56 protein-coding genes and 1 pseudogene (2 of these 57 cut by a window edge) are annotated in these 57671 nt (G+C 44.1%); 35 read left to right on the plus strand and 22 right to left on the minus strand.

Features of this window, described 5'->3' with window-relative positions:
- Together prpF and carO are read right to left on the minus strand one after the other, a co-directional pair.
- Positions 1 to 891, minus strand: partial view of a 2-methylaconitate cis-trans isomerase PrpF gene (prpF, locus tag NI467_RS04590; RefSeq protein WP_151205922.1) — the 5' portion only. It extends 300 nt beyond the left edge of the window; only the first 891 of its 1191 coding nucleotides appear in the window; its start codon is at positions 889 to 891; its stop codon lies beyond the left edge, outside the window.
- A gap of 308 nt (positions 892 to 1199) precedes the next feature.
- Positions 1200 to 1934, minus strand: coding sequence for an ornithine uptake porin CarO (gene carO, locus NI467_RS04595; RefSeq protein WP_151205367.1), 735 nt, complete (start codon positions 1932 to 1934; stop codon positions 1200 to 1202).
- Positions 1935 to 2229: 295 nt separating this feature from the next.
- Between carO and dapD the strand changes: the two genes are divergently transcribed.
- The 5 genes from dapD (at position 2230) to NI467_RS04620 (ending at position 5555) form a co-directional block, all read left to right on the plus strand.
- On the plus strand, positions 2230 to 3051 hold the full coding sequence (gene dapD, locus NI467_RS04600; RefSeq protein WP_151205921.1) for a 2,3,4,5-tetrahydropyridine-2,6-dicarboxylate N-succinyltransferase: 822 nt from the start codon (positions 2230 to 2232) through the stop codon (positions 3049 to 3051).
- A gap of 128 nt (positions 3052 to 3179) precedes the next feature.
- Complete coding sequence (gene queE, locus NI467_RS04605; RefSeq protein WP_151205920.1) at positions 3180 to 3890, plus strand: 7-carboxy-7-deazaguanine synthase QueE; 711 nt, start codon at positions 3180 to 3182, stop codon at positions 3888 to 3890.
- 32 nt (positions 3891 to 3922) lie between these two features.
- Positions 3923 to 4591 carry a 7-cyano-7-deazaguanine synthase QueC gene (queC, locus tag NI467_RS04610; protein ID WP_151205364.1) on the plus strand — a complete coding sequence of 223 codons (669 nt, stop codon included), beginning with the start codon at positions 3923 to 3925 and terminating at the stop codon, positions 4589 to 4591.
- A 16-nt stretch (positions 4592 to 4607) separates the two neighbouring features.
- Entirely contained in the window at positions 4608 to 5018 is a 411-nt protein-coding gene (locus NI467_RS04615; protein WP_151205363.1) for a hypothetical protein, read from the plus strand.
- 78 nt (positions 5019 to 5096) lie between these two features.
- On the plus strand, positions 5097 to 5555 hold the full coding sequence (locus NI467_RS04620) for a peroxiredoxin (protein ID WP_151205919.1): 459 nt from the start codon (positions 5097 to 5099) through the stop codon (positions 5553 to 5555).
- A gap of 73 nt (positions 5556 to 5628) precedes the next feature.
- Here the strand turns inward: NI467_RS04620 and NI467_RS04625 are convergent.
- A pseudogene (locus tag NI467_RS04625) lies at positions 5629 to 6228 on the minus strand (LysE/ArgO family amino acid transporter).
- A gap of 138 nt (positions 6229 to 6366) precedes the next feature.
- Between NI467_RS04625 and NI467_RS14885 the strand changes: the two are divergent.
- Entirely contained in the window at positions 6367 to 6681 is a 315-nt protein-coding gene (locus tag NI467_RS14885; protein WP_374982201.1) for a hypothetical protein, read from the plus strand.
- Positions 6609 to 7037 (plus strand): LysR substrate-binding domain-containing protein, encoded by a 429-nt coding sequence (locus NI467_RS14890; RefSeq protein WP_374982199.1) that lies wholly within the window; start codon positions 6609 to 6611, stop codon positions 7035 to 7037. Before NI467_RS14885 ends, NI467_RS14890 begins: the two co-directional genes overlap by 73 nt.
- Positions 7038 to 7045: 8 nt before the next feature.
- Here the strand turns inward: NI467_RS14890 and NI467_RS04635 are convergent, their stop codons facing one another.
- The gene (locus NI467_RS04635; protein WP_253151231.1) at positions 7046 to 7612 is read right to left on the minus strand and encodes a YceI family protein; all 567 of its coding nucleotides are present in this window, start codon (positions 7610 to 7612) and stop codon (positions 7046 to 7048) included.
- 47 nt (positions 7613 to 7659) lie between these two features.
- On the minus strand, positions 7660 to 8229 hold the full coding sequence (locus NI467_RS04640) for a nicotinate-nicotinamide nucleotide adenylyltransferase (protein ID WP_253151240.1): 570 nt from the start codon (positions 8227 to 8229) through the stop codon (positions 7660 to 7662).
- Between the two features lie 103 nt (positions 8230 to 8332).
- On the opposite strand from NI467_RS04640, the gene NI467_RS04645 reads away from it, so the two are divergent.
- Both NI467_RS04645 and NI467_RS04650 read left to right on the plus strand, forming a co-directional pair.
- Positions 8333 to 9133, plus strand: coding sequence for an enoyl-CoA hydratase-related protein (locus NI467_RS04645; protein WP_151205417.1), 801 nt, complete (start codon positions 8333 to 8335; stop codon positions 9131 to 9133).
- Between the two features lie 102 nt (positions 9134 to 9235).
- Entirely contained in the window at positions 9236 to 9982 is a 747-nt protein-coding gene (locus NI467_RS04650) for a nitroreductase family protein (RefSeq protein WP_253151242.1), read from the plus strand.
- 232 nt (positions 9983 to 10214) lie between these two features.
- Here NI467_RS04650 and NI467_RS04655 read toward each other — a convergent pair whose 3' ends face one another.
- Both NI467_RS04655 and purL read right to left on the minus strand, forming a co-directional pair.
- On the minus strand, positions 10215 to 10532 hold the full coding sequence (locus tag NI467_RS04655) for an NGG1p interacting factor NIF3 (protein WP_253151244.1): 318 nt from the start codon (positions 10530 to 10532) through the stop codon (positions 10215 to 10217).
- Positions 10533 to 10819: 287 nt separating this feature from the next.
- On the minus strand, positions 10820 to 14653 hold the full coding sequence (gene purL / locus NI467_RS04660) for a phosphoribosylformylglycinamidine synthase (protein WP_253151246.1): 3834 nt from the start codon (positions 14651 to 14653) through the stop codon (positions 10820 to 10822).
- A gap of 1373 nt (positions 14654 to 16026) precedes the next feature.
- On the opposite strand from purL, the gene NI467_RS04665 reads away from it, so the two are divergent.
- From NI467_RS04665 to pal, 11 genes are all read left to right on the plus strand, one after another.
- Positions 16027 to 17664, plus strand: a complete 1638-nt coding sequence (locus NI467_RS04665; RefSeq protein ID WP_253151248.1) for a sodium:proline symporter — start codon at positions 16027 to 16029, stop codon at positions 17662 to 17664.
- An 11-nt stretch (positions 17665 to 17675) separates the two neighbouring features.
- Positions 17676 to 17807 (plus strand): putative transporter small subunit, encoded by a 132-nt coding sequence (locus NI467_RS04670; RefSeq protein WP_005097597.1) that lies wholly within the window; start codon positions 17676 to 17678, stop codon positions 17805 to 17807.
- Positions 17808 to 17979: 172 nt separating this feature from the next.
- Positions 17980 to 19320 (plus strand): deoxyguanosinetriphosphate triphosphohydrolase, encoded by a 1341-nt coding sequence (locus NI467_RS04675; RefSeq protein ID WP_151205913.1) that lies wholly within the window; start codon positions 17980 to 17982, stop codon positions 19318 to 19320.
- 118 nt (positions 19321 to 19438) lie between these two features.
- Positions 19439 to 20041, plus strand: a complete 603-nt coding sequence (gene ruvA, locus NI467_RS04680) for a Holliday junction branch migration protein RuvA (RefSeq protein ID WP_253151250.1) — start codon at positions 19439 to 19441, stop codon at positions 20039 to 20041.
- Positions 20042 to 20280: 239 nt separating this feature from the next.
- Entirely contained in the window at positions 20281 to 21288 is a 1008-nt protein-coding gene (gene ruvB, locus NI467_RS04685) for a Holliday junction branch migration DNA helicase RuvB (RefSeq protein ID WP_174660121.1), read from the plus strand.
- A gap of 508 nt (positions 21289 to 21796) precedes the next feature.
- Positions 21797 to 22204, plus strand: coding sequence for a tol-pal system-associated acyl-CoA thioesterase (gene ybgC / locus NI467_RS04690; protein WP_151205506.1), 408 nt, complete (start codon positions 21797 to 21799; stop codon positions 22202 to 22204).
- Between the two features lie 27 nt (positions 22205 to 22231).
- Positions 22232 to 22930 carry a protein TolQ gene (gene tolQ / locus NI467_RS04695; RefSeq protein WP_151205910.1) on the plus strand — a complete coding sequence of 233 codons (699 nt, stop codon included), beginning with the start codon at positions 22232 to 22234 and terminating at the stop codon, positions 22928 to 22930.
- Positions 22930 to 23379: a protein TolR gene (gene tolR / locus NI467_RS04700; RefSeq protein WP_151205504.1), complete on the plus strand. Its 450-nt coding sequence runs from the start codon at positions 22930 to 22932 to the stop codon at positions 23377 to 23379. Before tolQ ends, tolR begins: the two co-directional genes overlap by 1 nt.
- Before the next feature lie 3 nt (positions 23380 to 23382).
- Positions 23383 to 24729 carry a cell envelope integrity protein TolA gene (tolA, locus tag NI467_RS04705; protein ID WP_253151252.1) on the plus strand — a complete coding sequence of 449 codons (1347 nt, stop codon included), beginning with the start codon at positions 23383 to 23385 and terminating at the stop codon, positions 24727 to 24729.
- A gap of 205 nt (positions 24730 to 24934) precedes the next feature.
- Positions 24935 to 26218, plus strand: coding sequence for a Tol-Pal system beta propeller repeat protein TolB (gene tolB, locus NI467_RS04710; protein ID WP_253151318.1), 1284 nt, complete (start codon positions 24935 to 24937; stop codon positions 26216 to 26218).
- A gap of 54 nt (positions 26219 to 26272) precedes the next feature.
- Positions 26273 to 26845, plus strand: a complete 573-nt coding sequence (pal, locus tag NI467_RS04715) for a peptidoglycan-associated lipoprotein Pal (protein ID WP_151203543.1) — start codon at positions 26273 to 26275, stop codon at positions 26843 to 26845.
- A gap of 77 nt (positions 26846 to 26922) precedes the next feature.
- Here the strand turns inward: pal and NI467_RS04720 are convergent, their stop codons facing one another.
- Positions 26923 to 27102, minus strand: coding sequence for an NF038105 family protein (locus NI467_RS04720; RefSeq protein WP_151203547.1), 180 nt, complete (start codon positions 27100 to 27102; stop codon positions 26923 to 26925).
- Between the two features lie 184 nt (positions 27103 to 27286).
- On the opposite strand from NI467_RS04720, the gene NI467_RS04725 reads away from it, so the two are divergent.
- The 5 genes from NI467_RS04725 to NI467_RS04745 all read left to right on the plus strand — a co-directional run bounded on the left by NI467_RS04725 (position 27287) and on the right by NI467_RS04745 (position 30578).
- A complete protein-coding gene (locus NI467_RS04725; RefSeq protein ID WP_253151254.1) occupies positions 27287 to 28261 on the plus strand; it encodes a class 1 fructose-bisphosphatase in 975 nt (324 codons plus the stop codon).
- A gap of 49 nt (positions 28262 to 28310) precedes the next feature.
- Positions 28311 to 29087 (plus strand): RNA methyltransferase, encoded by a 777-nt coding sequence (locus NI467_RS04730; protein ID WP_151203539.1) that lies wholly within the window; start codon positions 28311 to 28313, stop codon positions 29085 to 29087.
- A 165-nt stretch (positions 29088 to 29252) separates the two neighbouring features.
- Positions 29253 to 29867: an RNA polymerase sigma factor gene (locus tag NI467_RS04735; RefSeq protein ID WP_151203537.1), complete on the plus strand. Its 615-nt coding sequence runs from the start codon at positions 29253 to 29255 to the stop codon at positions 29865 to 29867.
- Positions 29864 to 30181, plus strand: coding sequence for a hypothetical protein (locus NI467_RS04740; protein ID WP_253151256.1), 318 nt, complete (start codon positions 29864 to 29866; stop codon positions 30179 to 30181). Before NI467_RS04735 ends, NI467_RS04740 begins: the two co-directional genes overlap by 4 nt.
- Positions 30171 to 30578 carry a DUF3106 domain-containing protein gene (locus tag NI467_RS04745; protein WP_151203533.1) on the plus strand — a complete coding sequence of 136 codons (408 nt, stop codon included), beginning with the start codon at positions 30171 to 30173 and terminating at the stop codon, positions 30576 to 30578. Before NI467_RS04740 ends, NI467_RS04745 begins: the two co-directional genes overlap by 11 nt.
- Before the next feature lie 59 nt (positions 30579 to 30637).
- Here the strand turns inward: NI467_RS04745 and NI467_RS04750 are convergent, their stop codons facing one another.
- The 4 genes from NI467_RS04750 to cxpE form a co-directional block, all read right to left on the minus strand.
- Positions 30638 to 33046: a CSLREA domain-containing protein gene (locus NI467_RS04750; RefSeq protein WP_253151258.1), complete on the minus strand. Its 2409-nt coding sequence runs from the start codon at positions 33044 to 33046 to the stop codon at positions 30638 to 30640.
- 9 nt (positions 33047 to 33055) lie between these two features.
- Positions 33056 to 34855: a rhombotarget A gene (rbtA, locus tag NI467_RS04755; protein ID WP_253151259.1), complete on the minus strand. Its 1800-nt coding sequence runs from the start codon at positions 34853 to 34855 to the stop codon at positions 33056 to 33058.
- A 121-nt stretch (positions 34856 to 34976) separates the two neighbouring features.
- A complete protein-coding gene (gene hda / locus NI467_RS04760; RefSeq protein ID WP_151205901.1) occupies positions 34977 to 35681 on the minus strand; it encodes a DnaA regulatory inactivator Hda in 705 nt (234 codons plus the stop codon).
- A 15-nt stretch (positions 35682 to 35696) separates the two neighbouring features.
- Positions 35697 to 36917, minus strand: coding sequence for a chloramphenicol efflux transporter CxpE (gene cxpE, locus NI467_RS04765; RefSeq protein ID WP_151203525.1), 1221 nt, complete (start codon positions 36915 to 36917; stop codon positions 35697 to 35699).
- 135 nt (positions 36918 to 37052) lie between these two features.
- On the opposite strand from cxpE, the gene purM reads away from it, so the two are divergent.
- Positions 37053 to 38123, plus strand: coding sequence for a phosphoribosylformylglycinamidine cyclo-ligase (gene purM / locus NI467_RS04770; protein ID WP_253151261.1), 1071 nt, complete (start codon positions 37053 to 37055; stop codon positions 38121 to 38123).
- A gap of 7 nt (positions 38124 to 38130) precedes the next feature.
- On the plus strand, positions 38131 to 38760 hold the full coding sequence (purN, locus tag NI467_RS04775) for a phosphoribosylglycinamide formyltransferase (protein ID WP_151203521.1): 630 nt from the start codon (positions 38131 to 38133) through the stop codon (positions 38758 to 38760).
- An 83-nt stretch (positions 38761 to 38843) separates the two neighbouring features.
- Here purN and NI467_RS04780 read toward each other — a convergent pair whose 3' ends face one another.
- Together NI467_RS04780 and sppA are read right to left on the minus strand one after the other, a co-directional pair.
- Positions 38844 to 39638 carry an alpha/beta fold hydrolase gene (locus NI467_RS04780; RefSeq protein WP_253151263.1) on the minus strand — a complete coding sequence of 265 codons (795 nt, stop codon included), beginning with the start codon at positions 39636 to 39638 and terminating at the stop codon, positions 38844 to 38846.
- Entirely contained in the window at positions 39635 to 40657 is a 1023-nt protein-coding gene (gene sppA, locus NI467_RS04785; RefSeq protein WP_253151264.1) for a signal peptide peptidase SppA, read from the minus strand. The genes NI467_RS04780 and sppA overlap by 4 nt, the downstream gene beginning before the upstream one ends.
- A gap of 125 nt (positions 40658 to 40782) precedes the next feature.
- Here sppA and NI467_RS04790 point away from each other — a divergent pair, with 125 nt between their 5' ends.
- Positions 40783 to 41751 carry a lysophospholipid acyltransferase family protein gene (locus NI467_RS04790; protein WP_253151266.1) on the plus strand — a complete coding sequence of 323 codons (969 nt, stop codon included), beginning with the start codon at positions 40783 to 40785 and terminating at the stop codon, positions 41749 to 41751.
- A gap of 8 nt (positions 41752 to 41759) precedes the next feature.
- Here the strand turns inward: NI467_RS04790 and NI467_RS04795 are convergent, their stop codons facing one another.
- The 3 genes from NI467_RS04795 to NI467_RS04805 all read right to left on the minus strand — a co-directional run bounded on the left by NI467_RS04795 (position 41760) and on the right by NI467_RS04805 (position 46203).
- Positions 41760 to 44207 carry a DNA internalization-related competence protein ComEC/Rec2 gene (locus tag NI467_RS04795; protein WP_253151268.1) on the minus strand — a complete coding sequence of 816 codons (2448 nt, stop codon included), beginning with the start codon at positions 44205 to 44207 and terminating at the stop codon, positions 41760 to 41762.
- An 84-nt stretch (positions 44208 to 44291) separates the two neighbouring features.
- Entirely contained in the window at positions 44292 to 44975 is a 684-nt protein-coding gene (gene lolD / locus NI467_RS04800; protein WP_253151270.1) for a lipoprotein-releasing ABC transporter ATP-binding protein LolD, read from the minus strand.
- Positions 44968 to 46203: a lipoprotein-releasing ABC transporter permease subunit gene (locus NI467_RS04805; protein WP_253151272.1), complete on the minus strand. Its 1236-nt coding sequence runs from the start codon at positions 46201 to 46203 to the stop codon at positions 44968 to 44970. The genes lolD and NI467_RS04805 overlap by 8 nt, the downstream gene beginning before the upstream one ends.
- A 25-nt stretch (positions 46204 to 46228) precedes the next feature.
- Between NI467_RS04805 and NI467_RS04810 the strand changes: the two genes are divergently transcribed.
- Positions 46229 to 46795 (plus strand): PilZ domain-containing protein, encoded by a 567-nt coding sequence (locus NI467_RS04810; protein WP_253151275.1) that lies wholly within the window; start codon positions 46229 to 46231, stop codon positions 46793 to 46795.
- Positions 46796 to 46805: 10 nt separating this feature from the next.
- Here the strand turns inward: NI467_RS04810 and NI467_RS04815 are convergent, their stop codons facing one another.
- Together NI467_RS04815 and NI467_RS04820 are read right to left on the minus strand one after the other, a co-directional pair.
- A complete protein-coding gene (locus NI467_RS04815; protein ID WP_253151276.1) occupies positions 46806 to 47711 on the minus strand; it encodes a DMT family transporter in 906 nt (301 codons plus the stop codon).
- 12 nt (positions 47712 to 47723) lie between these two features.
- Positions 47724 to 48209, minus strand: coding sequence for a YaiI/YqxD family protein (locus NI467_RS04820; RefSeq protein WP_161982755.1), 486 nt, complete (start codon positions 48207 to 48209; stop codon positions 47724 to 47726).
- Between the two features lie 236 nt (positions 48210 to 48445).
- Between NI467_RS04820 and NI467_RS04825 the strand changes: the two genes are divergently transcribed.
- Both NI467_RS04825 and NI467_RS04830 read left to right on the plus strand, forming a co-directional pair.
- On the plus strand, positions 48446 to 49378 hold the full coding sequence (locus NI467_RS04825; protein WP_151203501.1) for a hypothetical protein: 933 nt from the start codon (positions 48446 to 48448) through the stop codon (positions 49376 to 49378).
- 391 nt (positions 49379 to 49769) lie between these two features.
- Positions 49770 to 49910, plus strand: a complete 141-nt coding sequence (locus NI467_RS04830) for a hypothetical protein (protein ID WP_162850556.1) — start codon at positions 49770 to 49772, stop codon at positions 49908 to 49910.
- A 53-nt stretch (positions 49911 to 49963) separates the two neighbouring features.
- On the opposite strand, the gene serC is transcribed toward NI467_RS04830, so the two are convergent.
- Complete coding sequence (serC, locus tag NI467_RS04835; protein ID WP_253151278.1) at positions 49964 to 51043, minus strand: 3-phosphoserine/phosphohydroxythreonine transaminase; 1080 nt, start codon at positions 51041 to 51043, stop codon at positions 49964 to 49966.
- A gap of 437 nt (positions 51044 to 51480) precedes the next feature.
- Between serC and NI467_RS04840 the strand changes: the two genes are divergently transcribed.
- From NI467_RS04840 to NI467_RS04855, 4 genes are read left to right on the plus strand one after another with little or no spacing between them, the layout of a single operon-like run.
- A complete protein-coding gene (locus tag NI467_RS04840) occupies positions 51481 to 52944 on the plus strand; it encodes a TolC family protein (protein WP_253151280.1) in 1464 nt (487 codons plus the stop codon).
- 11 nt (positions 52945 to 52955) lie between these two features.
- Positions 52956 to 54038: an HlyD family secretion protein gene (locus tag NI467_RS04845; RefSeq protein WP_253151282.1), complete on the plus strand. Its 1083-nt coding sequence runs from the start codon at positions 52956 to 52958 to the stop codon at positions 54036 to 54038.
- Positions 54039 to 55181, plus strand: coding sequence for an ABC transporter permease (locus NI467_RS04850; RefSeq protein WP_253151283.1), 1143 nt, complete (start codon positions 54039 to 54041; stop codon positions 55179 to 55181).
- On the plus strand, positions 55178 to 56269 hold the full coding sequence (locus tag NI467_RS04855; protein ID WP_253151285.1) for an ABC transporter permease: 1092 nt from the start codon (positions 55178 to 55180) through the stop codon (positions 56267 to 56269). Before NI467_RS04850 ends, NI467_RS04855 begins: the two co-directional genes overlap by 4 nt.
- A gap of 38 nt (positions 56270 to 56307) precedes the next feature.
- Here NI467_RS04855 and NI467_RS04860 read toward each other — a convergent pair whose 3' ends face one another.
- Together NI467_RS04860 and gyrA are read right to left on the minus strand one after the other, a co-directional pair.
- Positions 56308 to 56718: a DUF3887 domain-containing protein gene (locus NI467_RS04860; RefSeq protein WP_253151287.1), complete on the minus strand. Its 411-nt coding sequence runs from the start codon at positions 56716 to 56718 to the stop codon at positions 56308 to 56310.
- Between the two features lie 66 nt (positions 56719 to 56784).
- Positions 56785 to 57671: the end of a DNA gyrase subunit A gene (gene gyrA / locus NI467_RS04865; protein ID WP_253151289.1), read on the minus strand. It continues 2089 nt past the right edge of the window; 887 of the gene's 2976 nt are visible here — the last part of the coding sequence; its start codon lies off the right edge, out of view; it ends in the stop codon at positions 56785 to 56787.

A 57671-nucleotide genomic window follows, 5' to 3' on the forward strand; every position in this document is an offset into this window, starting at 1 on the left:
TTCGGTGACTTCTTTACCGCTAGAAGAAATATAAGTCTTTGGTGCTGCAACAAAAGCAATTTTCGGTGTGTGTTGACGGGTTGCAGCTTCACTAACATCCTGAATCAGTCCCATCTGCTTGGCAGCATAAGCACGAATAGTTTCAAACTTTGCCAGTGCAGCGGCATCATTATTAATATGCTCCTGTAACTCGGTGCCGTTATAGTCCAGATCTTCAGCCTTTAAAAATACGATTGGAATACCGGCATTAATCATGGTGACTTCAAAGCTGCCAATATTTGGCACGTGCAGCGTTTCGGTCAGGTACCCTGTTGGAAACATTGAGCCACCTTCGGCATTGTCATCCGCCGGGTCCAGAAACTCAATCTGCACCTCAGCCGCCGGGAAAGTAACTCCATCCAGTTCAAAATCACCCAATTCCTGCACTTGGCCATTCTGCATAGGCACGTGCGCAATAATCGTTTTCTGGATATTCTTTTGCCAGATTCGGACTATACATATTCCATTTTCCGGGATACGTGCCTGATCCACCAGATCATTGGAAATCGCAAATGCACCTACTGCTGCGGTCAGATTGCCACAATTGCCACTCCAGTCAACAAAAGGTCGATCAATCGATACCTGTCCAAACAGATAATCTACATCATGATGTTCTTGCTGGCTTTTGGATAGAATCACAGTTTTACTGGTACTTGAACTTGCTCCCCCCATCCCATCAATTTGTTTGCCATAGGGATCAGGACTGCCAATGATACGTAGCAGGAGCTGGTCACGAATTCGGCCCGGCTGCCGGGCAGCAGGCGGCAAGTCATCCAGCTTAAAAAATACGCCTTTACTCGTACCTCCACGCATATAAGTGGCGGGAATCTTGATCTGGGCTGCAAAACTCATGAATGCTCTCTTCCTTTGATTTATCTTGATTTGTCGTTGTTTTCTTTAGATTATTGGATCTCTAGGTTTTAACTATAGTAGGTTTAAGCCACAACACTACCAAGCCCGACCTTAGTATAAAAACCGGCCATCAAGCCATTTGGTATCCTTCAAGGATTCTGACCTATCACAGTCTCCCCTTCAAACTCACCTGAAAAGGCTGCCATGACTCTATGACTTCATCCCGGGAATAGATACTCAGTTTTATCAACAAGATGATAAATAAAAAAACAGGCCGTAGCCTGTTTTTTTATTGCTGAGATGAATGTTTAGAAACGGAAGCTTACACCCAGTTTGGCAACCGGTAGCCATTCATATTCGTTGTCATTACGAATTTCACGCTCTTCATTTCTTAACGCTGTATCAAAATCTGGTGCGTTTGGATCAAGTGCTTCAAAGTTACCAGTTGAAGTTAAATTAACATTTGGATTGCCATTATAGTAGGCACCAATTTCACCGAATACGCCCCAACGGTTGGTAATTGCTGGTGAGAAACCAATACCTACATATGGTGCAAGATTATTTTTATATGATAGATCACCAGTTACACGACCAGTAGTTCCACCTACAGTTTGATAACGGTTACCATCAACAGTAATAACCCCATTAGCTCCTGTACGACTTTCCAAGCCATAATCATTATCAATATAACCTACACCCGCGGCCATATAAAACCAGTTGGCCCAAGGACGGATTTCGGCATTTAAATAGGTCAGGTTATTGTCCATATCCAGATCGTATTTCGTGCCATTGATTGACAAGTCATCAGACCAGGAAATATCACCACCGTTATAACCTAGGGTTACACCTACATACGGGTTCACACTCCATGAAAGTGCGCCACCATAACCGGTCGTTCCGACTTCAGCACGAACAGAAGCAGGTTTAAAGAAAGAAAAAGATGCCACACCCTCATCTGTCACAACTGTTTCATCAGCCGCCATTGTAGAGCCTGCTGCTACCGCTAAAACGGATACAGCTAAAGCTTGATATAAAGATTTCATTATTTCTCTCCTTAAAAGAACTTTTTTTTGATCATTAGTTATGTGATGAGCTCAATATAAAGGAGTTAATGAATATTTTTTATGCAAGTTTTGCTTAGCTTTTGTTGTTTTTTGATACAAATTAGTTTTTCTTGTTGAATGGTAAGTGTTTTTTAAACAATGTTTGTACACATTAAAAATAAAGAAATTATACTTATCACTTTACTTTTTAAATTAGCCATTACCTTGCCGAGTTTTTACTTTTTTCCCAAAAATATAGTGTAAAATATTGGAAATTTTTTTCGGAAGGAAACTCATGCTTCAGCTTTCAACAATCATTGAGCAAGCGTTTGAAGGCCGTGCAAATTTTAGCGCAGCAGATTGTCCTACTGAAGTCCGTCAAGCAGTAGAGGACGTAATTGCTGGTCTGGACAATGGTACTTTACGGGTCGCAGAAAAAATCAATGGTGAATGGATAGTTCATCAATGGATAAAAAAAGCAGTCTTGTTATCATTTAAATTAAACGACAATCAATCGCTGGAAGCTGGTGACCTTCGTTTCTATGACAAGGTAAATACCAAATTTACCGAATGGACCGAAGAGCAGTTTAAAGCAGCGGGTGTGCGCGTCGTTCCTCCTGCTGTAGCGCGTAAGGGTTCTTATCAGGCAAAAAATGTGGTATTGATGCCTTCTTATGTGAACATTGGTGCTTATGTTGATGAAGGCACCATGGTTGACACGTGGGCTACTGTCGGCTCATGCGCACAAATTGGTAAGAATGTTCACCTGTCAGGTGGGGTAGGCATTGGGGGGGTACTTGAACCCCTTCAGGCAGGCCCAACTATTATTGAAGATAACTGCTTCATCGGTGCGCGTTCTGAAATTGTAGAAGGTGTGATTGTAGAGGAAGGTTCGGTCATTTCCATGGGCGTATTTATTGGTCAGTCTACCAAAATTTATGACCGCGCAACTGGCGAAATTTACTATGGTCGGGTTCCTGCAGGTTCTGTCGTAGTATCGGGCAGCCTTCCTTCTAAATGTGGTACATACAGCCTGTATGCTGCAATCATCGTGAAAAAGGTAGATGCCAAAACTCGGGCTAAAACTAGCCTAAATGACTTACTTCGTGAAGATTAAGATGTAGTCTGCTGCGGAACATTTATTGTTCCTCGGGGCCTCAACCGCTCCTCGTCTCTACGGTTAGCAATGATCGTAGGGATTTTTATTTTTATACCTAATTATTTTTTTCAGTGGTTAATAGTGTTATGAATATGCTTCGATCTTCTGCTATTCCTGTTTCTGATCCGTCTGCGGGTTTACGCATTACGGAGATCTTTTATTCATTACAAGGTGAAGCCAATGCGGCTGGACTGCCAACGGTATTTATTCGTTTAACCGGCTGTCCACTACGCTGTACCTACTGCGATACCACCTATTCTTTTGAAGGCGGTGAACGTCAAGCTCTGAATGATATTATTCAGACTGCACTCGCTTTTAAAACCCCTTATATTTGTGTGACAGGTGGTGAACCCTTAGCGCAGCCCAATGCCCTGCCCTTGATGCAGCGCCTGGCAGACTTGGGCTGTGAAGTATCGCTTGAAACCAGCGGTGCACTCGATGTGTCAAAGGTAGACCCGCGTGTATCTAAAATTTTAGACTTAAAGACCCCAACTTCAGGTGAAGTTTCACGAAATCTGCTTTCTAATCTGGACCATTTAAGCCCGCATGATCAGATCAAGTTCGTCATTTGTAACCGTGAAGACTATGAATGGTCAAAACAGCAGGTAGAGCTCTATCAACTGGAGCAGAAAGTCAGTACAGTTTGGTTTTCGCCCGCATTTGCGATTGAAAAAGGTTCGGTACACTTGCCAGCACTGGCACGTGATTTAGCCCAATGGATTTTGGAAGACCATCTCCCGGTTCGTTTCCAGCTGCAACTTCACAAGTTGTTATGGAACGATGAAACAGGTCGTTAATTTTTTATAAAGTTATTTTTGGAGTATCAGTTATGCGCCCTCGTGCCATTGTATTGTTATCTGGCGGATTAGACTCAACAACCTGTCTGGCTTGGGCGCAGGCACGGTATGAATGTATTGCGCTAAGCTTTATGTACGGTCAGCGCTCTACCACCGAGCTGGACGCAGCACGTGCCTTGGCAAAACGTGCGGGTATAGAACACCGTGTAATTAATATTGATTTAGGTAACCTGGGTGGCTCAGCCCTGACTGATCCTAGCCTTGAGATCCCGGATCAGGAACAGGAAGGTATTCCTATTACCTATGTCCCTGCACGCAACACCATCTTCCTCTCTTATGCCCTGGCAGCGGCAGAAGTCTTACACGCTGAGGCCATCGTAATCGGAATTAATGCAGTGGATTATTCGGGCTATCCAGACTGCCGCCAAGAGTTTATTGAAGCTTTTGCCAACATGGCTCGCCTTGCCACCAAAGTCGGTATTGAAGGTCAGGCGCTCAAATTTGAAACACCTTTGTTACATTTATCCAAAGCAAATATTATTCGCTTAGGTCTGGAACATGGCGTAGACTACAGTCAAACGGTATCTTGCTACCAGGCAGATGACCTAGGACGTGCCTGTGGAAAATGCGACAGTTGTCGTTTACGCAAACAAGGTTTTGCAGACGCAGGTGTTGAAGACCCGACACGTTATATACCGTAAAGACAAGGTAGAATATATGAAAATGTTAAAATCAAGTATCGTTCTTTCAGCGATCGTTTCAGCTGCGGCAATGTTTACAACGGCAACCCATGCAGCCGAAGACAAATTACAACAAGCTTATAAAAGCACCAATGTTAAAGCTGCATTGATCAATGTTTGTAAAGATGAAACTGCTAAAGGCAAAAAACTGACTGCTGCTGAAGTGAGCAAGTATTGTAGCTGTGCTGTAGAAGCAGACGGCAAGCTGACCAATGCTCAAAAATGGGAAATCCAAAGTACGATTAACCAGAAAAAAAGCCCGGGTACTTTAGCGTTTGTACAAAAACAGAATAAAGATCTGCAAGCATGTTTCGGTCCGCAGCTGACTGGTAAATTGAAAAATTTAACTGAAGAAGCGATGAAATCTGCTCAGGCAGCAAAGAAATAATCCGTCCAGATTATTTGCTAGAATAAGCCACAATATGTGGCTTATTTTTTTGAAAAATCTATAGAAATTGGAGTAGTCATGTCTGAGATCAGTTTACTTGACCAGAATTTTCCTGCCACGACAGGTGAAATCAATTTAGCTCAACTGGATACACCATGGCTGGTGATTTATTTTTATCCCAAAGATTCTACCCCCGGCTGTACCACTCAAGCGGTCAGTTTTTCATGCCTAAAAGATCAGTTTGATGCTTTAAATACCACAATTATTGGTATTTCACGTGATTCGGTTAAAGCCCATCAAAACTTTACTGAAAAGCAAAATCTGACGATTAATCTGATTAGCGATAAAGAAGAAGTGTTATGTAATCACTTTGATGTGATCAAAGAAAAAAATATGTATGGCAAAAAAGTTATGGGCATTGAACGCTCAACTTTTATTTTCCATAACGGCATATTGCTTAAACAATACCGCAAAGTGAAAGCTGCAGGTCATGCTGAGCAGGTGCTAGAGGATTTAAAAGCCCTTCAAGCGGCTTAACTTGCTCTCCTCCCCTAAAAAGGCATGAAGTTCCTCTTCATGTCTTTTTCTTAGATTCATGCTCCCAATAGACTTAATTTAATAAAGAAATCGCAATTGACCACATCACGCAGCCGATCAGTATATCCAGTATCTTCCAGGCTTGAGGGCGATGAAAAACCGGCTGCAAATAACGTGCCGCATAGCCCAGGCTAAAAAAGAATACGAAGGAGGCAGTGATTCCTCCCAGAGCAAAATAAAATTGTGCATTTGCATATTGGGTGGAGATAGACCCCATTAATATCACAGTATCTAGGTAGACATGCGGATTCAGCCAGGTCAGTATTAGACAGATGCATAGGACTTTATATAAGACAGGCTCTGCATCTTGGTCTGGTATTAAGCGCTGCTCACTTTTCCCGGCCTGATAAAAATGTTGTGCACCATAGATCAACAAGAACGTCGCACCCAAATACTTGGCAATGTTCAGCCAATGCGGATATAACAGCATCAGCTGTGAGAAACCTAAAACTCCAGCTGAAATCAGGATGGCATCTGATAATGCACAGCAGAGACAAATGGCAAAGATATGCTACTGTTTCAATCCTTGTTTCAACACAAAAGCGTTCTGCGCACCAATGGCAATAATCAGGCTAAAACCAATGGCTAGCCCCTGTATATAGGCATTTAACATCGACATGTCATTTCATTATAAAAATGCCATCATTCTCCATATCCGACTTTTGAATTAAATATAATTAAGAAAATATCATCCAGACCAAATTTCTTTTAGCTAGCCCATGCTCCTTAATTCTAAAATTATGCGGCTTTTCTGGCAGTTGCCGAAACACGAAGTTTTGACGTTGCAGCAAAAGTATTAAATATCACCGCCTCCGCAGTAAGCTTGCGGGTACTTGGCTATTGCCCTGCCTGTCAGTCACACTCATTTCAAAAAAAGATTGCTTTGCATCTTCGGATGACCGTTCAAAGTGAAACGCATAAGCTTTTGCAACAAGGCCAAGTCAATGCCTGCATTAGTAGCCAAAATGAAGCCATGTCGGGCTGTAAAGCACATTGTCTTGGAAAGATGCGTATCGCATGGTGGCGACCCCTGCTTTTGTACAATCGTGGTTTAAACGAGGGATAAGTCGAGAGGCGCTACCTAAGGCCCCTGCCGTCATTTATAATGATCAAGATCATTTGCATAGCCACACATTGCTGGCTCAATTCGGCTTACATCAGCAATGCTTTGCTTTTTATTACACTCCCTCTGCAACAGCATTTGCTGAGGCCATTTTTTCAGGACTGGGTTATGGTTTAGTGCCTGAATATCAAATCGCTGACCGTCTTGAAAATGATGCACTGGTCGAGATATTGCCAGAATGCCAATGCGATGTGCCATTGTATTGGCATCACTGGCAGCAGCAATCTCCTGCTCTTAGGGTATTAACCGAAGTGATCTTGTATCAGGCCAGCTCCTTATTAAACCAGAGCCGTTTTTAGAGCCGAGCCTATTTAAGCTGCCATTGTCCAGAAACTACAATATTGACTTTTTCTCCAATCCCGCCAAATGCTTTTTTCATTCCAAAGTCACTGCGTGTTATCACTGTTGTCGCGTCAACATCCAAACGTTGGGGCTGGCTGATACTGGGTTTTAACATAGTATCCAAAACCACCCGCCGGGTCACGCCCCGCAAGGATAAATCACCTGTAATACTGTAGTGATGAGGACCTAAAACGATAAATCCATGGCTCGTGAAAGTCGCAGTCTGATATTTTTCAGCATCAAAGAAATCTTCACCCAGAATCAGATTACTCAGCGAGGGCTTATTTAAACTCAAACTTTTGATGTCGAGAACAAACTGGGCGGAGGCATGGAGTGGAGCTGCAGGATCAAAACTCATGCTAGACTGAATCTGCTCAAATTTACCTTTTACAATCGACAACCCCATCGACTTGATCTCAAAACTGACCTGGGTTTCTGGCGTGAGTTCCCATTGCTGAGGAGTGGCATGAGTAGCAAAATTTAAGCCCAGTATTCCTGCAACTAAGACGCTTTTCGCGATCCTGACATTCATCTGCTTCACTCCTCGGCCGCTGCAATTGCTTGCCTTGAGCTATTAGCTTACTCAAGATTGGTTTTGTCTTGAGTCAGGTATTTGTGCCGCAATTGTTGGTAAATAGGTGTTTTTTGAAATTGATGTAAAAACTCACTGGTTCCTAAAGGAAAAGCCGATTCAATAATTTTCCCAGTATAATAAGCTTCACGTAGCGGCGTTGCTGAAATTGCGCCTTTCAGGCTTTCAAGCTCGACCATCTCCCATTCAGGAAACAGCTTAAGATAATAGGAAGATTCATCCTTAAAATGGCCAATTAAACCTACTTTTGCATCTGGCTCAACGACACCTGTGACGAGTGATTTGACCAGTTTCTGCCATTTTTGGTCATTATAAACATCGACCACATGAACAAATTTGATCCGTTGCTGATCTTCAGCGGAAAAATTAGATAAAACCATCTGTTCACGCTCAGCAGCACTAAATGGATTTTTAATATTCCGTTCATTCTGTGCCGAACCTAAGGCCAGAATCACTTGCCGGCTTTGTTTTAATGCAATTTTAATGGTTTGCATATGGGCCAGATGAAAGGGCTGAAAGCGGCCAATAAAAACCAGATAATCAAATGTATAGTTCATAACAGATCAATTTTTTATGACTCGAGAGTTGTGTCGTTTAAATAAATATGCGACATAATAAACGCCATAAAATTAAATTAAGTTTTAAAGCAAGGATAGTACGATGACACTGAGCTGTATTCAACAACCTCATCCGCATTTAAACGCAATTTTAGATCAGGGCGTACTCACGCTGGCTATCAACCGCCCTGAAGCCAAAAATGCCTTGTATGGTGAATTGTACTTATGGATTGCCCAGGCGCTCGATGAAGCCGATCAGGACAGCAGTGTCCGGGTGGTAATTTTACGCGGTCAGGATGCAGATTTTAGTGCAGGCAATGACATGCAGGACTTTATGAAGTATGCAGCAATGAAGGGCCAGGCCCCTGCAGCGGAAGGCCCTCCTTTTATTTTATTAAAATCGGCAGCTAAATTTTCTAAGCCTTTGATTGCAGCCGTACGCGGTGTAGCTATTGGTATTGGGGTAACGATCCTGTTGCATTGTGACCTGGTCTATAGTGATCATACTGCCCTGTTCCAGATTCCTTTTGTCAGTCTAGGACTTTCTCCTGAAGGAGCTTCAAGTAAATTGTTAATTGAACAGGCGGGTTATCACAAGGCGGCTGAGTTATTACTTACTGCACAAAAATTTAACAGTGAAACAGCACGTTCAGCCAATTTAGTGAACAGTATTGAAGAAGAGGTTTATAGTAAAGCAGCACAGCAAGCTGCTCAACTGGCGGCCCTTCCACTGGCTTCTCTGGTCCAGTCCAAAGCCTTGATGAAACATAATTTAAATGAAATTGTTGAATGGATTGATCATGAAGCTGACATCTTTATGCAGCGTGTCGGCTCACCTGAAATGATGGAAGCAGTTGCGGCCTTTATGCAAAAGCGTAAGCCGGATTTTTCTCAATTCAACTAATTTAAGTTTGTCTATAAAACCACTTGGTTCGATAAGCTGGGTGGTTTTCTTATATTTCACCCCCATTTCTTTCCACATCACTGTAAAAAGAATATAAATACCATGACTGAAAAAAAGCGCTACCACGAACCTGCTACCCAAGATATTGATGTAGACAACTTCCGTAAGGTGATTGAAAGCCGCCGTTCGGTACGTAAATTTACCAGCAAAGCGATTCCTGCCGAAGTGCTCGATGATTGTCTGGATCTCGCCTTACTGGCCCCCAACTCGTCGAACTTGCAGCCCTGGACCTTCTATGTGGTACAAAGTCCTGCCAAAAAGAAACGCCTGGTGAAAGCCTGCATGAGCCAGCTGGCTGCCAAGACAGCATCTGAACTGATTGTCTGTGTTGCCCGCACTGACCGTATAGATGAAATGGCCAAACGTAATATTAATGAGTTTCCATTTCCAGAAGCCCCACCTGCAGTCAAGAAATACTACAAATACATTCCCTATAACTACAAAACCGGTTATCTGAATGCCTTTGGCAATTTTAAGAAAGTGGCGTTCAAAGTCGCTCGTACTCTGGACAAGCAAATGCCGGTATCAGCATTTAATCCTGCGGATGCCAAACTGTGGGCCAGCAAAACCACAGCACTGGCCTGTGAAAATCTGGTTCTGGCCTTACGTGCTTATGGCTTTGACAGCTGCATGATGGAAGGATTTGATGAGCCGCTGGTACGTGAAATTCTGGCATTAAATGATGGACAATATCCTGTCATGGTCATTGCAGCAGGTGAGCGTGCAAAAGATGGCGTATTCTTCCCGCAGTACCGTTTTGATCGTGAGCTGTTTATTCAGAAGGTTTAAGGTTCTTCCAGATGGACTCTTTTTCAATAAGGTCTTAATTTTGAGATTAACCTTCGCTTCGACCTACTGTTGTTTTGGGAAAAAGTAGGTCGAAACATCGAAGTATTGTCATCCACAAAATCGGCTCAAACCTTCTCGCTGTCGATACATCACAGATTTTTTATCATCTTCAGTCCTGCCTTAAACCAGTGCGGATGGCGTTTCCGTGTACCAAATATTGGTTTAAAAGTTATTAGAGTGGAATATCCACTATTTGAATAAACTCAAAAGCCGGCTCTTCATAAGGATGCATGGCCTTTAACGCCCGTGCCACCTCACTGGCCTTATGTTCAGGCACAATGGTTTCTACCCGCCATTCTGAAACTTGTTCAAGCTCACCGACCTCACCAATAAACGGATCAGCACCTTTTAGCGGCTTAAACTGGCCAGTGCCTAAAATCTGCCAGGCACAATGTTCATAATCGCCTATCCCTCCAGCACCGGCTGAAAAAATGGCAAGTTTAGTCGATTCAAGATGAGATTCAGGAACGTAATAAATGAGTTTAAGCATATCAATTGGTATATATTCTAGGAGTATTAATCCATCATATGGCTCAAGCATCATGATGTCTAATCAAAGATTACTTGCGAACCTGCTGGAGGAACAGCTAAAAAGTTTAGCAAATAAACTCCCTTCAAAGCAGCAGCTACCTTTCTGGAAGATACTATTAAATTTCTCTCTTTTCATAAAGTTAATCACTGGTTTAATTCCTTAAAAGAGCAAAAAATAAAAGAAAAATATCACCCAATAAAAAAGCCACCCGAAGGCGGCTTTTCATTCAGATGAATTTATAAAAATTAACCAATAAACTTACGTGCATTACGGAACATACGCAACCAGGCACCATCTTGATCCCAGTCTTCCGGTTTCCATGAATGCTGAACCGCACGGAAGTTACGCTCTGGGTGTGGCATCAGAATTGTTGCACGACCATCTTGAGAAGTTACACCAGAGATCCCTTCAGGCGAACCGTTCGGGTTTAATGGATATTGCTCTGTTGCCTGACCTTGGCTGTCAACATAGCGCATAATCACTTGGTTACCTGCATTCAGTGCAGCCAGATTTTCAGCAGATGCAACCACACGACCTTCACCATGCGCCACAGCGATTGGAAGAATAGAACCTTCCATACCTTCTAGCAATACAGAATAAGATTTCTCGACACGAACGTTAACACTACGTGCTTCAAAAACTTCTGACTTGTTGCGATGGAAACGCGGCCATGCATCTGCCCCCGGAATAAGGGGTGCCAATTGAGACAGCATCTGACAACCATTACAGATACCTAAAGAGAAGGTTTCCTGACGGTTGAAGAATTTCTCGAACTGGTCACGTAGCTGCGGGTTAAACAATACAGATTTGGCCCAGCCGCCGCCTGCACCGAGTACGTCACCATAAGAGAAGCCACCACAGGTCACCAGACCTTCAAAGTCATCCAGACTGATACGGCCAGCCAGCAGGTCACTCATATGTACGTCAACCGTGTTGAAGCCCACTTTATCGAATGCAGCTGCCATTTCAACATGACCATTCACACCCTGCTCACGCAGAATTGCCATATTTGGACGACGTGAATTGATATATGGGGCTTCAACTGGCTCATTCAAATCGAATGTCGGTTGAGCGATCAAGCCCTGGTGTGACTTGTCTGTGATCAGGGAAAATTCTTGATCCGCAGTTTCGACGTTGTCACGTAAACGCTGGATTTGATGGGAAACCTTAGTCCAGGCCACTTGCAAATCGGCACGCTCAAGTACCAGACCATTTACAGACAACTGGTCCGTATTGTTGACTGTACCCACAACAGAGATAGCATCTTTCAAGCTTGAAGCCGCAACTTCTGCTTGCAATACTTCCCAATCTGCTTTGGCAATTTGCAGAACTGCCCCGATTTCTTCAGCGAACAGTGCAGCCACAGATTGTTCTTCGAGTGCAACGCCCAGACGTGACGTAAACATCATTTCTGCAACAGTGGCCAATAAGCCGCCATCACCGATGTCATGATAGGCCTTGATCAGGTCGCGATCGTTCCACTCCTGAACCAGTGCAAAGAAAGCTTTCAAGTCATCAAAGCTATCAACGTCAGGGGTTACTGAACCAATCGCTTTATAAACCTGAGCCAGAATCGAGCCGCCTAGACGGAATTGGCCTTTAGAAAGATCGATACGTAGCAGTACAGAATCGATGTTTTTCAATTCAGGGGTCAATGTCTTGCGCACATCAGTCACTGGCGCAAATGCCGTGATTACCCCTGACATTGGCGAAGTCACAGATTTATCTGTACCTTCGTCATTCCAGGTCGTACGCATCGACAATGAGTCTTTACCCACAGGAATCGCGATACCCAGTGCTGGACACATTTCCATACCGATGGCTTTTACGCCTTCGAATAAAGCTTGGTCTTCACCTGGTTGACCGGCAGCCGCCATCCAGTTTGCAGACAATTTAATGTCACTGATCTGTTTAATCTTCGCCGACATGATGTTTGTAATAGACTCAGCAACCGATAAACGTGCAGATGCTGCCGGATTTAACAATGCTACCGGTGGACGCTCGCCCATCGCCATCGCTTCACCGTTATAACCGACTAGACTGGTGGTGGTCACTGCAGCATCCGCGACAGGAATCTGCCAACGACCCACCATCTGGTCACGTGCAACCATACCGGTAATCGAGCGGTCACCAATAGTGATCAGGAATGATTTAGATGCAACTGTCGGGTTCTTGATCACGCGATAAATCGCATCTTTCAGGTCAGTGACTTTAGAGGCATCAAAATCATCACCTTTACGCTCCACTGTTTCATATGAACGGCTCATACGCGGGGTACCGCCAAGCATCACCTGCATTGGCATGTCCACCGGCTTGTTGCCAAATAATGGATCTTCAACAGTTAAATGACGCGCTTCAGTCGCTTCGCCCAGCACCGCAAACGGACAACGTTCACGCGCACAGATTGACTCAAACAGTGGCAGAGATTCTGGACGGATCGCAAGCACATAACGCTCTTGTGCTTCGTTTGACCAGATTTCCATTGGCGACATGCCTGGCTCTAGAGATGGAATCTTACGTAGATCCAGTACCGCACCCAGTTCGTGGTCATTGACCAGTTCAGGCATTGCATTCGAAATACCGCCTGCACCGACGTCATGTACCGAAACGATCGGGTTTTCATCTTCCATGCGCCAGCAAGTATCAATGACTTCCTGACAACGGCGTTCCATTTCCGGGTTTTCACGCTGTACCGATGCGAAGTCCAGATTTTCACCCATGGTACCGCTGTCTACAGAAGACGCTGCGCCGCCGCCCAGACCGATCAGCATCGCAGGGCCGCCCAGCACGATAAGCAAGTCACCCGGCTGGATTGGATCTTTTTCTACATGGTCAGGACGGATGTTACCGTAACCACCTGCAATCATGATTGGCTTATGGAAGCCTTTCACTTCGCCATTGACGTTCTGTTCAAAAGTACGGAAATAACCATTTAAAGCCGGACGACCAAATTCGTTGTTAAACGCTGCACCACCCAACGGCCCTTCAATCATGATTTGCAGTGGCGATGCCATACGTGATGGTTTGCCGTAGTTTTCTTCCCAAGGCTGTTCAAAACCAGGAATATTCAGGTTAGATACTGTGAAACCGGTTAAGCCAGCTTTCGGCTTACCACCACGACCTGTCGCACCTTCATCACGGATTTCACCGCCTGAACCGGTCGCAGCACCGGCAAATGGCGCAATCGCAGTCGGGTGGTTGTGTGTTTCCACTTTCATCAGAATATGAGCGGCCTGGCTCTTATATTTATAAACGTGCTGGCCGTTATCTTCCTTGGTTGGATAGAAACGTTGCGTATCAGAACCTACAATCACTGAGGCATTGTCTTTATAAGCAGACAATACATCTGTTGGTGATTCCTTATAGGTGTTCTTGATCATCTGGAACAGTGACAAAGGCTGAACTTCACCATCAATGGTCCATTCTGAACCGAAGATTTTGTGACGGCAATGCTCAGAGTTTGCCTGTGCAAACATCATCAGCTCAATATCATTCGGGTTACGGCCCAGCTTGTTAAAGGCATCGGTTAAATAATCAATTTCTTCATCAGACAGTGCAAAACCGAATTCATTGTTCGCCTGAACTAACGCTGCCTTGCCCTGACCCAGAATATCAATCGAGTTCAAAGGTTTTGGTGCTGTTTCAGTAAACAGTGCCGCAGCATCTTCAATCGTATTAAACACGCTTTCCGTCATGCGGTCATGTAAAACCTGCAGTACTTCTTTAGAAAGCTCTTTTTCACCTTTCAAGGTAAATAAAACACCGCGTTCCAGACGATGAACTGGGGTATTACAGTTCTTGAAAATATCTGTCGCTTTGGATGACCATGGAGAAATGGTGCCTAATCGTGGTGTTACTAAAATCTGGATTTCATCACTTGTCGCTTGGTGTAAATCAAAAGATTGACCATCATTTAAAAGCTGCAAAGCGGATTGCTGTTGTTGCTCGTTGAGCGCTTGGTCAAAGAGGTAGACCCATTGACTTTCAATTGATTGAACAGAACTAATTGACGATAAACGTGAAAGTAGTTGAGTTTTCTTAAATGAAGAATGTGCAGGTGCACCGGCAACAATAAACATGCTGATTTTGGCTCCACGGGATGGTCGTAAACCATGCCACAATGTGACTTGAGAGAGCGCATATTCTACTGTGAAATAAGGAAATCGGCTAGATGGCAAATACGAAAACTACTGCTGAAATATTCTGTATTTTTAAAATATTGTTTTATTTTCAAGCAGGAAAATTGAATCGGGTCGCGTAGACTAACACAATTTGTTAAATAAAAATCAAAACCGATGAAGAATAATTTCATTTAATAAAATTGTATTATTTTTCAACAGCAAGCCTACTTAAAATGCGTACAGCACTTATTCTTGAGCCGCTATAAAAACCTTATTAAGGAAAGGATAGGTTTAGGCTCAAGCTTCTCGAGATAAACTAAAAAACACTTGAGTTCATTTTTTCAGCTCGTCTCTCTGTGTCCTGTCGGCGAGTTGCCATACCGAAATAATTTTGTATCCCGCTATCTTTATTCCGGACTCCAGCGCACGCGTCAAGACTCTGCCTCGCTGTGCTGTATTTTTGGTCCTGCTGGGCATAAATCTGTCATGTAACCTGCTTCAATCGACTTCCAATAATATCGGGCAGCCCGGATTATCCTGCTCGCTCCTTTTAATATCTGGGCTGCATTTAAAGATATCTAAACCTCATATATAAGACTGCACCCTAGTTTTTAACAAAGATTGAGACTTAAAATGAATAGGGTTATTTTATTAAATACATTTTAAAGAGATTAAGCCTGTTTTTATTGACATATTAACCCCAAATATTGATTCAAATATTCCTTAAACCCCTTACTCAAAAGAGTGAAATTAAACGCTAATCAATTGAAAATATAAAGCTTAAATTTAAACTGATTCTCAGCCTCTATTCTTATGTAAAAATTTAGTATATATAGGCAGCATGAGACATGAATTAATGATAATTTCGTGGCCTATTATGAGAAAAATCACGACTCATAATGCAGAAAACAGGCAATATTAAAATTTTGTTACTTTTTTATTTCATGACTACTATCAATCTTTATTCTAATTAAAAACCCTACAATAAATAGCTGTAATTCCTATAAAAATATATCACTCACAGGTCCACATATTAGAAGATGTCGAAATCGAAAATAGCCTTATATCAGCAAAGAATCTGCATAATTGAGGACTTCATCATTAAATTTGATGATTTTATGTTAACCTCTACGCCAATTGTTGAGGAAATGTCCAGATTCAGGACGCATAAATCATCCTCTTTTCTGCTGCAGATATGCATATCAAATTGATATTCAGACACTGGTTTTTTTATTTTCTGTAGCTTCACTGCTCTGTCTAATCTAGAGCCTTAATCTGTTGCCAATGATTTAATTTTCAAAAACAAAAGGTGACCCGCTTAAGGAGTATATATGTTTCAATTCACTAGTACAGCAACTGTACTATTGATGGTGCTTTTCTATGGCATCACCTTTCTATTGTCGTTACGCATTAAGCAAAAAAATGAAAATGTCGATGGATATATGGTCTCGAATGGCTCCATCGGCTTTGGAATGTCTGCGGCCAGTATGACCGCCACCTGGATCTGGGCCGCTTCATTTTATGCAGCAGCTTCGTCCGGTTATAAATACGGTGTTTCCGGTGCTTTACACTATGGTTTGTGGGGTGCACTGATGATTTTATTTATCTATCCATTCGGCAAACGTTTCCGCGAACTGGCACCCAATGCGCACACTTTGGCAGAAATCATGCATGCGCGGCATGGCAACCAGAGCCAGATGATTCTGGCCGGCTCCAACATTGTCGGGAGCGTGATCAGCCTGATGGTAAACTTTACCGCAGCAGGTGCGCTGGTTGAAATTCTGTCTCCCCTCAGCTTTATCCATGGGGTCTTGATTACCGGATTTGGCGTCCTGTCCTATACTTTATGGTCAGGTTTCCGCTCCTCGGTATTTACCGACTTTGGTCAACTGGTTGCCATGATTGTGGCAGCAGTGATCATTATTCCAACGCTATTTTTTACGCTGGGCGGCCCGTCACTGTTCCAGACCGGCATGCATAATCTGCAACCGGAACAGCTGGATTTCTTTTCGAAAACCGCATTTTTAGAACAAGGCGCACCATTTTTTGTGGCGGTACTGGCCTATGCAATTGGTAACCAGACCATTGCTCAACGCATGTTTGCAGTCCGTAAAGACCTGATCAAACCGAGTTTCATTACCGCAACCATTGGTTATGCAGCGATTGTCGTCGGTTTAGGAATGCTCGGATTATTGGCACTCTTTGCCGGTATTCAGCCGATTGATGGCAACCTGAACAACCTGATTCCACAAATGGCAGCGACGTATCTGTCTCCATTTATGGTGGGCTTACTCTTTTTCATGGTGATTGGCGCGCTTTCGTCAACGGCGGATTCGGACTTATCCGCCTTGTCTGCCATCGTAATGACCGACATTTATGGCAAACAGATTGCTAAAAATCGTCCTGATCCGAAGAAGATGCTGTTTATTGGCCGGATGACCATGATTGTAGCCACCATGCTCGGTATTTTAATTGCCACGCTTAAATTCGATATTCTGGCGATGCTGATTTTCGTCGGCGCGCTCTGGGGTGCCATTGTATTCCCGGTGATTGCCAGCCTGTACTGGGACAAGGTCAATGCTCGTGCCTTTAACTGGTCTGTCGGTATCGCATTTTTAAGCTTTCTGGTGGTTCGATTTGAATGGCTGCCGATTCAGGGTCTGATCGCACTTGGCTTTGAGCTTATGGCGACCCTCGGTATTGGTGTGGTACTGGGTCTGATGAGCTTTGGCTTCTTTGGCAAGAAAGTTGGCCTGGTGGTCGGCATTCTGGCCAGTATCGGCTTCCTTCCATGGACCATCGGCTTCCTGCGTGATTATGGCACGCTATTGAGTTCTCTGACCGCCTATGGCAGCAGCGCCATTGTCTGTACTGTCCTGACTTTAATGAATAGCAAAGAACGATTTGATTTTAAACAAATCAATAAAATGGTGATTGAATTTCACCAGGTATCTGAGAAAAGTAAATAAGGAGATTTCAGATGAGTAGTCAATTTATGACCCTATATGTACTTTTTTGGCCATTGGTGGCGACGATGATTCTGTTCGTCATTTGTATGGGAGTCTATAAAGACATCCAGGAAGCCAAGATCAGTGGTGAAGATTTGCTTTAGTACACCACTCTCATGAGACAAAAACAGGTCAATATGACCTGTTTTTTATGGCAACTGTTCAACTGAAATTTCCACAGATTTTTGTGTGTTCCGACAATTCATGTCGCAGCACCCTAGTGCTGTCGTCACTTTTTTGGCATGATGCACAGAGCAAAGAACTGAATAATGATAAATGACTCAAATGCGTTGGTTAGAACTGCTTTCCACAGTTCGGATTGGTAGTAAAAAGCAAAGTACTGAACTGGCCCGCAGCCCGTTCCATAAAGATTATGACCGGATTATTTTTTCCCAGAGCTTCCGGCAGCTGAACCGTAAAACGCAGGTTCACCCCCTGACCCAGCATGACGGGATTCACACCCGTTTAACCCATTCGCTTGAAGTGTCCTGTATTGGACGCTCGCTGGGAATGCTGGCAGCAGAGAAAATTAAAGACCGGCTGCCACCCTGGATTTCCCCGGCAGATGTCGGTGCCATTATTCAGGCAGCCTGTCTGGCGCATGATATTGGTAATCCGCCCTTTGGTCATGCGGGTGAATATGCAATTCGGGAATGGTTTGATGATGTATCGCATACGGACTTCTTAAAAGATTTGAGTCCCGAGCAGGAAGCCGATGTACGCCAGTTTGAGGGCAATGCCCAAGGTCTGCGCCTGCTGACCAAGATTGACTATCATCCCAACGACGGTGGCATGCGCCTGACGTATGCCACTTTAGGCGCTTATTTGAAATATCCGTGGCTGTCCAAAACCATTGCATCTCAAGGTGACCGCCCGGCCAGTCAACGAGCCAAATTTGGCTGTTATCAGGCGGAAAAAGACATTTTAAAACAGATCGCAGAAGAGCTTGGACTGATCCAGTTAGACGAGTATCAATACTGCCGTCACCCACTCACCTATCTGCTCGAAGCAGCCGATGACATCTGTTATGCCCTGATTGACCTAGAAGATGGCATCAGCCTGAATATGCTGAGTTATGAGGAAGTGGAGCCGGTATTTCTAAATCTGCTGGGCGACTATGGTGTTCCGTCCGAGATAGCCATGGAAAATACCACTTGGCAGCAGAAAATTGCCGCCTTGCGTGGCCGTGTGATGAAACGCCTGGTGAATGAAGTGACCACGGCCTTTGCCCGACATCATGACCAGATTTTATCGGGCCAGTTACAGGGTGGGTTATTGCAATATTGCACAGCAGATATTGAAAGCGGGATTGACCGGGCCAAAGAACTGGCGCGTGACAGGATTTTTGAGCATCCGCAAAAAGCAGGACTGGAAATCATTGCTCATCAATGCTTGCAGAATATTCTGGATGCATTTATTCCGCTGACTATACCGCATAAAACGCTGAGCTTTAAGGAACAGCGCCTGATGTCGATTCTGCAACGCTCAGGTGCGAATTTCACAGCCAGCCATTATGAAAATATTATGCAGGTCCTGGATATTATCTCAAAATTTTCTGATCATCAGGCCTATAACCTGTCACAGGAATTACAGGGCAATAAAGTCGGATTATTATAAAATATCCTGCTGTATTAAGTGATGATGACAGTAAAATCCCCCATTGTGCAGCAGTGGTTTTGCCTTTACTGAAAATGCTGACTACTATGCTACAAACTGAATTTAGTGATGATAAAAGATGATTGGATGCCTAATTGGTGAAGTACTGGCGCTTGAAGCACCGACTGTCCTGTTAAATGTAAATGGCGTGGGTTATGAAATTGATACACCACTTACCACCTTTTGCCAGCTCCAAAAAGGTCAGCACATTACCCTGTGGACACATCTGGCCGTACGTGAAGATGCGCAGTTACTCTATGGCTTTTTAAATGCCCAGGAAAAAACCATTTTCCGGACCTTATTAAAGGTGAATGGCGTTGGCCCAAAAATGGCACTGGGTATTCTGTCAACGTTAAGTGTAGAAATGCTGATTCACACAGTTGAGAACGAAGACCTCAACACCTTGGTCAAAGTACCGGGGGTGGGCAAAAAAACCGCTGAACGCCTGATGATTGAGCTGCGAGACCGCTTTAAGGCGATGGCCACAGGTACCGCACCGGCCAATTCTACTGCACCCCAGATTCAGTTTATGGGGAATTCTGCAGTGGCCGAAGCCGAAGCAGCCTTGCAATCACTCGGTTATAAACCAGCTGAGGCACAGAAACTGGTCAACGCAGCCAAAGGCGAGTTTACTGAAGCCAGCGATATTATCCGTGCGGCTTTAAAATCAATGAATAAATAAGAAAAAATGACTTTCTAATAAGTCCATTCACACTTATTTTGATACGTGACTGGCGACCTGAATGTCGCCAGTTAGACAGAGGATACCTCCTGTATCCTCTGTCTAACTAAAGGGTTTTGTTACTTTTCCCCTGCCAAAAGTAAGAGAATGCCTACCCAAGGGCATATACATTCCAGGTGCATTTTGAGGCTATGAATTTATCAACCTCAAATAAATCCATAGAGATAGACTCAAAAGCTATGCAAGACCGTCTCATCAGTGGTTCTGAAAAACCCGAAGATCATTTTGATCGTGCCATCCGTCCGACCTCCCTCGATGACTACATCGGTCAGCCCGTGGTCCGTGAACAAATGGAAATCTTTATTGGCGCTGCTCGTGGCCGTGAAGAAGCCCTCGACCATACGCTTATTTTTGGTCCTCCCGGCCTTGGAAAAACCACACTGGCCAATATTATTGCCCGTGAAATGGGCGGCAACTTAAAATCCACTTCAGGCCCAGTGCTGGAACGTGCGGGTGATCTGGCAGCGATGCTGACCAACCTTGAAGAGGGTGATGTTTTATTTATTGATGAAATTCACCGCCTTTCCCCAGTAATTGAAGAAATTCTATACCCAGCGATGGAGGACTATCAGCTAGACATCATGATTGGTGAAGGTCCGGCTGCCCGTTCAATCAAACTGGATTTACCTCCATTTACACTAGTGGCGGCAACCACACGGGCTGGTCTGCTGACCTCTCCCCTACGTGACCGTTTTGGCATTGTGCAGCGTTTAGAGTTCTATTCTGTTGCTGACCTGACCCATATTGTGTCACGTTCAGCCAGCTTAATGGATGTCCCAATGACAGACGATGGTGCAAAAGAAATCGCCCGCCGTGCCCGAGGCACACCACGTATTGCCAACCGTTTACTGCGCCGCGTACGTGACTATGCACAGGTCAAAGGCACTGGTGAAGTCACTCAGGACATGGCACAACGTGCGCTGGATATGTTGAATGTCGATAAAGATGGCCTGGATACTTTAGACCGCCGTTACCTGTCGATGTTACTGGAACGTTTTGAGGGTGGCCCTGCGGGTGTTGAAGCCGTGGCAGCGGCCATGGCAGAGGACTCCGGGACTCTGGAAGATGTGATTGAACCTTACTTAATTCAGCAAGGTTATGTCATGCGAACTGCACGTGGACGTATTGCCACCAATATGGCGTATTTGCAATTTGGCATGACTCCACCTGAATCAAAAGATAAATGACGGGAAGGGAGTACATACTCCCTTATGGTTTTCGGTCAATATTGAGCATTTTCATATCATCCTGTCCTTATTGTTAAAGCAGAGAATCCTTAGCGTTTGTCAGTCGTGACTTGGGTAAGAAACCAAGTTATTCATACCGGATAGACTGGGTATATACAGTTATGCTCTGAGTACTGCTAAAACATTTGCCGTCATTAAAATCACTCAGCAGACTCAAATGAGCTAAAAACAGAACAACACAAGCGGATTTCCCCCTATTCAGATATAGATGAGTCAAGGTACTCACCCTGCTAAGATTGCCTCATAAATAAGCAATTGACTGCGCTCTACAGACGCAATAACGTGCCGACTCAGATTTGACATCTTGTGCCATTGGTCTCAAGGCTCACAATGCTAAACTTTGACGCGCTAATTTGCTTGGCTTCAGGAGGGAATAGAGTAGATTTCAAACCTTGCCCCACCTTTTAAAACAAGCAAATATTTCGTAAAACCTGCATGGAACAAAACTATGGCGAATCACTTTGAATTCAATATCCGCGTCTATATTGAAGATACTGATGCGGGTGGCATTGTCTATCACGCCAACCATATTCGCTATATGGAACGTACCCGTACCGAATGGTTACGTGCGGCTGGCGTCAGTCATTACTGGCATCAGTCTGACTATAACTTTGTTGTGCACAAAATTAGCGTGAAGTATATGCGTCCAATTTTAATGGATGATTTAATTACTGTTACTGCACGTGTCATTTCATGTAAAGCTTCATCATTTGTATTGCAACAAAATATTTATCGTGGTGAAATCATGCTTGCATCTGGCGAGGTAGAGTTGGCATGTATTAGTGCAGAAATGAAACCGCGTCGACTTCCAGATGAAATACGCGAACTGATTCGAAAAGAATTGGAACAAGACTAAAAAAATTAATTGGCACACGTAACAACTATGGCAACTCAGTTAGAATCATCTCTTCAAGTTTCAGATCTTATTTTACAAGCAAGCCCTGTCGTACAACTGGTGATGCTTTCTTTGCTGTTAGCCTCATTGTACAGCTGGTATCTGATTGCCAAGTTATATATGAGCTATAAAAAGGCTCAGGCTGAAGACCAGCATTTCCAGAAAATTTTCTGGTCAGGGGCCGAACTGAAAACCTTATATAACAATGCCCAGCTAAATTCTAAACGTACCGGTCTTGAAGATATTTTCTATCAAGGTCTGGGTGAGTTCCTGAAACTGAAAAAGCGTCATGCGCCGACTACCCAGTCCATTGAAGGGACAGAGCGTATTCTGCGTGTCGGCCTCAGTCGTGATCAGGGACAACTTGAACAGGGATTGGGAGCTTTGGCCAGCATTGGCTCAGTTGCACCCTATGTCGGTCTTTTTGGTACGGTCTGGGGCATCATGAATGCCTTTATTGGCTTGGCTGATGTCGAGCAGGTAACGCTGGCCACCGTTGCACCGGGCATTGCAGAAGCGCTGATTGCTACAGCCATTGGCCTGTTTGCAGCAATTCCAGCTGTATTGGCTTTTAACCATTTCACCGCTAAAGGCGAAACCCTGTACTCAGATCGTGCCCTGTTTGCTGAAGAAATGGTGGCGCTGCTGCAACGTCAGTCGGTGGGCGTAACACAGGACACGAACTAATGGCTATTCAAGGTGCAGGACGCTTTGCGCGTATTAAAAAGCCACTGAAAAGTGACATGAATGTCGTACCTTATATCGATGTCATGCTGGTACTTCTGGTTATTTTCATGGTGACGGCTCCCATGATTACCAGCGGTATTAAAGTTGACTTGCCTCAGGCCAATGGTCTACCCATCGAATCTAAAGATGCACCCACTATTGTCACGCTGAAAGAAGATGGAACCTATTATCTGGACTACAAAAACCAGACCACAGGCCCAGTCACACTAGCTGAGTTGAGCCAGACTTTGGTGGAAGCGCAGACCGAGGCTGAGAAGAATAACAAGCTGCTGAATGTCGTGATCAACGGTCACACCACCCGTCCTTATGGCGATGTCATGGCGCTGATGTCGAGCCTGCAAGATGCCGGTCTGTCCCAAGTCGGTTTACTGACCAAACCATTAGAATAAAGTATGAAAAATTATCAGAAACCACCCTTTCAGCAAAAAGCAGTGGCGATTGGATTTACCTTGGGAATCCACGCTGTTGCTTTGGTGGGCCTACTTTTTCTGGGCATGAGTAAGCCACCCGAAGCACCAAAACAGATCAAAACGGTCCTGATCAAACCTGAGGACTTAAAACCGCTGACTCACGAAAAAACCGAGTTTGAAGAAACAGCCCATGAAAATGTGGCAGAAGAAATTACCCAAACAGCTGAACCGAGCGTAGAGCCTGCCCCGGTGGTTCCAACAGCAGCTGCACCAACCCCTCCGGCACTGCAACCTGCACCATCACTACCACAGATCGATATTCAAAAAGCCCAGCAAGAAGCGAAAGCAGCAGAGCTTGCTCAAGCCAAGGCCGCCCAGCAAGCAGCTGAAGCTGCAAAACGCGCGAAAGCAGCCGAACAGGCTAAAGAGGCAGCTGCTAAAGCCAAAGCTGAGTCAGCGCAGAAATCCAAAGCTGAAGCCGACGCTGCTCGTAAGGCCGAGCTTGACGCACAGCGTAAAGCCGATGCTGCACAAAAAGCCAAATTAGAAGCTCAGAAAAAAGCGGATTTGGCCGCCAAACAAAAAGCCGATGCTGCAAAGGCGAAAGCTGACGCGGATGCAAAACGTAAAGCTGATACCGATGCCAAAGTCAAAGCTGAGGCAGATGCAAAGCGTAAGGCGGATGCAAAACGTAAAGCTGAGGCGGATGCAAAACGTAAGGCAGATGCCGATGCCAAAGCAAAAGCCGATGCGGCAGCTAAAGCCAAAGCCGATACTGCTGCAAAGGCGAAAGCCGAAGCGGATGCCAAACGTAAGGCGGATGCCGATGCAAAAGCCAGAGCTGACGCGGATGCAAAACGTAAAGCAGATGCCGATGCAAAAGCCAAAGCTGAGGCAGATGCAAAACGTAAAGCGGATGCCGATGCAAAAGCCAAAGCTGAGGCAGATGCAAAACGTAAAGCGGATGCCGATGCGAAAGCCAAAGCTGAGGCAGATGCCAAGGCTTCAGCAGCCAAACAGGCGGCTGAAGAAGCTGCTCAGAAAAAAGCAGAATCAAAACGAATTGCGTCTACTGCAAAACGTGATTTCGAAAATAAAATTAAACGTGCTTGGGATACTCCAGTGGGATCATCAGGTCAGCGTGCTACTGCTCGTGTGACCTTGAATGATAATGGTGGTGTGGTTTCTGTCATCGTAAACTCAAGTGATGCAGACATGAAAGCCAGCGTAGAAGCTGCAGTTCGTGCTGCTGCGCCGTATCCGATGCCTTCAGATCCAGATGCACGCCGAGAAGCACGAAGTTTTACCTCAACCTTCACAGCCCAATAAATAAAAAATCCAGCCATCTTCCAGAACAGGTGTGATGGCTGGATTTTTAAGTTAGACTTTAATTAAAATAGACTGAAAAATATTCGCTTTTCACAGTCGCATAACAGTTTGGTGATAAATTCATGGTTTTATTCACATAAATCCATGCGATGATGTAGCCCGATCACCTTAGAATAACGCCGTTGATTTGAGTAAATAACGAATGATGGAAAAGACTCGCAAACACCTACTCTGCCTTGCCCTTATGACCACCCTTGGTGCAGTGACGGCGACCCAGTCACAGGCCCAGCTGCATCTGGAAATTACCAAAGCCCCCGAAGCAGCACCTAAAATTGCCATCGTGCCTTTTAGTCAAGACCAGAGTATTTATCCGATTGTAGAAAATGACCTGAATCGTTCTGGAAAATTTACCAGTGCTTCAAAAAACCTGCCTGCGACAGCGACCCTCAACACCCCTAATGCAGAAGCTTGGGCATCTGCTGGCGTACCTTATGTTGTAACGGGTTCATCTAAAACCAATCCTGATGGTTCGTTTAGCATCCAGTATCAACTCTATGATGTTGAAAAAAGACAATATTTACTCAATGAATTACTCACTGTTCCCGCCTCGCGTACTCGCCAGGCAGCGCATATGATCAGTGATGCAATTTATCAGGCATTAACAGGAATTGCGGGCGACTTTAGCGGCCGTATTGCTTATGTGCTGCGTAACCCGGCCACGCCGGAACAGCGTTATACCCTGCAAATCGCCGATACCGACGGTGAACAGCCAAAGACCATCTTGACCTCACGCGATCCGATTTTGTCACCCGCCTGGACACCGGACGCGAAAAAAATTGCTTATGTATCTTTTGAGACCAAGCGCCCTGCTATTTATGTACAGGAACTGGCTACAGGTCAACGTGAAAAACTGGCCAGCTTCCGTGGCTTAAACGGCGCGCCAAGCTTCTCGCCAGATGGCAAAAGCATGCTATTTACTGCCTCCATGCACGGTAACCCGGAAATCTATCAGATGAATCTGGAAACACGCCAGTTACAGCGTATGACCAATGATAGCTCAATTGATACCGAAGCCCGTTATGCACCAGATGGCAAATCCTTTATCTTTACATCAGACCGTGGGGGTTCTCCGCAGATCTACCGTTACGACCTGGTCAATCAAACCACCAAACGCTTAACCTTTCGGGGTGCCTTTAATGCTCGCGCAACTTTAAGTGCAGATGGGAAAAAGCTTGCCTTGGTACATCGCCCAAGCGGCAGTAATTATAAAGTAGCGGTACAGGATATAAACTCTGGTGTAACCAATATCCTGACTCCAACCAGTCTGGATGAATCGCCAAGCTTCTCGCCAAATGGCCAGATGGTGGTTTATGCCACACGCGAAGGCGCACGTGGTCTGCTGTCAATCATGACCTTGGATGGCCGCTTTCGCATGAATTTACCAAGTGAAACCGGTGAAGTTCGTGAACCGGCTTGGGCACCCAAATAACAGTTTAATATTTAAAAATGCTTTACCCCATAATCAACCTTCATGGAGATGAAGATGAACAAAGTAAAATTATTTGCGCTTCCTTTACTTGCAGCAGCCGTAGTGATGACGGGTTGTGCAAGCCGCAAGCCTGCTGCTGAAGTACAGACCGGCAACCTGGATACTAGCGGTAGCACGACCGTCAATACTCAAGGCTTGAGTGAAGATGCAGCATTAGGTGCACAAAACATGGCTGGCGCATCATCCAAAGGGGTGACAGCTGAGAATAAGGCTTATCTTGCAAAGCGCGTTGTACACTTTAACTATGACAGTAGCGAACTCAGCAATGACGACATTCGCACGCTTCAGGCTCATGCCCAGTTCCTGATGGCCAATGCTAACTCCCGTGTAGCTTTAACCGGTCACACAGATGAGCGCGGTACACGTGAATACAACATGGCACTGGGTGAACGCCGTGCTAAAGCGGTTGAAAGCTTCCTGATCACCACTGGTGTCAATACCAACCAACTGGAAGCGGTCAGCTATGGTAAAGAAATGCCGGTGAATCCAGGCCATGATGAAAGTGCCTGGAAAGAAAACCGCCGTGTTGAAATCAATTACGAAGCCGTTCCGCCATTGTTGAAATAATCATTACCACACTCTAAGCCCAATAAAAAAGCACTCAATCGAGTGCTTTTTTATTGCATGAAGATTTGAAGATGAGGTCATCCCTGCTCTTCCTCAGCAGGTTGCATCGATTCAATCATGTCATGCTTATTGAATTTTTTATATTCAGGCTTAGCCTCATAATCCTTCCAGGCTTCTTTCATCTTGTCTTCGGAAATCTCATCAAGATTAATTGCCTCTCCTGGCGTCGGAGTCGCATCAAACTTTAATACCGTCATCTCTGTGCTCCTATATACAACTTTTTCCTTTGCCTTCAACATAGCACTTTCCAGCAGAGTTGCAAGGGCAAAATCACAACAAATAACCCAGTTTAATTGTTCTTTTCAAGCGTTCTCATCTAAAATGTAGCCGCATATCGTTTTGATCATTTTTTCCTGATTTAAGTCTTGGAGCTTTTCTCTTATGTCATACCGCACCTTATCCCAGTTTTTACAACAACAAAGCGGGAACCTCACCCCTGAGCTTGCACAAGTAATTGAAACAATTGGGAATACATGTAAGCGTATTGACCAGCTTCTGCAAAAAGGTGCTTTAGCAGGTATATTGGGAAGCGCCCAGCTTGAAAACGTTCAAGGCGAAGAGCAAAAGAAACTGGATGTCATTTCCAATGATTATCTGATTGATGCTTTGCAACAGCACCCGCATGTCGGCGGTCTGGCCTCGGAAGAACTGGATACCTTTACGCCTGCACAAGAAAATGGTCAATACCTGGTCTTGTTCGATCCACTCGATGGTTCAAGCAATATCGACATCAATATGTGTGTAGGTACTATTTTCTCGGTTCTGCCTGCAAAAAATGCTGTAACTCAGGCGGAAGATTTCATGCAGGCTGGTGTACATCAGGTTGCAGCAGGTTATGTACTCTACGGTCCTTCCACCATGATGGCGCTGACTGTGGGTACCGGTACCGTATTCTTTACTTTTGATCCGGAAAACCAAGAGTTTTTACTGACTTCTGAAAATATTCAGGTTGCAGCCGATACCCAAGAATATGCAATCAATGCTTCAAATCAGCGTCACTGGGAAAAACCGGTACAACGTTATATTGATGAACTGCTCGCGGGCAAAACTGGCCCACGTGAAAAAGACTTTAATATGCGCTGGGTGGCCTGTATGGTAGGTGATATTCACCGTATTCTGTGCCGCAGCGGGATTTTCATGTACCCATACGACCTGAAAGATCCTAAAAAAGCCGGCCGTCTGCGTTTAATGTACGAAGCCAATCCAATGAGCATGCTGATGGAACAGGCAGGCGGTACATCAACAACAGGCCGTATACGCATTCTCGAAATCGAACCCACAGATTTGCATCAGCGCGTGCCTGTGATTATCGGTTCAAAAAACGAAGTTGAGCTTGTCACCAGCTACCATCATTAATTTTTAAACGGCAGTTGATGATCTGATCGACTGCCGTGGACTTTTCCCTATGCCAACCATCTTCCTTGAATCCAAAGACAATCCTAAAATTAAACACCTGCGTGGTTTAATTGAGCAGAATTCTTATCGTAAAAAACAAGGGCAAACCGTGCTTGAAGGCACGCACCTGTGTCTTGCATGGTTACATGAAAATAAAAAAATCAACTCCATTTTCACAACTGAACACGCCTTGGAGCATCCTGATTTCGATACGATTTTAAAAAAATACTCAGGCGTGGTATTCGTGATTGGTGAATCACTCTATAAAGATTTAAGTACCTTAGGTACTTCTCTGGCTTGTCTGGCGATTGTAGATATTCCAAGCTCAAGTCAGACCTTGGACTACACGGCAGACACCCTGATTCTGGAAAATGTGCAGGACCCGGGCAATGTCGGCACCCTGTTACGTTCTGCTGCCGCGGCCGGTATTGATCAGGTAATTTGCACCAAAGGTTCAGCCTCACTCTGGTCACCACGTGTACTACGTGCAGGTATGGGCGCGCATTTTTCTTTGCAAACTTTTGAAAATATTGCCCTGGAAGAGGTACTGCAAAACTTCAAGATTCCAGTGTATGTCACCAGCTCACATCGTTCTAGCAACCTGTATAGCAAGGATCTGCGTAAAGCCTGTGTCTGGATTCTAGGCAATGAAGGCCAAGGGGTATCAGATTATGCCCTGCAACATGCAGAAGCCGTGGCTATTCCGCAACCGGGTGGACAGGAATCCTTGAATGTTGCGATTGCCGGGTCAATCTGCTTCTTTGAAATGGTCCGTCAACGTATCTAGATGAGTATTTAGGTTACATTGTTTTAATTCCAACCCGTGTATTTGTAAAATAGATTACACTACAAAAATAATAAGTTTTATTGTCAACCAAATCATTAGTCCCAGCGTTATATATATAAAGTTGGGAATAATGGTGGGTGTCCAATGACAGGGTTTTCCATCTCTATGGATTTAGCACCAAAACCGTTACAGTCACAAGAGGCAAGTATTCTAAAGAGTACCGCTGAGTCTCGCTTAAAGAATTTCATGCAGGATGTGACTGGTCGCGCTTTGGTCATGATGGAAAGTGCAACTCAGGATCAGCATGGCATTGCCATGGATCTGGTTCAGGAAGCCTTTATTGCCTTGCATAAATCCTATGCTGAAAAAAGCACTGAAGAATGGTATCCCCTGTTTTATACGATCCTTAACAACAAGTTGCAGGATTGGCGCCGGAAAGAAGCGCGTCGGCGCCAGCCATTTTCCTTTTTTAAAAAAGTCAGCCTCGATGACGATGAGATTGAATTCGATCATTTGGTAGATGAATCAACACCATCCCCACTCGAGTTTTTGGATCAGGCGGTTACTGCTGAAGAAATTCAGGAGGCCATTGCCAAGTTACCGTTACGTCAACAACAGGCATTTATGCTTAGAGCTTGGGAAGGCTTTGATACTCATACCACGGCACAAATTATGAACTGCAGTGAAGGAAGTGTAAAAACTCATTATCACCGCGCTATTCAAGGACTGCGTGCCTCTTTAGCACATTTAAATCCATATCTGGGAGGGTCATCCGAATGAAAGAAGATGATTTCTTAAAGCAAGTAACTTCCAAACTTGATGGACTGGCACAACACCATAAAGACAAACCAGTGGTGATGCACCATGTTCTTGAAGAAATTCAGGAATCTAAACATTCACGTTTTGCATTTCTAAAAATGTCTGGTTTCGCTCTGGCAGCCGCAATTGCAGGTGTAATCGTTTTACCGAATATTGCTACCCAGCATGAGCCACAAACCCAAACTGTTTCAGTACCCAAACTCTCTCCACAAATGCTGGAAGATTTAGAAATGCTAATGGTTTTAGGTGAGGACAAGGTTCTCCATGGCAGCTAAAAGATTAGCGATTGCGTTCTGCGCATTTAGCTTTTTACAAACCAGTTTTGCAGGGGTTGAACGTTTCTGGATTTTTTCCAAGGACGCGCATACTCAGGTCAATGATACCTGGGAAGATCTGTCTGATTCTGAACAACTGGCCTTGATTAAACGCTATCAGGCCTTGAAGGAAATTCCGGAACAGCAACAAATTAATTTGCAGCAACGTCTAGACTGGTTTACTCAGCTTCCTGAGACTGAAAAACAGAAAATGCGTGAAACCTGGCAAATGATGAGCAGCCAGGAACGTAAAGAGTTAGGTTTACGGATGCAAAAGGCGAAACCTGAAGAACGTCTGGCCATTCGTGAAGAATATATTCAAAAATATCAGCAATTGACTCAGCCCAGCTCTCACTGAAACCTAAAGAATATTAAAAGCCTCCCAATGGAGGCTTTTAATATATCAGAAGGTTGTGATTATTTTTTCCAGCGGCGATAGCCAACTAAACCAACCAAGCCAAGCAGCCCGAAAATACCGAAAGAGCCGCCACCACTAGAAGTATTATTGGTGTTCTTCAGCGTATTGCGTAGTAAAATCTCTGCATCAGCAGACATCAGCCCATCGGCATCAAATATATTATATATAATCGTATAGTCTGCCTGACTTAAACTATTTTTCACTTTAAAAGTCAGTTGGCCGCCATAGCATCTCTCACCTTGATAATCACCTGGGCAAGGACCTTCACGTTCAGCACTGACACTTACTCCTGCCGGCATTTTAATCCGGATAGGAATTTCTAGCGCGTCGTTATTCCGATAAAAAGCCGGTTTGCCATTAATCGCAGGTCCATCCCCATCATCACTGTCATTTTCCAAAGGATTAACAGTTACGCTGAGATACTTATCAGGGCTAATGGCATAGACATCACTCTTGATAATGGGCTGAATATTGGCAAAAGTAACCTTTAAAATTCCCGAGCTACTCGCTCCTGTCTTCTTATCTTTCAAGGTGTATTTACAGAACTCCATATCATTAGCATCAGTTACTTTCCCATCAGTACGATACATGATGATCCGTTGAAGATCCGGCTTCCATTCACACTTTAAATTCGGATCTTCTGGATGACCTGTTACCGTAAGTGAATCCCCCTCACCTGTTAATCCACCTACGCCCAAAGACTTCACTTCAACATCATAGTTTTGCGCATTAAGCGCTTTAATGATAATTTCTTTGGCTTCCAAGTTTTCCTGTGGCATCGCCAGCTTAAAAGGGTCAATATAAATAGCGCGATATTTTTGGTGCTGCTTGGTATATTTGAGCAGCTCTTCAAACTCTCTTAACTCTTCTTTTAAACCTGGAAGCTCTTCTGGCAAAGTATCCTTGTGATTCAGAATAGATTGAAGATCATCAATATTTTTTTGGTAAGAATTCAATAGCTCTGTTAACGATACATTTTTAAGTCCGACTATATCTGCTGCAGTAAAACGCCGCATTTCAATCGAGCCAATGTCACAGGTATTTCTTGCAGCTGGATTGAAAAGCAAAGTGGCATCAACGACACGCTCAATCCCGCGCTGATCGTTTTCAATACAATTCTTGTCTCCAATATCAACCAGATCTGTATCAGTTTGATTATCAACTGGATAATACATACCTAGATAACGGTTATTGATCGAGGGCTCTATAAAGGGTGTCAACAGCTTTTCAAGCGTTGTATTGGATACATCAATATTGGTTGAGACCTTTTCTTTCTCCAGCTCTGGCAATACACACCTTGATTCCCCAGCTTGCTCTATTGCATTGAAATCGCTCGTGAAAGAAATTTTTGGTGCTGGGGGAGGACTTCCTGCATTCAATGCATATTCACAAGATAAACCTTTATTAAATGCCAAAACATTGTGTTTAAGCGTTTTTACTCCCAAGTCATCATAATATAAAACTGATTTTGCTACGTTTTCTACAATTGTATTATTAGAAGCATTGAGCACTGAGCTACTGGTTAAAGGCCGGCTTAAATGATGGGCCATACGCAGAATGTAGCCTTGGGCACTGGCAGTATTTTGGGCAATGGTTGAATTTTGGATATTTACTTTAGCTGCGCCACAAAAATCTAGAATACTCGCTGTATGACTGGAACCATTTTGAATCAGACTGCTTCGGATAATATCCACCACCGTTTGGGTACTGCCTAAATTTCCACTGCAATCCATGGCCAAGATGCTGCCATACGTATTTGCCACATTGTTGCGAATTAAAGAATCTACTATCTGGATATTTTTTTCATTATTCAAGGCAGTCGCATAAATTGCTCCTCCTTCTGCCTCTGCTTTAGACCCTACAATTTCACTATTAATCACGCCTAAAGGCCCCGCGACATAAAATGTGCCCCCATTGCCCTGATCATAAGAATTTTTCGTCGCATAACCATCCTTTAATATAAGGTTCTGGATATTTAAGCTCACCTGACTTTCTAAGGTGTTAAATAGTCGGGTCTTACTTTGACCAGAAATGGTGGTTTTCAGCGCTTCACGGGTAGGATATAAAAAAGTGATCGGGCTTTTTGTATTATAGCTATAGGGGGATTTACCATAGATCTTCACTGCTGACTCTACAATCAGTTCACGGTCTAGCTTATATTCACCCGCCTCAAGCTGAATGACATCAGCCGCACTCCCATCCAGTCGGAGTGTACGTCCAACATTACACCCCCCATAAGACTTATCCAGCTTTGCAGTTTTAATCGCTTCACGTAAAGAGCAAGCTTTAGAATTTTCCCCATCTTCATCTAACAGTGTGGTGACATAAATAGTTTTATCTTCAGCTGCCATCAAACTCATGGCAGATAAAATCATGACTGCCAGCAATCCTTTTTTATAATTTTTCATGATTGTTCCTTAATCTTTCAGAGAACGTTGTAATCCTATCAACCCCAACAAAGCAATTAGCCCACCAAAACCCCACGCGCCTCCAGAAGTTTTAACTGACTTGTCTTGCATTTCATTTTTAGGCTCTTGCACAATCTGTGTACTCAAAACCAGATAAGGCTTGGATTTATTAAAGCGTGTAGAAGACGTCACCACCTGAATTTCAAAAATATCTGCGCCATGCCAACCAGAGTCCGGGGTATAAGTTACATTCCCTTCCAGATCAATGGTGGTTTTACCTTTTGATTCTGTTTTGGTTTGTACAATTCTCAAACATCCATCTTGCCAGCTTTGTCCTGATGGAGGTGGGCCTACCAAAGTGCTGCATTGTTCTTTAGGCAAGAGGTCACTATCGCCAAGATAGGGCTGTATTGAAAATTTGGCCACCTCACCTTTCAGCAAATCCTGGCCGACCAGACTCATAGAGGTTGGAACAATCACTTCAATGGCACCGCGGTCACAAAACTGGTTATCTATCAAACGGTTATTATTCCGCTGGTCAGCTTCTGCACAGCCAATCACTTCACTATCTATCTTATTCGAAGGCAGGCCTTTATTTACGATAGGCGAGTCTTCTACCACCGCATGACTCAACAAAATACGCGGCCGTATATACCCTAAGAACTGGTCTTTTGGTATGCTATAAGGGCATAAAATTGCTGTTGTATTTTCTCTGAAATTTTGACAAACGCCTTCACTCTGATTCGTTTTTTCTGCAAATAGATGAGTTCCAGTCCAGATCTGGTTTGGATAACGGGCTTCTCCGGCTCCACAACTCCCTACTAGATTATTTTGAACAGTTGTTTTATCTGTAGCGGTAATCTGACAATCCTGTGCACCATTTTTCAAGATAATACTATTGGCTACATAAGCTTTAGCATGCGGCGCTTCCAAACGTAAGGCTGTATCTGCATTATCAACAATGGTCAGGTTATTTAGTCCCATTCCATCCACTACATTAATCAGCACTCCGCTGTTTTTAAGTAGCGTACTGCTGCTCATTTCTGCATTTTTTCGCTCAATAGTTTCAAGATCAGCGACCTGACCAGCTGTATAAATATTGGCACTACTCAGATTTGAGGTTTGATTGTCTCTTAGTACACTTTGCGTGATAAAGAAAAATGGCAACTTTGTATAAAGAATGCCCCCTTGTTGTGCTTTGTTATTCTCAATCAGGCTATTTTTGATAATTACACTGCTCATCAGATTGTCACCAAACTGACCAGCACTATAAATTGCGCCTCCTTTTATAGCCGCGCCTTTAAACAAACGGCTGTGCTCCAAGCTTAATCTACCTTGGTTATAGATCAAGCCCCCTTCCTCAGCACAACTGGCCGCTCCACAGCCTTCTAGGTCTAGCTCTTTTAAAGTAGCAGTAATCCAATTTTCATTGTTAGCAATCCGAAACAGGTTATCTGTACCTTTCATCTGAATACGGGCATTTTCCCTGCCCCGCACCTGCTCGGTAGAGCTCCAGTTTCCATCATTTTCAGCAACAGATCGAATGACCAGGGATTTTTTAACCGGAATGTGCTTATTCAGGACATAGGTGTTGTTTGCTTTTAATAAAATGGTGGTTGTAGAGTTCTCTCCTCCACATCCCAGGTAGCCTTCTTTGCCTGCCTCTCGGTTAATATATTCAATGGCTTCTCGAAGGGAACATTCCTTGTCGTCTTTTTCAATATCTTCTGTAGTGGTTACAACAATATCTGCACCATATGCCTGCCCTGCTATACATAGCAAAGCCACGCCTATGCCCCTCTTGAGCATAACCTTCTCCTTAGTTTTTTATTTATTTGTTTTTTTTCTAGAGTTGCATAATCCGTGCAACAGCGAATAATTTTGCCTTACTTTGGCATAGACTGAGTAATTACTCAAGATTTTTTATAACTTATCGATATTCGTCAATTAATGCATAAATCTGTCTTAAATTGGCATGACTTACCTTTAACTTTTCTCCTTTTAATAGCTGGATAATCTGCTCCAGGGTCTGTAATAATACCGAGGTTTGATGAGATCCGTAGTTAAGTAAATAATCAAAAATTTGTGGATCGAGATGTATCCCGCGACGATCCAGAACCGAAGAGACCAGCGCATAACGGTCAGCATACAGACTACCATTGGGTACTCGAACACTGACCGCCTGGGTCAGACGAGACTGTAGGTCTGGTAGTTCCAGTTTTAATTCAATAGGCGCGAAACGCGATGAAAACACCAGCTGACCGCCCCCTTCATTATTATAATTAATCAAATGAAAAACGGCGCGTTGCCAATGCGGTACGCCACTGATGGCTTCAATATCATCCAGCGCAATCAGATCAAAACGGTCCAGAGAGGTAATGGCTTCAGTGGGTGCATCTAGCAGCTCTAATAAAGAAACTTGAATGGCCGACTTACCGATCTCCAGATAAGAATCACAAATCGCAGACAGTAAATGGCTTTTACCTGTACCTGCCCCACCATATACATAAAAACGGTTAATTAATCCAGCATGTAACTGTCGAATGGCATCAATGACATGCCCCCAGCCCGGACCCGAAAAATCACTGATTCGGGCATCGAGTTGAGGTTCTATATCTAACTGCAATTGACGCATATAATATTAATGGCCTTATGAGTCTTTATTAAAAGAGGCATCCATCTTACTGGATTTTTCATCAGCCTGCAGTGATTTTGCTTCTGGCTTTTTCATTTCAATATCAACGTCTACGTCTGCAGTCTCAACACTGATCGACCCTGTCGAAGCATCTCTGATCACCCGGGTTTTATAACCATAAAAATCCGTATGCTCATAATACTCCCGTATATGTCGCAATAACACTACAATTACAGCAGCAACCGGCAAGGCGATCAGCATCCCTAGAAAACCGGCCAGTTGCGCACCTGCCAATACCGCAAACACCACAGCAACTGGCGATAAACCAATTTTATCCCCGAGCAAGAAAGGCTGTAGCACATACCCCTCTACGGCCTGCCCCACCATAAACACCACACCGACCAAAACCAGCTGCCACCAGTCAATCCCAAACTGCAAGAAGGTCGCGACCACCGCTGCAATGATCCCGACAGCAAAACCCAGATAAGGAATAATACTGGCCAGACCTGCCACCATGCCAATAATCAGGCCCACTTCAAGTCCAATTAGTTGCAAACCGACTGCATAAACAATTCCTAATAAAACCATGACCAGGAACTGTCCTTTGACAAAAGCCCCCAAAACATTATGGCACTCAGATACGATCTTCAAGGTACTTTTTTCATAAGGACGTGGGATCAAGCGGCGCAAGCTTTCCAGCATACGGTCCCAATCCAGCAAGAAATAGAAGGCAATAATAGGAATCAGAACAATCATCCCGCCAATCTGTAAAAAGTTAATCCCGGATTGGGCCAAACGCAGTACAAAGGCCTGGATACTATCTGCACTATAATGGGTCTGTACATAGTCCATGACCACAGTGGAAATCTGGTTCGTATCGACTTCCATTTCAACCATATTAAAGGTATTCGACAACCAGGGTAAAAAGCTTGAATTGATCCATCCAATTATCGCCGGGATGTTGTCACGTGCATACATCAGCTGCTGCCAGATTAATGGAATCAGATACCAAATGGCCAGGGTCACCAGGATACCAATTCCAATAAACACGATACTGATTGAAAGCCAGCGCGGTAGTCCGGCGTCATGAAACTTATCGACCAGCGGACTTAACAGATAGGCTATCAAAAATGCCGCAACAAATGGAATAACAACAGGTTTAAGTAAATACAACATCCACAGCAATAAAGCTATCGCAGCTAGGATAAACACGCGACGCAATGTGCGATCTATCATAAATTTTGACCTTTTCTCTATTAATCATTATAAAAAGTAAAATATTTCCACAAAGATAGCATTTTAAGCCACAAATACCATAAGAGTTTTGCATATTCGGGTTATAATCCCTGCCGCGAATGCGGAGACTTCATTATGAGCAACTCAACTTCTACCCCAAACACTGGTTTAAGCTACAAAGATGCAGGTGTCGATATTGAAGCGGGCGACGCGTTAGTCGACCGAATCAAAACTGTCGCAAAGCGTACTTCCCGTCCTGAAGTGATGGGCGGTCTAGGCGGCTTTGGTGCACTTTGTAAAATCCCTAAAGGTTATGAAGAACCTGTTCTCGTATCTGGCACAGATGGTGTTGGTACAAAATTACGTTTAGCCCTGAACTTGAACCGTCATGACACGATTGGTCAAGATCTGGTGGCCATGTGTGTAAACGATCTTCTGGTATGTGGCGCAGAGCCACTGTTTTTCCTTGATTATTATGCCACTGGCCAGTTGAATGTCGATGTTGCTGCCAATGTCGTCACTGGTATCGGTAAAGGCTGTGAACTTGCCGGCTGTGCATTGGTAGGCGGTGAAACTGCTGAAATGCCAGGCATGTATGAAGGTGAAGATTACGATCTTGCAGGTTTCTGTGTGGGTGTGGTTGAGCAAAGCAAAATTATTGATGGCTCAAAAGTAAAAGCGGGTGATGTATTGATTGGTGTGGCTTCTTCAGGCGCCCATTCAAATGGTTACTCTCTGCTTCGTAAAATTCTTGACGTAAAAAATGTTGATCTGAATCAAATCGTAGATGGCCGTCCACTTGCCGATGTGGCAATGGAACCGACCCGTATCTATGTAAAATCTATTCTTGAACTGTTAAAACACGTTGATGTGCATGCAATGGCACACATTACCGGTGGTGGTTTACCAGGTAACCTGCCACGCGTATTGCCAAATGGTGCACAAGCGGTAGTGAATGAATCGTCATGGGAATGGCCAGAGCTGTTCAAACTGTTACAACGCGAAGGTGGTGTAGAACAGTTTGAAATGTACCGCACATTCAACTGTGGTGTTGGTATGGTACTGGTTGTTGATGCAGCTGCTGCAGATCAAACCATAGAGCTTCTAAATAGCTTCGGCGAAAAAGCATGGGCAATGGGTCATATTGTCGAAAATGCTGAGTCTGTTGCAGACGCTGACGAAAAAATTCGTGTAATTTTCGCTTAAGCCCTAGATGATTAAAATCGCTGTTCTTGTTTCAGGCAATGGATCAAACCTGCAAGCCCTGATTGATGCAGATCTGTCAGGGAAAATTGTCGGGGTACTTTCCAACAAACCTGAAGCATATGCCTTAACGCGTGCACAACAAGCAAAAATTGCAACTGCGGTGATTGAACACCAGCAGTATCCAAGCCGTGAAGCATTTGATGATGTTATGCATCAGCAGCTTCTGGACTGGGAGGCGGACCTGATCGTACTTGCAGGCTTTATGCGAATTTTAAGTAAAAAATTTGTAAAAGCCTGGGAAGGGAAAATGCTGAACATTCACCCTTCTCTCTTACCGTATTACAAAGGTATGCATACGCATCAACGTGTATTAAATACCGGAGACGTATTGCATGGCTGTACTGTGCATTATGTGACTGCCGAGCTAGATGCCGGTCAGGCACTGGCTCAAGGTGTACTTAAAGTCAGTCATCAGGACACTGCAACAACCTTGGCAGAGCGAGTTCATAAGCTGGAACATCTGATCTACCCACAAGTGGTGGAATGGATCTGTAGCGGAACCCTTCAGCCTGCTGATACTGGGGTCTATTACCAGGGTAAATTGATGCATGAACCGGTTCAATTCTGCAAGTTTTAAAATTTCAAATAAATAAAAAACGCCTTTTCGAAGGCGTTTTTTATTTATTCTGTTAGAAAAACCAGCTGATAAATTATTCCAGCTTATCCCTGGAGGAGCTGTCTGACTTTCTCTGCGACTTTTAAAGGCTGCTCCAGAGGAAACATATGTCCGCCGGGGAATATCTCAAAGGGAATACCGAATTTTTTCTCAATCTGTTGAGGGAATCGACGCTCGAGAAAAGGGCCTTTTTCAGCCACCAGCACTTTCCCCGGAACTTGAGGTTTAGACTGAGGCAGCCACCAAAGTGATGGATTGGTCCTGAAGATCTCGACTTCATCCATCTTCGGAATAGTCAGCTCTACACCGCCCCGCACTGGATCAGTGCTAAGACCATGATCAATATATGCCTGAAAACAGTCTGCATCAAAATCTCGATAAAAACCTTTGGGACGAAGTAGCTCAGCCGCCTGTTCACGCGAGTCCCAATGATCACGACGGCGTTTGGATAAACCAGCCGGTGACATTTGATCCAGCGCCTTTAAACGCAGTATTTTTGCAGCATGTAATGCCAATACTTCTTTCCCCATCATCAAGGGTGGATCCAGCATAATCACTTGAGAAAACAGTTCCGGACGTGTTAAGGCTGCCTGAAAACTCAATACTGCACCCAAAGAATGGCCTAAACCGATCACTGGCCTGCCATGTGCCTGACGTACAATACTATCAGTCACTTGCTGAGTCAGGCCCCGCCAGTGATTGTCTACCGGATAACGTTTATCTGGACCTAGAGCATGAACATAAATAATATCGAAGTCCGGTTGCAGTGCATCGAACAGCTTTTGATAGACTTTGGAGGGCACGCCATTGGCGTGCGCAAAATGGATTAAAGGCTTCATTGCAGCGATGTATGATTCTCTGACTGGAGTTTCTGGGGAACCGAAGTGGCAATTCCTTCACCGATTGATGATCCCATACGGCCAAGCACTGACTCAAATGGGCTATATTCGATGGTATAGTTCAAGGCTTTATCTGTTTTCAATTCACGTTTTAATGTGTTCAGACTACCAACACGATCTGCAATACCGAGTTTTACTGCCTGCTCACCTGTCCAGAATAAACCGGAGAATATGGCAGGATCAGTTGATTTCAGCTTGTCGCCCCGGCCTTGTTTTACCGCCTGAATAAAATGACCATGTACATTATCCAGCACACCCTGTACATGTGCTTTTTGTTCAGGATCTACCGGCTGAGTCATGGAGAGCAAGGCTTTATTTTCGCCAGAGGTCATGGTGCGGTCTTCAACTCCTATTTTCTGTAACAGGCCATTTAAGCCATAATTTGGCATAATCACGCCAATTGAACCCACCAGACTGGATGGATTCACAATGATTTCATCGGCTGCCGAAGCAATATAATACGCACCAGATGCACCGGTATCTCCAATCACTGCATACAGTTTTTTCTCCGGATGCTGCTTTTTCAGATACTGGATTTCCTGCCAGATTTCATCTGATTGCACCGGTGAACCGCCTGGCGAGTTAATATTCAGCACCACTGCCTTACTCTGTTTATTTTCATAGGCTTTTTTAAGTGATTTAATCGTATTGTTGCTATTTACACTCTGTTTGTCAGCAGCAATCGTACCCACAATGTCGACCACTGCAAGATGCACACCTGCGCCTGAGCCGGCCTCAGAAGAAGCTACACTACAACTTTTACCGAGTGCTAAAATAATAATCAGCAGATAAGCAAAAGTTAAAAATTTGAAAAAAATTCCCCAGCGACGGGCACGGCGCTGTTCTTCTACAGAAGCTAAAACTGCTTTCTCCAGCAGCTTCCATTCCGGACCAGTGGGTTGCACTGGCTGTGATGACTGTTGTATTTGGTTTTCAGGTTTTGGTGGCCAATCGGACATAAACAACCCAATAAATTGATTTATCTTGAACCCATTATATACACTGAATAAGGTAATTCTGTCTAAACAAAACGTTTTCGCCTATAATAAATTTTATTTTCTTTCATTTTACCTATTAACACTCAATGACTGAACGAAGCTCGCAGAATATTGCTTATAGTGTATTAAAGTTTGTTAGCCGTCAGCCGATTCAATTTTCACGTTGGATTGCGCAGGCTCTGGCTGGTTTGGTCAATATTTTAAAAATTTCAAAAACTTCCAATACTATTCGATTAAATCTGGAAGTCAGCCTGCCTGAGCTTTCCAAGGAGCAACGGGAACAAATTACCCGCGCAGCCATCCGTAATGAACTGATGTCTTATTTTGAGTTCTTTAGTATTTGGGGTTCCAGTAACGAAAAAAACCTGTCCCGCATCCATCAGGTTCATGGTCAAGACATCTTTCAGCAGGCTTTAGCTGAAAATAAGGGACTTGTGTTAATTGTGCCGCATTTTGGGACTTGGGAAATTATGAATGCCTATTTTGCCCAGTATACCCAAATGACCATCATGTATAAGCCAGTTAAAAATCCAGCTGTTGATCGTTTTGTACATCTGGCACGTAGCCGTGAAAAAGCCCATCTGGTTCCGACCAATGACTCCGGTGTCCGTCAAATCTTTAAGGCACTTAGACAAGGAGGGACGACTGTTATTCTGCCGGATCATACCCCAAGTATAGGGGGGGAATATCTGCCTTATTTTGGTATCCCGCTCGCTACCAGCAATTTAAGTGCCAAACTTATTCAAAAAACCAAAGCCGAAGCCTTGTTTTTATACGCTTTACGTAATGACAATGGCGGCTTCGATATGCATATCGAAGCGATAGACGAGCAGATCTATGAAAATGATGCAAATTATGGAACACAGGTCATTTTTAAAACTCTTGAAAACCTGATACGGCGCTATCCTGAGCATTATCACTGGAGTTATAAACGCTTCAAGGCCAATCCAGAATTACGCGGATTGTATACCATGGAGCATCAACAAGCCTTGGCCAAAGTCCAGCAGATCAGAACAGCAGCTCAACAACAAAATAAACTTATTGCACCTATTTAGATTTGGGTTTAATTCCGCTTAAGCCAGGAAAATTTGTCACGGTAGGTGCGTAATAACATATTCTGCCCCTGTTTTGAAAATTCAATTGTGCCTTTTTCAATAGTGGTAATCAGAGGAATCTCCAGGGCGTCCAATCGAGCTTGAGTCATACCACTGGGATGCCCATAACGATTAAAACGCCCCGCAGAAGCAATCGCAAGTTTAGGCTGGTAATGTTTCAGAAATTCATAGGCGGAACTATGCTTGCTTCCATGATGCCCCAACACAAGCACATCCACTTTGAGCGCCGGATAATGCTGCAGCAGATAGAATTCTGTTTGCCATCCCGCATCACCCATGAGCAAAAAATTCTGATACGGTGCCCCAGCCTGTATTTCGATATGTAATACGCATGAATTTTCATTTTTATTTATAGCAGTTTGTGAAAGATGCTGAATTGGAGGAGATAGAACAGTGAACTTAACTTGCTGTCTCCATTGCCATTGCATACCTGCATGACAATACTGAAATGGGACAGACTGATCACCCTTAAGGGTCTCGTTGGCATAAATTTCTTTGACTTTAAGCTGATTTTTAATACTGTAATACGCTCCGCTATGATCCTGGTCCAGATGGGTCAATATCAGTTGATCAAGCTGAGCTACGCCTTGCACCGATAAAAAAGGCATAATAATTTGCCGGCCCACACTAAATTTTTCTTCATCATAATATCCGCCCATATCCACCATCATGCTGTGCTGACCATTCCGGATGAAAATCGCCTGCCCTTGCCCCACATCAAGTATCGATAATTGAAAAGGTGCAGCGTAAAACTGTGGAATGCAAAGCGGTACACAACTTAAGGCAGCCCAGGATTTGGGTAACACACCTCTTGGCATAAAGACAATCAGAAGGGCCAATATCATCAGGCCGATCATCCAGATATTCATGGCGAATGGAATGAGCTGCGGCTTGAACCAGTAATCCAGTACATTCAAAAAGGCCAGCAGTATTTGCAAGAGAAGATCATTCAGTTGAAATAGCACGCTTGAAAATGGCTCTGCAATAAAAAACATTACTGCAGCTAAAATATCCAGAGGAACAATCAACAGGCCAATCCACGGAATGGCGACGAGATTACTAAAGGGAGTAATCCAGGCAAGCTGCTTAAAGAACAGCATCATTAAAGGGAATAAGGCTAGAAAAATCTTCCATTGGGACTCCACCAGCACTTTGCCTGCCAGAGACAGGCGCTGCCAGGTACTGGGCTGGAGTTCACGCGGTTGTTGCTGAATCGTCTGGTAAATCCTGAGCAAGACAAAACAGGCGCCATAAGACAGCCAAAACGCGGCCGATAAAATACTGAAAGGGTCAAATAAGAGTAATAAGGCCGCACTTAAAATCAGCAGTTTTAAAGCTTGGACTTGCTGTCTCAAGATCATCGTGATGATTCCAAGTACACAGATCAGCATGGTTCGCATTGCGGGCACTTCAAAGCCCACAAAGGCACAATAAAGTAAAACACAGAGCAGGAAAGGCACACTTAGAAAATACTGACGCGGCCAACGCAAATAAAGCAGAGGGGAATATCTTGACACCATCCACTGCAAAGCTGAACAGCACATCAAGGCAAAAATCAGCACATGCGGGCCAGAGATAGCCAATAGGTGACTCATCCCAAAACGCCGGAACTGCTCTTGTGTGGCGGGTTCCAGTAAACTTTCATCGCCCGTTAACAAGGCCAGTAACAAGCCTTTATTTTGCACAGGCTGTCTAAGGATAAATGCTCTTAATTGCAGTCGCTGCCTTTCCACCCATAGTAAAAAGCGCGAATGGAATGTTCTTTGTTCTCGAAGATGCCTGCCATAGCCCAGTGCATACACAGCAGCAGGATCGAGTTGCTGAATATTCTGGATTCGAAAACCAGCCATCACATTCTGCTCTAAAGCCCACTTTTCTGCATCAAAAGCTCCCGGTGTTGCATAACTGTGGGTTGGTCGAACTTCTCCCTGCAACAGATAATAACGCCCCAACTCAAGCGTAGAGCCATGAGTGTTCTGAGTATCCACAGCTTTCTTTAGAGAAGATGGCGCTAAAAACCCCATCCATTTTATAGCGTCGCCTTGCGTTATCAGTACTTCTAAAGGCTGCTGAATCGAGCTGCTTCCCAGCTTATTCAGGTTTTTGATATAGACCACAACTTTTTTCTGCTGAACTTTATGCTCAACATTCAGGAGGCGCTGACTAAGCTGCTGATTGGCATAGCCCTGCCCCAACATCATGCCGATGATACTCATCAGGCACACGATAACAAAGCGTCGTAGCGGTGTATTCAAAAGCGGGTTAAATATAGAGCAGCTTAGGTAGCAAAATGCCGCAATCAGCATAATGAGTGAAGTACTCAGCTGAATATTCAGAATATTTCTTCCCATAAAGGCCAGACCTGCAATCCAGCCCACACACAGCCACTGCAACATAAATTATTCTATCTTGTTATTATTTTCAGGCCATCATAAAGCCCACCGGAGTGGGCTTCAATTAAAGAAGATTTTTCTTGTAATTTAGCTCTCCAGCCACAGACCATCCTGCATATGTAAAATTCGGTCTGCTGCATGTGCCAGCTGTTCATCATGGGTAACAATCAGCATCGCCATATTAAATTCACAACGCAGCTCTGTCAGCAGTTCAAATATTTTTTCCGCTGTTTTACGATCTAGGTTGCCAGTCGGTTCATCGGCCATCAACAGCTTGGGTTTAGTCACCACAGCCCGTGCCAATGCTACACGCTGGCGCTCCCCGCCTGACAGCTCACCAGGCTGATGCGTAAGGCGATGAGACAGTCCGACACGTTCCAGCAGATATTCAGCCTGCTGTTTGGCTTCCTTAAAGCTGGTTCCTTTGCGTAGCATCAAGGGCATGGCCACATTTTCCAATGCAGTAAACTCTGGAAGAAGATGATGAAACTGGTAAACAAAGCCCAGATGTTCATTTCGCATATAGCCACGCTCTGCCTCGGACAGATTATCAAAGCGGCGACCATTGACCATCACCTGCCCGGCAGTCGGGCGATCAAGCCCGCCCAGCACATGCAATAAGGTGCTTTTACCGGAACCACTTGAGCCAACAATTGACACAAATTCACCAGCTTGGACCTGCAATGAAATTCCCTTAATTACTTCAACAGTCGATTTTCCATCTGTAAAAGACTTCTGAATACTCTGGGCATCTAAAATCAGATTACTCATAGCGCAATGCCTCTGCCGGTTGAATTTTCGCTGCTCGCAAAGCCGGATAAATGGTAGCAACAAAGCTTAGCGCCAGTGACAGACCGACAATTACAATCACATCTTGCCAGCGCAAATAAGAAGGTAAATAGTTAATAAAGTAAGCATCAAACATATTTAAACCGAATGCAGTATTTAACCAGCCAATAAAACTGCTGATACTGGTCGCACTAATAATGCCCAGAATTGCCCCAGCACACGTACCAATGACTCCAATCACGGTACCTTGCACCATAAAGATTTTGGTAATTGTGGCAGGTGAAGCACCTAAGGTCCGCAAAATCGCAATGTCTGATTTCTTGTCAGTCACCACCATGACCAGCGATGACACAATATTAAAAGCTGCCACCAGAACGATCAGAAAGAGAAGCAAACTGACCATGGCTTTTTCCATCTGGATCGCGCTGAATAGATTGCCGTGGGTATAGGTCCAGTCAGAGGCATAGAAATTAGCTGGCAAATCACGTGCAATTTCCTGCGATACTTGCGGAGCAACGAAAATATCATCCAGCTTCATGCGTATCCCCTGCGCGCCATCTGGCAAACGCAGTAAGGTCGAGGCATCATTCAGGGCGATATAGCCCATCATCGAATCTACTTCGGCACCAATACTAAAAAGGCCGACCACCTTGAAACGCTTAAAGCGTGGCACCACTCCTGCCGGTGAAGGCGTGGCTTCAGGTAAAACCAGGGTAATGTTGTCATTCAGGCCAACCCCCATGGCATCGGCCATCTGCTTACCTAAAACAATCCCGAATTCACCCTTTTTCAGCTGATCAATACTGCCCTCAACCATATGGTTTTGAATGATCGAAACCTTCTTTTCATATTCTGGTTCAATCCCGGTCACCATAATTCCGGCAACCTGTCCCTGAGCGGTCAGCATGCCTTGTAACTGGGTAAATGGTGCTACCCCCTGGACATGCTCATGCTGTTCAATTTTGTTTGCAAGTTCAGGCCAATTTGTTAAGATTTGTGTTGAAGAAACAGTTGCTTGAGGTATCATTCCCAAGACACGGTTTTTTAGCTCGCGATCAAAACCATTCATCACAGATAACACTGTAATGAGGACGGCTACACCGAGTGTGAGACCGATCATTGAGACCAGTGCAATAAAAGAAATAAAGTGGTTACTACGCCGTGCGCGAGTATATTTCAACCCTATATACAGCGAGATTGGTTTGAACATACCATCTAGTCCGAGGTAATAAATTATGGAAAATGTCCAGCATCCAAGCGGATTCGCGGAAAGACGCGTCATGTCTCGAATCGATGCTGCCTTACGAATCAATTATCAGATTATTTCCGATGATGTTGCCTTAAATGACCCTTATGACTCTAATTTTGTCTTGCCTCGCTATTTTCTACTACTTGCCGAGTTAGATCAATTTGATCATGCTGTTAACTACGAATTAGAACAATTGTCTGAAAAAGATCAACAAATTTCTCGAATCTTATCCTTATTTAATCAAAAATTAAACCTTATTACTGGCTCTTTATACGATGCCATTGTACAAAGCCTGTTGCCTATACCGGAACAGGTCAACTTTTCGGAGACCGGCTTTAGCTTCTTTAGCAACCATCTGATCAATGAAGGCACTTATCTGCATGTGACCTTAAGCCATCCTGAGAACTTCTTCCATATCGCGGCAACTGCACAGGTGGCCTATAGCCGTGAAGAAGAAAATGGCAGATACCGGACGGGAGCTTATTTTATTACCTTACATCCGCAGGATCGCGTCAAACTCGGTGAGTCGGTCAAAAGCAACTTCAGCCAGTAAAATGTAAGTCTCAAAAGTCTTCAGGAAGGCGAGCAGAATAACTTGCCTTAATCGCTTTAGAAAAATAAACCAGTAAACCTAACAGTAAAATAACCACGCCTACCAGCGCCATAAACGACAATTTTTCATCATTCAATATCACCCCAATAAACAGGGCAAACATCGGGGTGACCACTGTGGTTAAAGAGAGTGTGGTTGCCTTAATTTTTTGTACCAGTTTAAAGTAGCAGAACATAGCGACCAGTGAGGCCATAATCACCGTATAACTGAGCCCGATAAGGGATTTGGCCTGGGGGATTTCGGTTGGTACAAATTGCCAGATAAAAGGCAACATAGCAGCAGCCAGTAGTGCCGAAACTGCAATTGAACCGGCCGCCTGCGTCATTGGCTCAAGTGGTGCATTGATCTGCTTCACCCAGAACATGGAAGCACAATAAACAACCACACTGAGCAACATTAGCCCAATACCCACAGGCTGAATATGCTGGTCTTTACCACCAATACAAATAATACCAAGTCCCAACAGGGCAATCGCCATACCTAACCACTGTGAAGGATAAAGCTTGAGCTGAAACACAAAACGACCAATCAGGCCGGCAATAATCGGAGACAGCCCGAACATCAGTGCGATAATCCCAGAGCTTAAATAGCCCGTCGCCAGATAGGTAAAAATCTGTGAGCCAATAAAGCTGCATGCCCCGGCCAGATAACTATGCAGGGAAATCCGGTCTAAAGAAAATCGGCTTTTAAATATCCACAGCAGTACAAAAGCAAACGGCAAGGCCAAGAAAAAGCGCAAGGCCAACGCCCAAAGTGGATGCAAGTCTGTGACACTCCAGACAATTGCCAGCGGTGTTGTTGCCCAGATAAAAACCAATAAGGCATAGGTCACAATCATATTGGTTTGTATAGGCATGGAATAAAGCTCTTAGAGAACGGAAGTTTTACGTTTCTGCTTTTGAATGGTTTGGTCTAATGAACTGGAAAATTCACGCTTATCCCGTTCAGAAATGGGTGGTGGGCCACCCGTCTGCACACCTGCGCCACGCAAGGTATCCATAAAATCACGTAAATGCAGACGTGCCTTCACATTGGCTTCAGTATAGATTTCCCCGCGTGGATGAATGGCAATTCCGCCCTTCTCTATCACCTCTGCAGCCAAAGGTATATCCTGGGTAACTACAATATCATGCGCTTTCATACGATCCACAATTTCCTGATCCGCCGCATCTGCTCCGCTCATGGCCTGAATCGAGTTAATCCGTACTGAAGGCGTAATTCCTATAGGCTGATTGGCTACAAAAGTCACTTCCAGCTGGTAGCGATCTGAAGCGCGGATAATCACATCTTTCAGGATACGAGGTAATGCATCGGCATCGACCCAAAGTTTAAATGGCAACACAAAGCTTTCCATAGAGGGAGAAATCCCGATTAGTGTAGCAAATCATCCGCTCAAGGTTGAAGATTAAAAATATGGTTCTGGCTTTTTCCATGCAGAAAACTAAGGCTGGAATCCTTGTACAGCTGGCCTTCAAGAAAAAATAGATTTCATCCGATTTACATTTTAATTTTAAAATTCATTCAATTGACTTGAAAAATCGTAATAACCCTCGATTAACATAAATAAGTCATCCAAGATCAATTGTGTATATGAAAAAACAGAATAGCCCAGAGATCATTACCATTGATGATCAGAATTTCGGTAGTCATGTCGAGCATTGGACCTTGCTGACCGAAAATCCAGGCACAGATGTTCCCCAATGGTTAGGCCAAGCTCTTGACGCGCCTGTTATGCCCATGGGCCTGTGTACGCAAGAAGGTGAAATGGATGAAACGACCTGGCTGATTCAGGGACCTAGCAAAGCTGCGGTGCAGTTGAGTCAGGTGATTGCGGTAGAAAACAACAAGCCTCAGGCCGTAAAAACCGCATTCCCATGTTTTGAAAGCCCGTATCAGATCAAAGCCAGCATTGACCGGATTATTTCCTGCAAATCCAATACCCAAGCTGTGCTTTGCCTGAATCTTGGTGCCAACAGTATTATTTATGCTTTCGATAACCTGTATAGCGTTAATCGACAGCATTATGAAAAAGACCAGTCTTATATCGTCAACCTGAATGCCTGGGCTTATGAGCTTGAAGCCGTCGGTGATCATGAACACCTGGTGGTGGATGACCCGGCATCCATTAAACATCACCGTGCCCTAAATGATATTCTGGCGGCCAATAACGGTGTAGCTCCTGAGAATTTGCAGGAACAGATTGATGCATGGGAACCCAAAACCGAAGAAGATAAAGAACCCGTCACTGTCGATTTTTCCAAAATGGTGGCCTATCTCTACGGCGAAACCTTGGGGCAGGAAGATGAAGCCTGGTTCCAGGGCAATATTGTCGGCAAAACCACCATGCAATTTATGGCTCAGAACTATACTTTATACGATGTCACCCTGCTTCATGATGAAGGCCAGCCCGCCACCCTCATCCGGATTGCTACTCGCAATACCGAATATAAGGATTTTGAAATCGGACAGTATATTCGAGGCAATCTCTGGATTCAGGCCAGTATCTATAAAAAATCAGCATAACTTGCAAAGAGAGGAGATATTCACTTATAGCCGAATATCTCCTGGTTATTTTTAACTTAACTTTTCCTGATTTTTTTCTATTTTCCGATTATTTTTGATGGGTTGATTGAAGCGAAAATAATGAATTTCGACTTTATTTTACTTCGTTTTATAAAAGCTTTTAAACTCAATGAAGCGTTCTTGTGAATGTGTTTAATTAAGCTTTTAAGATTATAAAAATTATGAAATTAAAAAACTTAGAATAAATCTTTAGATATTTAACCTGGTTATTTAAACAATACGAACTTTAACAAGTTTAGCTCGGAATGTTCTTTATTTAATCAATTTTTTATGATAAAAATACGGTCAACAAATAATGATTTACGATAAATAGATCGGACTATAAATATCTATGAAAATCGTGCAAGAAGAAAATTTACAGCAAGTCGAACATCGACTTGGTTCCCGCTATGATCTCGATATGATGTCATGTGTATTTTTTGCACTGGGCATGCTGATCTGTGGTTTTATCCTTCATACTTTTATTTTTTAAACTATAGCTGCACAAAAAAACCCGGCCATTGCCGGGTTTCTGCTTTTCAGGCATTAAGCATTGCGTTGAGCGAAGTCATCCATAAAATTCACCAATGCCTGCACCCCTTCCAGAGCAACAGCATTGTAAATGCTGGCGCGCATACCGCCAACTGAACGGTGGCCGGCAAGATTCAACAAATGATTGGCTTCAGCTTCTTTCAGGAACTGTTTTTCAAGTTCTGGATGAGCCAAGGTAAATGGCACATTCATGATTGAACGGTTTGCCTTAGCAATCGGATTCGCATAAAAATCGCTGGCATCAATATAACCATAAAGCAAGTTTGCTTTTTCCATATTCATTTTATGTATAGCCTCTACACCGCCATTTTCTAGCAGCCACTCAAATACCAGACCTGACAGGTACCACGCATAGGTCGATGGAGTATTGACCATAGAGCCATTTTTAGCCTGATCCGCATATCTCAGGATGCTTGGAATCTCAGGTTTTGCCTGATCCAGCAAGTCTTCACGGATAATCACCAACGTTAAACCGGCAGGACCAATATTCTTTTGCGCACCGGCATAAATCAGACCAAATTTAGATACATCCAGTGGCGCAGACAGAATACTTGAAGAGAAGTCACATACCAGTGGCTTATCTGTTTCTGGAATATCCGCAAATTGCAGACCGCCAATGGTTTCATTGTCGGCATAATGCACATAAGCTGCGTCATCAGACAATGTCCATTCGCTTTGTGCGCTAATGGCATATTTACCCTCAATCTGGGTGCCAGCTTCAACGACATTAATATCGCCATAGCGCTTTGCTTCTTTCAGGGCTTTTTCAGACCAGATCCCCGTGTGAATATAGTCAGCTTTGTTGTTTTTACCCAGCAAATTCAAAGGGATCGCCGAGAATTGTAAGGATGCCCCACCCTGCAAAAATAATACTTTATAATTTTCAGGAATATTCATGAGCTTACGTAAATCAGCTTCTGCTTTTTCAGCCACCGCAACATAGTCGGCACTACGGTGACTCATTTCCATGATCGAAAGCCCCTTACCGTGCCAGTCCAGCATTTCAGCTTGAGCTTTTTCAAGAACGGCAGTAGGTAATGCAGCAGGACCAGCACAGAAGTTGTACGCGCGCATGATTTTTCCTTTCAGAGTGAAACACAATAAAATGATGGCATTTAACCATATATCAGCCTTCCTTGCACAAAATTATTTCAATCCAGGAAGTGAAATACAGTCAAAAAATCAATCTAGATTCAAAGGATAATTTGAATTTTTTCTATTTTTAGTTTTTAAATTCATGATTTCACTGCATAGAAGTTATATAGATAAAATATGGCCGCACTCAACTCTGAAGGTATTTTAGGAGCGGGGGAAGTTTGGGAATAGAAATAGTATAATTTTTCAATTTGTGCTTGTTTAGACGCGATCAGGATAACAATCAAAGTAGATCATTTAAACGGGATGGGTTTCAATTACAACAATACTACAACTTTACTGTCGCCTGTCTTGCAAATACTTGATTTATAATTCAGCCTAGACTGATTTAATGTGACTTTTACATCACTAACTTGATGAACATGAAGAAAAATAAACCATATGTCTGCTGGGGTTTTAGTGTGCTTGCATTCATGATGTATGGCAGTTTTAGCTATGCACAAAACATCAGCTTTCAGGATGCAGAACGACAATTGCTACAGCGCTCTTATTCGGGTCAGGCTTTTCAAAGCCTTGAACAGGCTTCTAAACTGGAAGCCGAAGCGATTAAAGGAATTGGATTACCACGTATCGATCTAAATGTCCGGGCCTATGCCTTTCGTAATGAATTAGACATTCCTTTAGGGGCGGTTAAAAATAATCTTGAGCAGTCTCTGAGCAGTGGTTTAAATAATAAGATTGATGAGTTTAATTTAGACCAGAGTATCGCTGACCCGCTTAAAGAAAGCCTGAAACAACCTATTCGGGATGGCGTGGATTTAATTCCAGATTCAACCAATGTAGTGCTTGAAGACCAAGTGGTCCGCCCTAGTGTTTCAGTTATGATGCCACTTTATACCGGTGGACTGACCCGCAGTGCCAAAGAGGTTGCCACGATTCAGGCTGGACGCAGTGAACTGAGCAATCAGCAACAGCAAGATACACAGCGTTTTGAACTGATTCAGGCCTATTTTAGTGTACAACTGCAAAAGCAGTTATTAGAGGCAGCGCGTTTTAATTCAAATGCCATGCAACAACATTATCGCAATGCCCTGAAAATGGAACAGCAGGGATTTATTAGCAAAGGGCAGCGTATGCAGTTTGAAGTGGCGCGTAATAATGCTGATCGAACCCAGCAAAATACTCAGGCCAATCTGAATGCTGCACTGTTCCAGTTGAACAACCTGTTGCAGGACAATACTATTACCGAGTTGAGCACGCCTTTATTTGTCAATCGGGCTGAACCACAAAATGTAAATATCCTGCTCAGCAGTTTTAGCCAGAATTCACCTTTAATTAAAAAAATGAAACTGGATACCGAACTGGCCAAAACCAATGTCAAAGCCCAGCAGGCAGCTCAAAAGCCAAATGTCTTTGCCTTTGGCGAATACAGTCTGGACGCACAGCAAAACTGGATTGTTGGGGTTGCAGCACGTTATAACTTGTTTTCCGGCATTGATAAAAACAAAAACATTCAGGCTGCCGAACTGAAACGTTATGCTGCCGAACTGATGACAGCACGTACCCAGCAGGAAGTTGAAAACCTGATTTATAAATCGTTTAGTGAAGCAGTCAGTGCCCAGCAAAGCGATGTTTTATTACAACAAAATATGAAAGCAGCTCTGGAAAATTTGCGTATTCAAGAATTGTCTTTTAAGGAAGATGTCGGCACTGCAACTCAGGTGATTGATGCACAAAATATGCTGAGCAGTTTAAAGGCAGAGACAGCATTAAATGCTTATAAGTATGTCATCTCCCTCGCCACATTATTACAAAGTCATGGCTCTATTGCTGAGTTTCCAGACTATATGCAGCATACCAATACTCACTATATTCGTTGATGGAGCCAAATATGACTGATGAGCAAAAGCTTGATCCTCCGGTTAATGAACCTGCTTCAAAAGTAGCACACAACAATCAAACTGAAGAAAATCCTGCCGAAGCACAACAAGAAAAGTCTGGCAAGAAATATCTGCTGGGCAGCTTGATTCTGGTCATTCTGGTTTTGATTGGGTTTGGCCTCTGGAAGACCTATCAACCTAAAGCGCTCGAACTGCAAGGTCGGGTTGAAGCGAAAACAGTGCAGGTTGCGACCAAAGTTCCAAGCCGGATTGAAAGGATCTATGTGCAGGAAGGTGATGAAGTAAAGAAAGGTCAGGTACTGGTTAAATTACATAGTCCTGAAATTGAAGCGAAAAAACAGCAGGCACTCGCCACTTTGCAGTCTGCCCTAGCCCTCCAATCCACCGCAGAACGCGGTTCACAGGACGAAAATATTGCTTCTCTGCAGGCCAACTGGCAATCACTGAAAGCGCAAGAACAGCTGGCAAAAACCTCCTATCAGCGGGGGGCAAACCTGTTTAAAGAAGGAGTGATTTCCCGTCAGCGCCGCGATGAACTGTATGCAGCGTCACAGTCGGCCACACAAATGACTGAAGCGGCCTATCAGCAATATATCCGCGCCAAACGTGGCAGTACACCGCAGCAAAAAAGCTCAGCCGACGCACAGGTAGACATCGCCCGGGCAGCGGTAGCCGAAGCCAATGCCCTTGAGGCAGAAACTGAATTACTGGCCCCGATCGATGCCACGGTATCCAAAACCTATGGCAATGTTTCGGAGCTGGTCGCAACTGCTGTACCTCTGGTCAGCCTAATTTCGGCAGAACGCTGGGTCAGTCTGAATATCCGTGAAGATCAATATGCTTCTTTACACGAACAAAAGCAGCTCGAAGGTTATATCCCGGCCCTTAATAAAACCGCGAACTTTAATGTAAAAAGTATCAGTGCTGAAGGTGAGTTTGCCACGATCAAGACTACCCGCCAAACTGGCGGTTATGATGTGCGCAGTTTTAAAGTTCATCTCGTGCCTGCCGCCAAAATTCCAGAACTGAAAGTCGGCATGAGTGTATTGTTTAAACTGCAAGAGCCGAAATAAATGGCAACTGGATTCTGGGCCGGCATTCGGCGTGAATTAGCCTATTTATATAGAGAAAAATGGGATCTGGCGCTGGTCTTGCTGGCCCCTGCCTGCATTTTAATTTTATTCGGCAGCATGTTTGCCAAAGGCAAACCGGATCATTTACCGATTGCTATTATTGACCAAGATCAAAGCAGCCTGAGTACTCAGATTTATGATCATTTATCTCTGAATTCTACTCTGCGAGTGTATAGCGTTTCTGATCAGAGCGTTGAGGTTGAAAAACTGCTCAACCAGAATAAAATCTGGGGCTACATCCATATTCCTACAGGTGCCGAACAGCGACTGGTCCAGGCACAAGATGCCGAAATCAGTATTGCCTTTAATCAGAGCTATTTCAGTATCGGCAATACCATTTCTTCAGCCATGTTACTCAGTACACTACAGGCAATGGCTGAATTTACCGGAAAACAGTATCTGGGCAATACTCTGCCTGATCTGAATGCACCAACACCGAATATTAAAATTTCTCCACTTTATAACCCGCAGCTGAATTATGAGTTTTATCTGGAACCGTATATGGTTCCGGCGATTCTGCATTTGCTCTTGTGTTGCTGTGTGGCTTTTTCAGTAGGTCAGGAGCTCAGGCGGCATACTTTTCATCATTGGATTAATAAACAGAATCTCTGGTCAGCCCTTCTCTCTAAGAATCTGGTCTATGTGGCGATCTTCTGTCTCTGGACCTGGGCCTGGATGTTGTGGATGGTTGAGTTCCGCGGCTGGTTTATTGCCGGCTCATTCTGGCTGATTGTATTGGCTCAAATCTTATTCTATAGCGCCTATGCCTTTATCAGTAGCGCGGTCGTACTCGCTACGCAGGACCTGACCAAATCTTTTGGCCTACTCGCGGTCTATGGTGGTTCATCGCTCAGTTTTGCCGGTGTGACTTTACCCTTAAATAATGCCCCGCTGTTTACCCAGTTCTGGGCCCATATTATTCCTTATACACCTTATGCCAAATTACAAACCGAGCAATGGGTGATTGGCAGTCCGCAAGCTATTTCACTGCAACCGATGTTAATACTGATAATCTATGTACTACTTTACGCCGGACTGGCCTATATTTTTTTAAAGAAGACCACTAAAGGAGTGTCGACATGAAAGCACTCTGGAGGGCTTACTGCAAAACCTTTAAAGATATTGTCAGCAATAGCAGTATTTTTACCACGCTGATTCTCTCGGTACTATTTTACAGCTTTTTCTATCCAACCGCCTACAAAGCTGAACAGGCCGAAGCCTTGCCGATTATTATTGTCGATGAAGAGCAAAGCGCCCTAACCAGCAGCATTATCAGTCACGTCAGTCAAAGCCCGAATGTACAGACCATAGCCGTCACCGGGAATTTTGCTGAAGCCAGGCAATGGGTAGAAGCTCAAAAAGCTGACGGGATCTTGTTATTACCGGACAATCTTTCACAATCCCTTCTACATGGGGAAAATGGGGGGATCGGGCTATACCTGAGTGCAGCCAATTTCCTGATTACTAAACAGATTGGCTTAGGTCTAGTGGCTTCCGTTGAAAATACTCTAAGTGAATATACTGAACGTTTTAGCGAAATTTCACATTTCTCACCTGCCCTGTCTATTCACCAGATTCCGCTTTTCAATCCCCTATCCGGCTATGGCAGTTATGTATTTCCAGCTGTTGCACCACTGATTATTCATCAGACAATTTTTCTGGGACTTAGCATGCTAATTGCCCTGTACCGGGAAAATAAACAGATACTTAATCTAACTACCTTGGGCGGGATTGGTCTGGCCATTTTGATGATTGGTTGTCTGGGCTGTTATTACCTGTTTGGCTTTACCTTCTGGTTGTTTGACTATCCACGTGGTGGCAATTTCTGGGGCATGCTACTCGCTGTACCAGTGTTTGTGTTCTGTATAATTGGCATCACGATCCTGTTCGCCAGTTTTCTAGATATGCCGGAACGTGCCGGACATGTAATTGTCTTCACTTCCATTCCATTTTTTATGCTGTCCGGAGTTGCCTGGCCACACGCTGCAATGCCCGTCTGGATGCAATTCATTGGACAGGCTTTACCTTCGACACAGATTGTTCAAATGTTTATCCAGCTGAATCAGATGGGCGTGCCCACTCATCTGATTCTAGGAAAGCTTGCTTATCTGTTTGTGGTCGGCATGATCTGCATAGGCTTAGGCTATTATCGACTACGCCCACACAGTTAAATTAAGCCGTGTTTCATTAACACCCATCCAACACAACGTTATTCACCAAAAACCTGAATATTAAAGTTACGAATTTTGCTGCTACCATGAGGCTGATCAAAACTGACATCATATTGCACCAGATTTTTGGGATAGGCAATTTCATAACTGATCTTATATTGAGTCACTCCTTTTTCCTCTTCAATGCGTTTGCTCATTAAAGTTTTGGTCTTATAAGCTTCTTGAGGAATCGTGCGAGAAAAGCGCTTCATTAGCTTCTGGTTATCTTTAAATTCTGCCTGTAGCTGAGGTTCAAGATGGGTCAAAAATTTATCATATTTACCCTCACGCAAATCATTATAAGCAGCTTCCGCAGCCTGTTCCTGTGCCGGACTAGGATTCGGAATCTCCTCTTGAGTACAGCCATGCAATCCGATCAGGGTAGCCAGTAGCATTAATCTGGTTTTCATCATTCACCTTTTTTTAGTCGATGTATGAAAAAGGACGCCGCAGCGTCCTCTTGTTCAGTGAAGAATTTACTCTTTTACTGTAGCGTTATCATCTGCCTGTTCAGCATCTTGCTCACCAGCCACAAGATCCGCAGTCGACTCTGTATTTTCAGTATCTGCCAATACATCCAACTCTTCATCTTCAACCGCTTCAATGGCTTCTACACCAACCAGTGTTTCATCTTCACCAAGACGGATCAGACGAACCCCTTGAGCATTACGGCCAGTTTGTGCAACTTCGGATGCACGAGTCCGTACCAATGTTCCGCCATCTGAAATCAGCATCAACTCTTTAGAAGCATCAATCGCAACTGCACCTACAAGTTCACCATTACGCTCGGACGTCTTGATTGCAATTACGCCTTTACCGCCGCGTTTCTTGGTCGGGAATTCATCTACTGTGGTACGTTTACCATAACCATTGGCAGAAGCACACAGCACTTCACCTGTTTCTGGAACGACCACCAGTGATACAATACGGCTAATAAAGCTGGTTTCAATCGCCTCGTCATCATCAGACTCGACATCTGCATCTTCGGCATCTTCGACCTGAGCAGCGCCGATGGTTACACGCATACCGCGTACACCTTTGGCTGAACGCCCCATGGCACGAACATCAGTTTCTGCAAAACGGATTGCCTTGCCTTCATTCGAGAACAGCATGATCTGCTGTTCGCCATCGGTAATGGCCACGCCAATCAGGGTATCATCGCCATTCAGCTCAATCGCACGCAGACCATTTGAACGGACATTGGAGAACTGTTCCAGTTCTACACGTTTAATCGTACCGTACTCGGTAGCCATAAACACATAGAAGTTTTTACGCAGGTTTTCTGCCAGCTCTGCAAATTCAGCAACAACTTCATCATCCAGATCAGTCGCAGAAAGCTCAACGCCCAACTCCTTCAGCTGAA

This window comes from Acinetobacter sp. S4397-1, from assembly GCF_024129285.1.
Lineage (GTDB): Bacteria > Pseudomonadota > Gammaproteobacteria > Pseudomonadales > Moraxellaceae > Acinetobacter > Acinetobacter lwoffii_C.

Excerpts from the sequence above, each read along its gene's own strand:
- serC (WP_253151278.1), bottom strand. The coding sequence starts at position 51,043 with ATGCGCGCGTACAACTTCTGTGCTGGTCCTGCTGCATTACCTACTGCC.
- ruvB (WP_174660121.1), top strand. The coding sequence starts at position 20,281 with ATGCAAGACCGTCTCATCAGTGGTTCTGAAAAACCCGAAGATCATTTT.
- NI467_RS04670 (WP_005097597.1), top strand. The coding sequence starts at position 17,676 with ATGAGTAGTCAATTTATGACCCTATATGTACTTTTTTGGCCATTGGTG.
- tolQ (WP_151205910.1), top strand. The coding sequence starts at position 22,232 with ATGGCAACTCAGTTAGAATCATCTCTTCAAGTTTCAGATCTTATTTTA.
- NI467_RS04725 (WP_253151254.1), top strand. The coding sequence starts at position 27,287 with ATGTCATACCGCACCTTATCCCAGTTTTTACAACAACAAAGCGGGAAC.
- tolB (WP_253151318.1), top strand. The coding sequence starts at position 24,935 with ATGGAAAAGACTCGCAAACACCTACTCTGCCTTGCCCTTATGACCACC.
- dapD (WP_151205921.1), top strand. The coding sequence starts at position 2,230 with ATGCTTCAGCTTTCAACAATCATTGAGCAAGCGTTTGAAGGCCGTGCA.
- NI467_RS04855 (WP_253151285.1), top strand. The coding sequence starts at position 55,178 with ATGAAAGCACTCTGGAGGGCTTACTGCAAAACCTTTAAAGATATTGTC.
- pal (WP_151203543.1), top strand. The coding sequence starts at position 26,273 with ATGAACAAAGTAAAATTATTTGCGCTTCCTTTACTTGCAGCAGCCGTA.
- NI467_RS04860 (WP_253151287.1), bottom strand. The coding sequence starts at position 56,718 with ATGAAAACCAGATTAATGCTACTGGCTACCCTGATCGGATTGCATGGC.
- cxpE (WP_151203525.1), bottom strand. The coding sequence starts at position 36,917 with ATGATAGATCGCACATTGCGTCGCGTGTTTATCCTAGCTGCGATAGCT.
- hda (WP_151205901.1), bottom strand. The coding sequence starts at position 35,681 with ATGCGTCAATTGCAGTTAGATATAGAACCTCAACTCGATGCCCGAATC.
- NI467_RS04615 (WP_151205363.1), top strand. The coding sequence starts at position 4,608 with ATGAAAATGTTAAAATCAAGTATCGTTCTTTCAGCGATCGTTTCAGCT.
- ruvA (WP_253151250.1), top strand. The coding sequence starts at position 19,439 with ATGATTGGATGCCTAATTGGTGAAGTACTGGCGCTTGAAGCACCGACT.
- purN (WP_151203521.1), top strand. The coding sequence starts at position 38,131 with ATGATTAAAATCGCTGTTCTTGTTTCAGGCAATGGATCAAACCTGCAA.
- NI467_RS04805 (WP_253151272.1), bottom strand. The coding sequence starts at position 46,203 with ATGTTCAAACCAATCTCGCTGTATATAGGGTTGAAATATACTCGCGCA.
- NI467_RS04635 (WP_253151231.1), bottom strand. The coding sequence starts at position 7,612 with ATGAATGTCAGGATCGCGAAAAGCGTCTTAGTTGCAGGAATACTGGGC.
- NI467_RS04675 (WP_151205913.1), top strand. The coding sequence starts at position 17,980 with ATGACTCAAATGCGTTGGTTAGAACTGCTTTCCACAGTTCGGATTGGT.
- NI467_RS04745 (WP_151203533.1), top strand. The coding sequence starts at position 30,171 with ATGGCAGCTAAAAGATTAGCGATTGCGTTCTGCGCATTTAGCTTTTTA.
- queE (WP_151205920.1), top strand. The coding sequence starts at position 3,180 with ATGAATATGCTTCGATCTTCTGCTATTCCTGTTTCTGATCCGTCTGCG.
- NI467_RS04640 (WP_253151240.1), bottom strand. The coding sequence starts at position 8,229 with ATGAACTATACATTTGATTATCTGGTTTTTATTGGCCGCTTTCAGCCC.
- NI467_RS04650 (WP_253151242.1), top strand. The coding sequence starts at position 9,236 with ATGACTGAAAAAAAGCGCTACCACGAACCTGCTACCCAAGATATTGAT.
- NI467_RS04825 (WP_151203501.1), top strand. The coding sequence starts at position 48,446 with ATGAAAAAACAGAATAGCCCAGAGATCATTACCATTGATGATCAGAAT.
- purM (WP_253151261.1), top strand. The coding sequence starts at position 37,053 with ATGAGCAACTCAACTTCTACCCCAAACACTGGTTTAAGCTACAAAGAT.
- lolD (WP_253151270.1), bottom strand. The coding sequence starts at position 44,975 with ATGAGTAATCTGATTTTAGATGCCCAGAGTATTCAGAAGTCTTTTACA.
- NI467_RS04850 (WP_253151283.1), top strand. The coding sequence starts at position 54,039 with ATGGCAACTGGATTCTGGGCCGGCATTCGGCGTGAATTAGCCTATTTA.
- queC (WP_151205364.1), top strand. The coding sequence starts at position 3,923 with ATGCGCCCTCGTGCCATTGTATTGTTATCTGGCGGATTAGACTCAACA.
- NI467_RS04735 (WP_151203537.1), top strand. The coding sequence starts at position 29,253 with ATGGATTTAGCACCAAAACCGTTACAGTCACAAGAGGCAAGTATTCTA.
- NI467_RS04780 (WP_253151263.1), bottom strand. The coding sequence starts at position 39,638 with ATGAAGCCTTTAATCCATTTTGCGCACGCCAATGGCGTGCCCTCCAAA.
- purL (WP_253151246.1), bottom strand. The coding sequence starts at position 14,653 with ATGTTTATTGTTGCCGGTGCACCTGCACATTCTTCATTTAAGAAAACT.
- NI467_RS04730 (WP_151203539.1), top strand. The coding sequence starts at position 28,311 with ATGCCAACCATCTTCCTTGAATCCAAAGACAATCCTAAAATTAAACAC.
- carO (WP_151205367.1), bottom strand. The coding sequence starts at position 1,934 with ATGAAATCTTTATATCAAGCTTTAGCTGTATCCGTTTTAGCGGTAGCA.
- NI467_RS04845 (WP_253151282.1), top strand. The coding sequence starts at position 52,956 with ATGACTGATGAGCAAAAGCTTGATCCTCCGGTTAATGAACCTGCTTCA.
- NI467_RS04815 (WP_253151276.1), bottom strand. The coding sequence starts at position 47,711 with ATGCCTATACAAACCAATATGATTGTGACCTATGCCTTATTGGTTTTT.
- NI467_RS04740 (WP_253151256.1), top strand. The coding sequence starts at position 29,864 with ATGAAAGAAGATGATTTCTTAAAGCAAGTAACTTCCAAACTTGATGGA.
- NI467_RS04720 (WP_151203547.1), bottom strand. The coding sequence starts at position 27,102 with ATGACGGTATTAAAGTTTGATGCGACTCCGACGCCAGGAGAGGCAATT.
- rbtA (WP_253151259.1), bottom strand. The coding sequence starts at position 34,855 with ATGCTCAAGAGGGGCATAGGCGTGGCTTTGCTATGTATAGCAGGGCAG.
- NI467_RS04620 (WP_151205919.1), top strand. The coding sequence starts at position 5,097 with ATGTCTGAGATCAGTTTACTTGACCAGAATTTTCCTGCCACGACAGGT.
- NI467_RS04820 (WP_161982755.1), bottom strand. The coding sequence starts at position 48,209 with ATGGAAAGCTTTGTGTTGCCATTTAAACTTTGGGTCGATGCCGATGCA.
- NI467_RS04810 (WP_253151275.1), top strand. The coding sequence starts at position 46,229 with ATGGAAAATGTCCAGCATCCAAGCGGATTCGCGGAAAGACGCGTCATG.
- tolA (WP_253151252.1), top strand. The coding sequence starts at position 23,383 with ATGAAAAATTATCAGAAACCACCCTTTCAGCAAAAAGCAGTGGCGATT.
- NI467_RS04830 (WP_162850556.1), top strand. The coding sequence starts at position 49,770 with ATGAAAATCGTGCAAGAAGAAAATTTACAGCAAGTCGAACATCGACTT.
- sppA (WP_253151264.1), bottom strand. The coding sequence starts at position 40,657 with ATGTCCGATTGGCCACCAAAACCTGAAAACCAAATACAACAGTCATCA.
- ybgC (WP_151205506.1), top strand. The coding sequence starts at position 21,797 with ATGGCGAATCACTTTGAATTCAATATCCGCGTCTATATTGAAGATACT.
- NI467_RS04645 (WP_151205417.1), top strand. The coding sequence starts at position 8,333 with ATGACACTGAGCTGTATTCAACAACCTCATCCGCATTTAAACGCAATT.
- NI467_RS04750 (WP_253151258.1), bottom strand. The coding sequence starts at position 33,046 with ATGAAAAATTATAAAAAAGGATTGCTGGCAGTCATGATTTTATCTGCC.
- NI467_RS04665 (WP_253151248.1), top strand. The coding sequence starts at position 16,027 with ATGTTTCAATTCACTAGTACAGCAACTGTACTATTGATGGTGCTTTTC.
- NI467_RS04795 (WP_253151268.1), bottom strand. The coding sequence starts at position 44,207 with ATGTTGCAGTGGCTGTGTGTGGGCTGGATTGCAGGTCTGGCCTTTATG.
- NI467_RS04790 (WP_253151266.1), top strand. The coding sequence starts at position 40,783 with ATGACTGAACGAAGCTCGCAGAATATTGCTTATAGTGTATTAAAGTTT.
- NI467_RS04840 (WP_253151280.1), top strand. The coding sequence starts at position 51,481 with ATGAACATGAAGAAAAATAAACCATATGTCTGCTGGGGTTTTAGTGTG.
- NI467_RS04655 (WP_253151244.1), bottom strand. The coding sequence starts at position 10,532 with ATGCTTAAACTCATTTATTACGTTCCTGAATCTCATCTTGAATCGACT.
- tolR (WP_151205504.1), top strand. The coding sequence starts at position 22,930 with ATGGCTATTCAAGGTGCAGGACGCTTTGCGCGTATTAAAAAGCCACTG.